Here is a 55,928-nt window from a genome sequence, read left to right as displayed (position 1 = left end):
GCCAATCAGAGCGATGGAGCGCAGCTTTTGAAGGAAGCGATGACGCTCACCTCGCGCGAGGGCGAGGTTCTGGTCTGGCTCGCGGCGGGAAAATCGAACCGCGACATCAGCGCCATTTTGGGCATCAGCCCGCGCACTGTGAACAAGCATCTCGAACAGATCTTCCGGAAGCTTGGCGTCGAGAACCGCGCCGCCGCCGCGGCGATGGCGGTGCGAACGCTCTCCGCGCGCCAGTAGCGCGATGGGGCTATATGTTGACAAGATGCGCGACGTCAGCGGCGGTCTCATCCCGCGTGCTCCCCTGGCGAATGAGATGGCCTCGCTGCATGACGCTATAGTGGTCAGCAAAGGACCACGCAAAATCGAGATATTGCTCGATGATCACGATGGTCACCTTGAGCTCGCGCCGGATGCGCCGCAGCGCGTCCTCGATCTGCTGCACGACATTGGGCTGAATGCCTTCCGTCGGCTCGTCGAGAAGCAACAGGCTCGGCCGTCCGCAAAGCGCCCGCCCGATGGCGAGTTGCTGTTGTTCGCCGCCGCTGAGCACGCCGGCCTTGCGGGCCTTGATCTGATTGAGTTTGGGGAACAGATCATAGATGTGATCGGGGATAGCGCCGATCGCCTGTCCGCGCCCGGCCAGCGCAGACAAGCCGGTTTCGAGGTTTTCCTCCACAGTCAAATGCGGGAAGATGTGGCGCCCCTGCGGCACGAGGCCGATCCCTTTGCGGGCGCGTTCATAGGATTGCAGTTTTGAAATATCCTCGCCCTTGAACCAGATCGAGCCGCTGGTCAGGCGCAACGCGCCGATGATGGTCTTGAATAGGGTGGTCTTTCCAACCCCGTTGCGCCCGATGAGCGCGACCGCTCCGCCATCCTCGATGTCGAGGTCGATGTCCCAGAGGACCTGACTTTGGCCGTAGGCGGCGGCGACATGGTCGAGCTTCAGGAGGACGCTCATTCGGCCGCCCGCCCCAGATAGACGGCCGCGACCTCGGGGTCCTTGCGGATCTCGGCGACGCTGCCTTCTTTCAGGAACTGCCCCATATGCATGACAGTCACCCTCCCGTTCAATTGTTCGATGAAGCTCATGTCGTGATCGATCACCAGCACCGCGTGCCGGCCTTGCAGTCCGCGAATGAGATCGGCCGTGCGGCTGGTTTCGGCCGGACCCATTCCGGCCGTCGGCTCATCGAGCAGAAGGAGATCGGCGTCGGTCGCCACCACCATGCCGATTTCGAGCCATTGCTTTTCGCCATGCGCCAATTCGCCCGCGAGGATGTGGCTGCGGTCGGCGAGGCCGATGGTCTCAAGGATCTCATCGACCTTTTCGCGTTCTTCCACGGCCTCGGCGACGCCAAACGAGCGCCACCACCGGCGATCCTTTTGAGCGGCGATCAGAAGGTTGTCGAGAACGCTCAAAGACGGCAGAACGCCGGGCGTCTGAAATTTGCGGCAAATGCCGCGCCGGACAATCTCGAACTCCGGTAATTGCGTGATGTCCTCGCCCTTGAACACCACGCGCCCGTCGGTCGCCCTCACGCGGCCTATGATCGTATCGCACAAGGTCGATTTGCCCGCCCCATTCGGGCCGATCACGACGCGAAGCGATCCGCGATCAATCGTCAGGCTGAACCCGTTGAGAGCCTTGAAGCCGTCGAAGTCGACCGTGACGCCGTCAACCGCCAGCAGCAGATGCGGCTCCGTCAGCAAGGGAGCGAGATCGGACATGGGCTAGCTCTCCACGCGCGCGACAGGGTTGGAGCCGACGGGCGTGACGGGCCGGCGGCGGCTCAACCGCGACGTCCAGCCCGAGCCCAAACCGGCGAGGCCCTCGGGCAGCAGCGTCACGACAAGGACAAAGACAAGGCCAAGAGCGTAAAGCCAGAGGCTCGGCAAGGCGCTGCTGATCTGATCCTTCGCGAAATTCATCAGAAGCGTGCCGGCGATGGCGCCCCAAAGGCTCTTGCGTCCGCCAATCGCCACCCAGATCACCATTTCGATCGAGGGCACCACCCCGACGAGCGCCGGCGAGATCACACCTGCGTGCAGCGTGAACAGGGCGCCGGCGACACCGGCGAGGACCGCGCTCAGCGTGAAGGCGACGACTTTATAGGGAGCTGGATCATAGCCGAGGAATCTGACCCGGTTCTCGCCATCGCGCGTCGCGCGCAAAAGCTTGCCGAAGCGCGATGACAGCAGCCAATGAACGCCCGCGAATGATGCGATGAGCAAAAGCAATGTCGCCCAATAGAGGCCGCGTATTGTTCCCGGAGAGCCGAGATCGAGGCCGGAAAAGGTCTGGAAGTCGGTGAGGCCGTTGAACCCGCCGGTTGATTGCTGCTGACTGACCAGCAAGGTCGCAAAGCACAGCGCCAGCGCCTGTGTAATCAGGGCGAAATAAACGCCGCCGACGCGCCGGCGAAACACGAGCCAGGAGAAGAGCGCGGCGAATATGCCGGGCACGAGGATGACGCCCATTACGGCGAAGAACGAATTGCCGAAAGGCTCCCACCACCAGGGCAAAGCGTCGCGCCCGCTCCAGCTCATGAAATCAGGGATTTCCCCGGGCCCCAAAGCGGCGAGCTTCAAATTCATCGCCAGCGCATATCCGCCAAGGCCAAAGAACACGCCCTGTCCCAAACTCAACACGCCGGCCTCGCCCCACAGCAGCACGAGGCCGATTGCGAGAATGGAAAGGGCAAGAAAACGGCCAAGAAGCGTGAGCTCATAGGCCGAGATCAGCCACGGGGCCAGAAACGCGAGCCCGATCACGCCGATCGTCAGAAAGCGGCCGATGAGAGGAAGCTGTTTATTCATCATTCTGCTCCGCGGTTCCGGGGCGTCAACTGTCCAGCGCCCTCGACCGGACGGCGATGACTCCTTGCGGCCGGAATTGAATGAATGCGATGACGAAAACGAGCACGAGAACCTGCGACATGCTGACGTCGACGAAGATCTGAACAAGCGCCGAAAACAGGCCGATCATGATCGAGGCGATGGTGGTTCCGACAAGGCTGCCAAGGCCGCCGAGGATCACGACGAGAAAGGCCGGCACGATGTAGCTTTGTCCAACGTTTGGCGTGACGGGGCCAAGCAAGGCGAGGACCACGCCGGCAAGGCCGGCGATGCCGGCGCCGAGGCAGAACACCAATAAATCGACCTGGCGAACATTGATGCCGGCGGCGCCAGCCATGAAGCGGTCCTGATTGACCGCGCGCACGAGCAGGCCGAGCCTGCTGCGCGCCATCAGGACGCTGAGCGCCGCTAAAACCACGATGGCGACGAACAGAATGAATATACGCGTCGCCGGCAGGTTGAGACCGGCGAGAAGGCCGCTCTCGACGCGAAACGAATGGTCGAGCCATGCGGGCGCCGTGACGCCGACGCCGATCGCGCCGAAAATGTTGCGCGCCGCCTGTTGTAGAATGAGGCTGACGCCCCAGGTCGCCAGCAAAGTATCGAGGGGGCGCGAGGCCAGACGATGAATGACCGTCATCTCGATCACGGCGCCGACCAGCGCCGCGCCGAGAAATGCGATCGGCATGGCGACGATGATGCCGAGCGGGCCGGGAATGGCGATAAGCGTCAGATAAGCGAGATAGCCCCCAAGCATCAGCATCTCGCCATGGGCCATGTTGATGACGCGCATCAGACCAAAACTCAGCGCGAGCCCCAGCGCCGCCAGCACGAACAACGAGGCGACGCTGAATCCGTTGAAGATTTGTCCGACGAAAAGCGTGTAGGCGCCCATGGGACATGCCTTTCAGAAAAGAGAGGCGCTCTCGACGCTGCGAAAGCGCTTCTTTCAGGTCTGATTCAGAGTTCGCATTTCTTGCCGGGGAAGGCGACCGGATCATAGGGATCGGGAGCGATCAGATCCTTCGATTGCCAGATGATCTTGAACTGCCCCGCCGGATCGAGCTGGCCGACATAGGCCTTCTGATACAGGCTCTGGTTCTTGGCGAATTTGACGGCTCCCATCGGCGTGTCGGGAAGCTCAAGATCGACCGCGGCTTTTCTGACTTTGTCGACATCGAAACTGCCCGCCTTTTCGACGGCCGCTTTCCAGATGTAGACATCTACATAGCCGTGGACCATGGGGTCGGTGACGGCCGCGCCCGCGCCGAACTTCTTTTGGTAGTCGGCGACGAACTTCTTGTTGGCGTCATTGGTGAAGCTCTGAAAATAGTTCCAGCCGGCGTAGCTTCCCTCGACCAGGGACGGACCCATGGCCTGGGCCTCCTGCTCGCCGATGCTGAAGGACATCACCGGAAGCTTGATGCCGGCCGCCGCCATCTGCTTGAAGAAGGAGACATTGCTGTCGCCGTTCAGCGTGCTGTAGACGACGTCCGGATTGGCGGCCTGAATCTTGGCGATCACCGCGCTGAAATCCGTGCCGCCGAGAGGCACATATTCTTCTCCCGCGGTTTTCAGCTTGTCCACCGCGATGTGCTTCTTGAGGATCAGATTGGCGGTGCGCGGAAAAACATAGTCGGAGCCGACCAGGAAGAAGTTTTTATAGCCCTTCTCCTTGCCCCAGTCGTAGGCGGGGACGATCTGCTGGTTCGGCTGCGCGCCGGAATACATGATGTTGGGCGAGCATTCATTGCCTTCAAACTGCACGGGATACCACAGCAGGCTCTTCAGGCGCTGGAACACCGGCAGCATGGCTTTGCGGCTGGCGGAGGTCCAGCCGCCGAACACGGTCACGACGCCGCCGTCCTGCACCAGCTTCGTCGCCTTTTGCGCGAAGATCGCCGGATCGGAAGCGCCGTCCTCTACAATGGGAATGATCTTCTTGCCGAGAACGCCGCCGGCGGCGTTGATTTCGTCAATCGCCATCATTTCGGCGTTCTTCACCGTGACTTCGCTGATCGCCATCGTGCCGCTCAAGGATTGCAGCACGCCGACTTTGACGGAATCTTCCGCGTAGGATGGCGCCGACAGCATGGTCGCGGCGAGCAGTGCGGTGGAAATCTTGGCGACAGGCCGCTTTATCAGCTTCATTCAGATCCCCTCGGATAAGCTCGATTGATGTCGCGGTCGGCGGCTCAGCAAACCACCGCGATGGCGACGCGCAACCCTAGGAGGTTATCTGAAGAGGCGGTATGGGGCGTTCGACGTATCCGCCCACGCTTGGCGCGAGGGCGCGTCAGCGCTCAGGACCGCGAGAGACCGCCCTTGCTCTCGATGAAGGCGACGATTTCAGCGACGCCCTTGTCAGCCTTGAGATTGGTGAAGAGAAACGGCCGCGCGCCGCGCATCCGGCGCGAATCCCTGTCCATGACGTCCAGCGACGCGCCGACGAGTGGCGCGAGGTCGATCTTGTTTATGACGAGCAGGTCGCTGCGCGTGATGCCGGGGCCGCCTTTGCGCGGAATCTTGTCGCCCGCGGAAACGTCGATCACATAGATCGTCAGATCGGCCAGCTCCGGGCTGAAGGTCGCGGCCAGATTATCGCCGCCGCTTTCGATGAAGATGACGTCGAGACCGGGAAATCGCGCGTTCATCGACTGGATCGCCGCGAGATTGATCGAGGCGTCCTCGCGGATCGCTGTGTGCGGACAGCCCCCCGTTTCGACGCCCATGATGCGCTCAGGCGCGAGCGCGGCCGAACGCGTCAGAAATTCAGCGTCCTCCTTAGTGTAGATGTCGTTGGTGATCGCCGCGATGTTCCAATGATCGCGCATCGCCTTGCAGAGCCTGTCGGTCAAAGCGGTTTTGCCGGAGCCGACCGGGCCGCCGATGCCGACGCGGAGCGGGCCATTTGGTGAATTCATGATCGAAACAGCCTTGTGTACTGGGTTTCATGACGCATGGAGTAGATTTCGATCACGGGCGCGGCGGCTCCAACTTCGCTGAGGTCAGACTGCGCCGCGCGCTTTGCGATCGCCGCGATCCTTGGCGCCATCGCGGCGATGGCGCGCTGGCCATCCGTTTGACCCAAAGGCACAAGCCGAACCCCGGCCGAAACAAGATTGGCGGCGATGGCGTGGCCTAGCGCCATCAGCATGGGCGGCAGCGGGACGCATCGCGCGCAGACGGCGCCAACCGCGACAGGATAGACAAGGCCTTCTGGATGAGCCTTTGCGAAAGCATCGAACGCCGCGTTCGGCCACGCCGCGCATGTGGTCGAGGCAAAAGCCGCGCCTTGCTGCGAAGACTCGAGCGCGAATTCGCTCGTCGGGCGCAGGGCCATTGCCAGTTCCGCGACATGATCCAATTCGTCCAGCCGGCCGCCGCTCATCGCGCGCCACGCCGCGGCCGCGAGAACGAGATCCGACCATCCGGCGCCAAGTTCGAGAACGGCGCAGACATATTCGACGAGATCGGGCAGCGCGCGAACTTCACCGGTCTCGACCGCCCATTCGAGGCCGTGGCTATAGCTATAGGCGCCGACCGGATAGGATGGCGAAAGCCAGGTCGCGAGCGCCAGCAGCCAGTCGGCGCCGTCATCCGTGGGAGTGATCGTGGCGGCCTCCATGCGCGCCATGCGCGTGCGCGTCGTCATCGTGATGATGATGGTCATGTGAATGTCCGCCGCCATAGGCGCCTTGCTCTGGCGAAAAGGGGCGCAGGGCTGTGCGGCACTCGGCGCCAAGACCGATCAACATGGCCTCGATCACATGGTCCTGGCGGATCAAAATGACGCCGCCGAGGATCTGGACCGGCAGATGCCGATTGCCGAGGTGATAAGCAAGCTGCGCCAAACTGGACGCTCCGGCCCTTACCTCCAAAAGCGGCTCGGGCGCGGCGACGACGCGAACGATTCCGCCCGACGCGAGGGCGAGGCCGTCGCCTTCCGCGAGGCGCGCCGCCTGCGGCAGATCGAGGAGAAATTCGCCGCCGTCGCCGTCCATGTTGAGACGAATGCGGCGGCGATGCCGGTCGTCCCAGCAAAGCGTCACCGCCCCAACCTCATGCGAGGCGGGCCAGCTTCGCGCGGGGAAAACGGAGGTTGCGCGGCGCGGCTCTGACATATCAAAACAGAAAGTAGCGCTGCGCCATCGGCAGCTCTTCGGCGGGCTCGCATGTCAACAAAAGGCCGTCGGCGCGCACCTCATAAGTTTCGGGATCAACCTCGATGACCGGCGTCGCGTCATTCAGGATCATGCTCTTTTTGGAAATTCCGCTCCGCACGTTGCGCACCGCCGCCAGCGGCCGGGAGAGGCCGTAGCGCGAGGCGATCCCATGCTCGATGGAAAGCGCGCTGACGAAGAGCAGGCTCGATTCGGTGAGGCTTCGGCCGAAAGCTCCAAACATCGGCCTGTAGTGCACCGGCTGAGGCGTCGGGATGCTGGCGTTGGGATCGCCCATCGCCGCCGCCGCGATGACGCCGCCCTTTAGAACCAGATCCGGCTTGACGCCGAAGAACGCCGGAGACCACAGCACGAGATCGGCCAGCTTGCCGACCTCGACGGAGCCGACGACATGCGAGATGCCGTGTGCGATCGCCGGGTTGATCGTATATTTCGCGATGTAGCGCCGCGCGCGGAAATTGTCGTTGCCGGGCGCATCCTCGGGCAGCGAGCCGCGCTGGCGCTTCATTTTGTCGGCGGTCTGCCAGCATCTGATGATGACTTCGCCGACGCGTCCCATCGCCTGGCTGTCGCTTGAAATCATCGAGAGCGCGCCAAGATCATGCAGAATGTCCTCGGCCGCGATGGTCTCTTTACGGATGCGGCTCTCGGCGAAGGCGATGTCCTCAGGAATGCGCGGATCGAGATGATGGCAGACCATCAGCATGTCGAGATGCTCGTCCAGCGTGTTGACCGTGAAGGGCCGCGTCGGGTTGGTTGACGAGGGCAAAACATTCAATTCGCCAGCAAGCTTGATGATGTCAGGCGCGTGCCCGCCGCCCGCGCCTTCGGTATGAAAGGCATGGATCGTGCGGCCCTTGAAGGCGGCGATCGTCGTCTCGACGAAGCCGCTCTCGTTCAGCGTGTCGGAATGGAGCGTCGCCTGGACGTCGAGTTGATCGGCGACGGAAAGACAGCAATCGATGGCGGCGGGCGTCGTACCCCAGTCCTCATGCAGTTTCAGACCGCAGGCGCCGGCCGACACCGTCTCGATGAGGGCATCGGGTTTGCTCGCATTGCCCTTGCCGAAAAAGCCGAGATTCATCGGCAAGCCTTCGGCGGCCTGCAGCATCCGCATCATGTGCCAGGGTCCCGGCGTGCAGGTCGTCGCCTTGGTTCCCTCCGCGGGACCCGTGCCGCCCCCCAACATGGTCGTCACGCCGCTATAGAGCGCCTCCTCGATCTGCTGCGGCGCGATGAAATGAATATGCGCGTCGATGCCGCCGGCGGTCAGTATCTTTCCCTCGCCCGCGATAATCTCGGTGCCTGGGCCGATGATGATCGTGACGCCCGGCTGAATGTCGGGATTGCCGCCCTTGCCGATCGCGGCGATGCGGCCGTCCTTCAGGCCGACGTCGGCTTTCACCACGCCGGTATGATCGAGAATCACCACATTGGTGATGAGCGTGTCGACGGCGCCTTCAGCGCGCGAGCGTTGACTTTGCCCCATCCCGTCGCGAATGACCTTGCCGCCGCCGAACTTCACTTCCTCGCCATAGATGGTGTGGTCGCGTTCGACCTCGATCAGCAATTGCGTGTCGGCGAGGCGGATCTTGTCTCCGACGGTCGGGCCAAACATGCCTGAATAGGCCCGCCGGCTTATCGTGACGGGCATGTCATTCCTCTCCAAGCTTGTTCATGACGGCTCCGGTAAAGCCCCAGATTTCGCGCGCGCCGGCATAAGGGATAAGCCTCACTTCGCGGGACTGGCCGGGTTCGAAGCGGACGGCGGTTCCGGCCGGAATGTCAAGCCGCATGCCGAGCGCCTTTTTCCGGTCGAATGAGAGCGCTGCGTTCGTCTCGGCGAAATGATAGTGGGAGCCGACCTGGATCGGACGGTCCCCGACATTCGACACGGCAAGCGCGATGGCGGCGCGGCCGGCGTTGAGCACAATGTCGCCGGCGGCGGGAATGATCTCGCCCGGGATCATCGAATGGGCTCATGCACGGTGACGAGCTTCGTTCCATCGGGAAAGGTCGCCTCCACCTGAATTTCAGGGATCATTTCTGCGATGCCCTCCATCACCTGTTCGCGTCCGATCACTGTCCCGCCCTGCTCCATGAGAGCTGCGACGCTGCGCCCGTCGCGGGCGCCCTCCACCACGAAGTCGGTGATGATCGCGACGGCCTCGGGATAATTGAGCTTTACGCCGCGCTCGAGACGGCGGCGCGCCACGATCGCCGCCATGGCGATCAGGAGCTTGTCTTTTTCTCTTGGAGTCAGATTCATGCGTTCTCCCAGCAGACCGATCCGGCCATCGATTTGTGAAGCTCCTCGGCGAAGGAAAACGAAGCGGCCCGCAATTGCGCCTCGTCGTCGTTCAAGAAGCGCGCGAGCAGAACGCCGTTGACAAGCGTCGCGCCTCCGCCGAGCCGCGCCGCCGCGTCTTGTGCGACAGGCAAAATCGATGCCGAATCCGGGCCAAAATAGATGATTGTGCCAAGGCCTGCTGAATCGCCGAAAGCGAAGCGCCGCGCCTTTTCAGCGAGGAAACCCTCGTCGAGACGCAGGCAATCCATCCATAGCAATTTATCGCGGCAGCGGATCGCCCAGTTGTCCCGCAATGAGCCGCAGGTGAATCGCTCGCCGCGAGCGATGCGCCCGAAGATTACGATCTCGGCTGCGAGAAACCTCGACGTTTTCGTCACCGAAACGCACTGCCGGCGCCTGAGGCGGGCGCCGTCAAACAGGATCGTTTCCTGCGGCGCCCACGTCAGCTGCGCGCCCTCCGCGACGGCGAGATCGGTCGTGATGCGCGTCTCCTCGGTGAGCGAGCGATATATTTTCTCCGCCGCCTGCGTGGTGACTGTCAATCGCGCGCCCTCGCGCACTCTGATTTCACTCGAAATACGGTCGCCCTCGACGAGGCCGCCGCCCGTATTGACGAGGATCGCCTCCATGAGGGACGCGTCCGCCGCCGACGGAAAGAAAGCGCGACAGGGCGCCTGTTGGCGGAGTTTGCTTAATCTCGTCGCTCCCGATTTCCGAACGACTTCGAATGCAAGTCCGCCATCGGCGCGCTGAAACCGTGGCGAGGGCGTTTTGGAGCATGGCGAGATGTTGGAAGCTCCTGTGGCGCTGTCTCTCGAGTCCGCATTCAATAGCGCTCGCCAATGGGATCTATCAAGCCGCACCTTACCAACCGGACCCGTCTGCGGCGCAATACGCGCAATTGAGCATTGACACGGTCTGCGGGCGCATCGCCGGATCGGCCTTCCGCCTCATCCCGAAGCCTTTCCCAGGAGGTTGAGGACGAGCGCCGTGGCGGCGGTGCGGTTTTCGACTCCGAGTTTTGCGTAGACGTGCTCCAGATGCTTGTCGACCGTGCGCGTGCTCATCCCGAGGATTTCGGCGGCGTCCCGATTGGATTTCCCTCTGACGATCCAGGATAAGACTTCGAGTTCGCGCATCGTCAGTCGAAACGGCTCGAACAGGGAAGGGGGCAGCTCCTCGATTTCCTGCGGCGCGAGGCGCAATAAAAACTCATCGGGACCTATGCGGCCGACATAGGAAATCCGCACCGGGCCGGCTCTTAGCAGCGATAGCGTCGGTCCGTTCCGGCGACGGTCCGCGTCTCCTGCATTGCAGGCGGCGACCCAGTCGCGAATCTCCGCGGGGACGAGCAACCCCTTGTCGCCGTCGGCGATGAGGAACGTCTTTTCGGCCTGGGGCGTCAGCCACAACACATGGCCTTCCGCGTTCACCGCGAATAAATGTCGTCCCGACGCGTCGAGCGCCGCACGCGCGCTTTGGGCGACGCGGGCGGTCGCTAGATGGACGCGGATGCGCGCCAGCATTTCCTCGATGATCACGGGCTTGGTCACATAGTCGACGCCGCCGGCCTCAAGTCCTTTGACGATATGTTCGGTCTCGCTCAAACCCGTCATGAAGATGACCGGCACCTTGCGCAGCGCCGCATCGGTCTTGAGGCGCCGGCATGTCTCGAAGCCGTCGATGCCAGGCATCATCGCATCGAGCAGAATGACGTCCGGCAGCAGCCTTTGCGCGATCTTGATCGCGGAGGCGCCATCAAGGGCGACCATGACGGTCATGCCGGCCTTGTCGAGCGCGTCGGTCAGCAGCGACAGCGTCTCGGGCGAATCATCGACGACGAGGGCGACGTCACGCAACTGGCCATCATCGGTCATTGGCGTTCAACACATCGAGTTCAGCCATGTAGCGCGGCAGATCGCAGTTCTCGACGAGCTCGCGCAGCCGCTCGACGACCGGCCGCGCGTCCGGGTTTTCGGCCGCGATCTCATCGAGCTTGAACTGAATGCCGCGCACGAAGCCGAGCGCGCCGAGCTCCGTCAGATCAGCGAGATGATGCGCCGTCAGTTGCGCGGGCTCCAGCACGACTTCGGGAGCGGGCGTCGTTTCCTCAAGCTCCCAGGAAAGTCCGAGCAGGCTTTGCACGGCGTCGAGCAGCCGGCCAACGTCGATGGGCTTCATCAGGAAACCGTCGTGAACCGGCTCCACAGCGGCGGTGCGATGGGCGTCGATGGGATTGGCCGAAAGCATCAGGATGGAGGCCTCGCGGTGGCCGCCTTCGCGCAGCTTCTCGGCCAGCATCCAGCCATTGAGGCCGGGCATCGAGACGTCAAGCAGAAACAGGTCCGGACGGCAGTGCTCGACGAGCGAGAGGCAGGTCACGCCGTCGGGCGCGCTCATCAGAATAAAGCCGAGCGGCTCCAGAATGTCGGCCATCAGGTCGCGATGCGAGTCGTCATCATCGACGACAAGCACCGTGCGCCGCGGCCCGGCGTAGCCCCTGACGCGGCGCGGCTCCGCGCCCGGAAGCCGCGGGTCCGTCACTTCGGAGAGAAGCAGCTTCACGTTGAATGCGCTGCCCTTTCCGGGCGTGCTGCGCACTGTGATCTGGCCGCCCATGATGCCGGTCAGCAGCTTGGCTATGGTGAGCCCGAGGCCGGTGCCTGAATTTGGCTCTGTCTCTCCAATGGCGCCGCGCTCGAATGGCGCAAAGATGCGTTCGAGATCCTGTTCCCTGATGCCGGGCCCCGTGTCCACAATCTTGAATTCGGCGATCGGGCTCCGATAGGTCATGCTCAGGACGACGCCCCCCTGGCGGGTGAACTTGATGGCGTTGGAAACGAGGTTGATCAATATCTGCCGCAAACGCTTCTCATCCGAATAAACGACGACGGGCAGATTGGCGGGGCGTTCGATGTCGAAGGCGATGCCTTTGGTCTCGGCCTGTATCTTGAACATCTCGGCGAGCTGATCCAGAAACTCCGCCATGCGGACCTGGTCCCGTTCAAGGTGCAGACGGCCGGCTTCGATCTTCGCGACGTCGAGAAGACCATCGATCAAGCCGGCGAGGTGCCGCGCGCTTCGTTGCACCACGCGGATCTGATTGCGCGGCTTGTTTCCAAGATCCTGATTTTGTTCGAGAAGCTGAGTGTAGCCTAAAATCGCGTTGAGCGGCGTTCGAAGCTCGTGGCTGAGGCCCACGACATAGCGGCTCTTCGCCTCATTGGCGGCCTCGGCCGCCTCCTTAGCCTTTTGCAGCGCGGCGTCGGTGCGTCCATGCGCCTCGATTTCAGCCATCAGCAAACTCGCCTGCCGATTGAGCTCGGCTTCGGCGGCGCGAATGCTTTGCCCGGAAAGAACGAACAGCCAGGCCGCGACGCCAACCACGATCATGAGGGCGAAGAACACTTTCCACAGCACGTTCGCAACCAGCGTCTGGCCGATCTCCTGACCACTCCCGCTCTCGAGATTGACGAGGCTCAAGATGACGGCGATCACTCCGACGGATAGTGCGAATACCCCGATATAACGCATGAACTGTGTGTCGAGCTGCGCGTGCAGGGCTTTCGGCAGAATGAGGCGCGCGAGCGCCTTCGCCTGCATGCCGACCCGCGCCTGCGGCTTGCACAGGTCATGGCAGCGCGCGTCGAGCGAACAGCACAGCGAGCAGATCGGGCCCGCGTAAGCCGGGCAGTGCGCCATGTCCTCCGGTTCGAAGGCATGTTCACAGATGCAGCATTTGATGTCGCCCTGCGCCTGCAGGCTCTGGCTTGGCTTGCGCGCCAGATAGAAGCGCCCGCGCGTCAGCGCCGCGATCAGCGGGGAAGCGGTGAAGCTGACGCCAAACGCCACGAAGATTGCCAGCGCATGGGCCGTCGCGCCCAAATAATTCAGCGATGCGGCGGCCGAGGCCGCGCAGGCGAGCAGCATGGCGCCGACGCCGACGGGATTGATGTCGTAGGAATGCGCCCTTTTGAATTCGATATAGGGAGGGCTGAGGCCGAGCGGCTTGTTGACGACGAGATCGGCGACCAGCGCGCCGACCCACGCCACGGCGACATTGGCGTAAAGGCCCAGCGTCTGCTCAAGGGTTTTGTAGACGCCAAGCTCCATCAGCAGGAGGGCGATGACGACGTTGAACACGAGCCAGACGACGCGGCCGGGGTGGCTGTGGGTCAGCCGCGAAAAAAAATTCGACCAGGCGATCGAGCCGGCATAGGCGTTTGTGACGTTGATCTTGATCTGTGCGAGCAAGACGAAAAGCCCGGTCACCGCCACCGCGACGGCGGGGTTCGGCAGCACATAGCCAAAGGCGGCGAGATAGAGATGCGTCGGGTCGCTCGCATCGGCGAATGCGATCCCTTGGCCGAGGGCGAAGGCCGCGAGGAAAGACCCGGCCAGCAGTTTGAGCGCGCCAATGACCACCCAGCCGGGTCCGGCCGATAGCAGCGCCAGCCACCAGGCCGTGCGCTGGCCGGGCTTCTCGCGCGGCAAAAAGCGCAGAAAATCGACCTGCTCGCCGATCTGCCCGGCCAGCGAAAAGACAACAGCGGCGGCGGCTCCAAAGAGGGCGATGTCGAAGCCGCCCGAGGCCGGGCCGCGCTGTCCGGTGAAATGGGTCCATTGTGCGAAGGCGCCTGGCTGCAACAGCACGATGCCGATGAAGGGCAGCACCTGCAGCACAGCCCACAACGGTTGGGTCCACAGCTGAAAGCGGCTGATGAAGGTGATGCCGTGCGTTACCAGAGGGATGATGCCCAAGGCGGCGATCAGATAACCGACAGGCCGGGGTACGCCAAAGCACAAGTCGAGCGCGGTAGCGAGGATGACCGCCTCGATGGCGAAAAAGATGAAAGTGAAGGAGGCGTAGATCAAAGAGGTGATCGTTGAACCGAGATAGCCAAAGCCCGCGCCGCGCGTCAGAAGATCGATGTCAACGCCAAATTTCGCGGCGTAGAAGCAGATCGGCAGCCCCGCGGCCATCATCAGCGCGCAGACGACGAGAATGGCCGCGACGGCGTTGGTGAAGCCGTAATTCAACGTGATCGCGGCGCCGATCGCCTCAAGCGCCAGAAAGGATATTGCGCCGAGCGCGGTATTGGCGACGCGAAAAGACGACCAGCGGCGCGCGCTCTTGGCGGTGAAGCGCAAAGCATAATCTTCAAGAGTTTGGTTGGCCACCCACTGATTATACTGCCGCCGCACCCTGTCGATTCTTTGTAACCCGATCATTGACCAACCCTTGGCGCGCCGGAGACGTCGCCTTTCCCCGGCAGCGATGACACTAAGCCAGTGCTTTTGCGGTGCAACATACGCTATTTTACGTATCGCTCCCAGCCGCCCGGTCCAACACCATAAGCGTCAACGGAGCGACACCCCTCCGCAATTTGCATCATCAGCCGGAGGCGCAATGCCGAACGACCACGACACGCCGAATTATTCCGCCCTTCGCCGCAAGCTTCTCATGGGAATGGCTGCGCTGCCAATGGCGGGGCTGACGCCGCGCCTCGCCTTTGCCGACGCGCCGGCCACATCCGCCGTCAATACGACCGGTTTAGCCGTCACGGACGATGCCGTGACCGTCGGCATCCTCCATTCGGTCACCGGCACGATGGCGATCAGCGAAACGGGCTCCGTCGAGGCCGAAAAGCTCGCGATCGAACAGATCAACGCCGCCGGCGGGATCTTGGGCCGCAAGATCAAGATCGTCCAGGAAGACGGCGCGAGCGACTGGCCGACCTTTGCCGAGAAGGCCCGCAAGCTGCTCGTCGACGATAAATGCGCGGCCGTTTTCGGCTGCTGGACTTCGGCCTCGCGCAAGGCTGTGCTCCCCGTCTTTGAACAATACAATGGAATGCTCTATTACCCGACTTTCTACGAAGGCCTTGAGCAGTCAAAGAACGTCATCTACACGGGCCAGGAAGCAACGCAGCAAATCCTCGCCGGGCTGAACTGGGTTTCGAAAGAGAAAAACGCCAAAACATTCTATCTTCTCGGCTCAGATTATATCTGGCCGCGCACCTCGAACAAGATAGCGCGCAAGCACATTGAAAACGTTCTGAAGACCAAGGTCGTCGGAGAAGAGTATTTTCCGCTGGGGCACACGCAGTTCAACTCCGTCATCAACAAAATCAAGCTGGTCAAGCCGGACGTCATCTACGCCATTGTGGTCGGCGGCTCCAATGTCGCCTTCTATAAGCAGCTCAAGGCGGCGGGCGTCGATCTCAGCAAACAGACATTGATGACCATTTCCGTCACCGAGGACGAGATCCTCGGCATTGGCGGCGAGAACATCGCCGGCGCCTATGCCTGCATGAAATATTTCCAGTCGCTGAAAAATCCCAACAACGAGAAATTCGTGCCGGCCTTTAAGGAGAAATATGGCAAGGACGCGGTGATCGGGGACGTGACCCAGGCCGCCTATCTCGGGCCCTGGCTGTGGAAGCTGACGGCGGAGAAGGCGAACAGTTTCGACATCGACAAAATCGCCGCCGCCTCGCCGGGGGTCGAGTTCAAGGGCGCGCCGGAAGGTTATGTCCGCATACACGAAAACCATCACCTCTGGTCGAAGACCCGGGTCGGACGCGCGCGCACCGACGGCCAGTATGACGTCATCTACGAGACGGCGGACCTGATGGAGCCGAACCCCTTCCCCAAAGGCTATCAATAATCGAGCCGCCGCGGGCGCAAACCGCTTCTCTTGCGCCCGCGCCGTTTCAGCACGCCACGCTTTTCTGTCGCAACCTCGTCTCGCAAGGAGACCCGCTCATGTTCGGAGACTACACGCCGGACCAGCTCCTCTCGATCTTCGCCATGCAGGGGTTTGCGGGCCTGATCCTCTTCTCCGTCTTCGTTCTGATGGCGCTCGGCCTCGCGATCATTTTCGGGCAGATGGGCGTGATCAATATGGCGCATGGCGAATTCATGATTCTTGGCGCCTATGTGACCTATCTGACGTCGAAATTTTTTCAGGCCTACATCCCGGCGCTGTTTCCGATCTATTTTTTCCTCGCGATGATTCTTGCGTTCATCGCCTCCGGCGCACTGGGAATGCTCGTCGAATGGCTTTTGATCCGCCATCTCTACAAGCGCCCGCTCGACACGCTGCTCGCCACCTGGGGCCTCAGCCTCATCCTGCAGCAAGCCTATCGCTCGATTTTCGGCGCGCGCGAAGTCGGCGTCGAGCTGCCCTCCTGGATGATGGGCGCGATTCATATGACTGATTCCATCGAAGTTCCGATCAACGGGATTTTCGTGATGACCCTGACCATGCTCATCACCGTCGTCGTCGGGATACTGATGTATCGTTCGAGCTGGGGGCGGCAGGTGCGCGCGGTCGTGCTCAATCGCGACATGGCGGGCGCCGTCGGCATCAACACCGAGAAGGTCGACCGCATGACGTTCGGCATCGGTTGCGGCATCGCAGGCGTCGCCGGCGCGGCTTTCACCATGATCGGCTCCACGGGGCCGACTTCGGGCCAGCTTTACATCGTCGACACTTTTCTCGTCGTGGTGTTCGGCGGGGCTCAGAGCCTTCTCGGCACCATCGCCTCGGCCTTCACCATCTCGCAGGCCCGTTCGACGCTCGAATTCTTCACGTCGGGATCAATGGCCCAGGTGATCACATTGATTGGCGTCGTGCTGATCCTGATGCTGCGCCCACAGGGCCTCTTCGCCCTCAAAGTCCGTCGCTGAAGGGAGATCTCGCGTCATGACATCCAACTCCCGCCCGAAGCTGTCTCCGGTCAAAGACAGCGCATTCATGAGCCGCCGCGAATGGATCGCTTTTCTCGCCGTGGCGGCGGTGATTCTCGTGGCGTTTCCGGCGCTGCTCGACGCCTTCCGCCTCAACCTCGTGGGCAAGTACCTGACCTACGCCTTCGTGGCGCTCGGCCTCGTCCTCTGCTGGGGCTATGGCGGCATTTTGAGCCTTGGCCAGGGCGTCTTCTTCGGCATCGGCGGTTATTGCATCGCGATGTTTCTCAAGCTCGAGGCGTCAAACCCGGAAGCGACGAAAATTCAATCGACCCCGGGCATTCCGGACTTCATGGACTGGAACCAGATCACAGCCCTCCCCTGGCTCTGGTGGCCCTTCCATAGTCTCTCCTTCGCCATCATCGCCGTCATCGCGGCGCCGGCCATTACCGCGCTCATCGTCGGCGCCGCGATGTTCAAACGCCGCGTCGGCGGCGTCTATTTCGCCATCATCACGCAGGCGATCGCAGCGATCCTCACAATCTTGATCGTCGGCCAGCAAGGATATACCGGCGGCATCAACGGCATCACCGATCTGCGCACCTTAAAGGGATGGGACATCCGCACGGACCACGCGAAGGAAATTCTCTATTTCCTGAACGCCGGACTGCTCATGGCCTGCATGCTGTTCGCGCAATTCATCAAGCGCTCGAAATATGGCCGCGTCCTCATCGCGATGCGCGGCAAGGAGGACCGCGTCCGTTTCTCCGGCTATAATGTCGCCAACTTCAAGATCTTCGTGTTCTGCCTCGCCGCGGTCTTTGCGGCCATCGGCGGGGCGATGTTCACGCTCCAGGTCGGCTTCATGTCGCCTTCCTTCGTCGGCATCGTGCCCTCGATCGAGATGGTGATCTACACAGCTGTCGGCGGACGCGAGTCGATCTTCGGCGCCATCTGGGGAACCCTGCTCGTCAATTTCGCCAAGACGAGCTTCTCGGAGAGCTTCCCCGAGCTCTGGCTGTTCGGCCTCGGCGCGCTCTACATCGGCGTCGTGATGGCTTTCCCGGACGGTCTTGCGGGCCTCTGGAACACCTATGTCCAACCCCTCTTCGATCGCTTGCTCACGGGCAGGCAGGCCTCCAGCGCAAGCCGGGACAACGCCAGCCTTCCCCCCAAAGCTCCCGCGGAATAGGCGCTCCCATGTCCGACACTGATTTCCTCCTCGCGGTCGAAGGCCTCACCGTTTCCTTCGACGGCTTCAAAGCGGTCAATGATCTGAGCTTTTATGTCGACGAACGTGAAATACGCGTCATCATCGGACCCAATGGGGCAGGCAAGACGACCGTCCTCGATCTGATCTGCGGCAAGACCAAGGCGACGTCGGGGTCGATCAAGTTTCGCAACAAGGAGCTGACCAAACTGCGCGAAAATCAGATCGTCGAGGCCGGCGTCGGGCGCAAGTTTCAGACGCCCTCGATCTACGACGATCTTACCGTCTTCGAGAATCTCGAGATCTCATACCCGCGCGGGCGCTCCGTATTTGGGGCGCTGGCGTTCCGGCGCGACGATGCGGTGCGCGAAAGGGTGCAGGAAATCGCCGAGGCGATCTTCCTCAGCGATCAGCTTCAGCGGCGCGCCGATTTCCTCAGCCACGGCCAGAAGCAATGGCTCGAGATCGGCATGCTGCTGATTCAGGATCCTGATCTCCTGATGCTCGACGAGCCCGTCGCCGGGATGAGCGTTTCCGAGCGGATCAAGACAGCGGAACTGCTTCATCGCATCATCAAGGACCGGTCGGTGATCGTCATCGAGCACGACATGAAGTTCGTCGAGGACATCGCGCATAAGGTCACTGTGCTCCATCAGGGTCAGATTCTCGCGGAAGGCCCGATGGAGAAAATCAAGACCGACCCCCGCGTCATCGAAGTCTATCTCGGGCACTGAAGGAGATTTCCAATGCTCGAAGTCGCCGACCTGCATGTCGCTTATGGTCAAAGCGAGGTCCTTCACGGCCTCAATTTTTCGGTCCGGCCCAATGAGATCGTCGCGATCATGGGACGCAACGGCATGGGCAAGACCACGTTGATGAAGTCGCTGATTGGCCTCGCGGCGAGCTCCAGAGGCTCGATCAGGCTGGGCGAGGCCGAACTCGCCGGCCTCAAGAGCCACCAGCGCGTCGCCAAGGGCGTCGCTTACGTGCCGCAAGGCCGCATGATCTTCTCGACCATGACCGTCGAGGAAAATATTGAAACCGGCCTCACCGCTTCCGGCGCGTCCAAAGTGCCGGACGACATCTACGCGCTGTTTCCCGTGCTGCTCGAAATGAAGGGACGGCGCGGCGGAAATCTGTCCGGCGGACAGCAGCAGCAGCTCGCCATGGCCCGCGCGCTCGCCAGCAAGCCGAAAGTGCTGCTGCTCGATGAGCCGACGGAGGGCATTCAGCCCTCGATCATCCGCGAGATGGGCCGCACGCTGAAGCGCATCCGCGATGAGCGGGGCCTGTCGATTCTGGTCTCGGAACAGGTGCTGAGCTTCGCGCTCGATATAGCCGATCGTGTTCTCGTCATGGAAAATGGCGAGATCGTCCATGAAAACGAGCGCGCCGAAGTCGATGAGGCCGCCGTCTCGCGTTTCTTGTCAGTCTAGCCGCCAAATTCCGGCCGCGACCTGGATCGCGCGCCGCACCCGCCTTATGCGCCCAATCCCAAACGGAGGACTATGATGGCTGAAACCCTGATCAAGGTCGATTTGACCCAATCAGCCTATACCAACGAGAAGGTGCACAACCGTTGGCATCCCGACATCCCCATGGTGGCCTGGGTGAAGCCAGGCGATGATTTCATCGTGGAGACTTACGACTGGACCGGCGGTTTTATCAAGAATAACGATTCGGCCGACGACGTCAGGGACATCGATCTGACGATCGTTCACTTTCTTTCGGGGCCGATCGGGGTCACGGGGGCGGAGCCTGGCGACCTTCTGGTGGTCGATCTCCTCGACATCGGGCCCAAGCCGGAAAGCCAGTGGGGCTTCAACGGCTTCTTCTCCAAGAAGAACGGCGGCGGATTCCTCACCGAACATTTCCCGCAGGCGCAGAAATCGATCTGGGACATCCATGGCATGTTCACCTCGTCGCGCCATGTTCCGGGCGTGCAATTCGCTGGGCTGACCCATCCGGGCCTGATCGGCTGCCTGCCCTCGAAACAGCTGCTCGACATCTGGAACGAGCGCGAAATGGGGCTGATCAACACCGATCCCACGCGCGTGCCTCCGCTTGCCGCTCCACCCTTCGGCGCGACGGCGCATATGGGCCAGCTCACCGGCGACGCCAAGGCCAAAGCGGCGGCCGAAGGCGCGCGCACCGTGCCGCCACGCGAGCATGGCGGCAATTGCGACATCAAGGATCTATCGCGCGGCTCGAAAGTCTTCTTTCCCGTCTATGTGCCGGGCGCCGGCCTCTCCATGGGCGATCTGCATTTCAGCCAGGGAGATGGCGAGATCACTTTCTGCGGCGCCATCGAAATGGCCGGCCGGGTGCATCTCAAGGTCGACATCATCAAGGACGGCATGTCGAAATACGGGATCAAGTCGCCGATCTTCAAGCCGTCGCCGATCACGCCGAATTATAAGGACTATCTCATCTTCGAAGGCATTTCGGTCGACGAAGAAGGCAAGCAGCATTATCTCGACGTGAACGTCGCCTATCGTCAGGCGTGCCTCAACGCGATTGAATATCTGAAGAAGTTCGGTTATTCGGGCGCGCAGGCCCTTGCGATCCTGGGGACGGCCCCGGTGCAGGGGCATATATCCGGCGTCGTCGACATTCCGAACTCTTGCGCGACTTTGTGGCTGCCGACGGAAATCTTCGATTTCGACATCAATCCGACAGCCGCGGGCCCGCAGAAGTTCATTACCGGGGACATAGATCTTCCTCTATCTCCTGATCTGTAGGCCTCAGCCAGCGTGAGGAAGGGGGAGCTCCCGCTCCCCCTGTATGAAACGGGGAGGCACATGCCCTATTACGATTACCTTTGTGATTCATGCGGCAGCTTCACCGAAAGCCGGCCGATGGCCGAATCCGCGGCGCCTCGTCCCTGTCCGGCGTGCGGCGCCTCCGCGCCTCGCGCGATCCTGACCGCGCCGCATATGGGCGCGATGTCCAAGGAGCGGCGCATGGCGTTCGCTACGAATGAACGCAGCGCAAATGCGCCGCGTCTGTCGAGCGCCGGGCATGGAGCCGGCTGTTCCTGCTGCGCCGGCATGAGCCGCAAATCAGGTGCGGCGACGGCGGCGCCGAGCGCGGCCAAGAGCTTTCCGGCGGCGCGGCCCTGGATGATCTCGCACTGATGATCGATTGATCCCGGCGGGATCCCGCCGTCGCATGATGAATGTCATTGGCAGGCCGACGCCGCATTGGCGTTGGCGTCGATCGGATGAGAAGCGTTGAGAGCACGGCTAGAGCGGGATGCGCGAAAGCGTCTTGTTGAGCTTCCTGATCCAGACCTATCTCTCAAGGCGCTTCGCCCCGCCAAGGCTCCGCTCTTCGCGGATCTCTCTTGATCGCGCGATACGGTAGACATCGGTCAGGGAGAGCGCCCAAACGAACAGCCCCCCTGCGTGGCGGCCGATGAAGTTTGCGTCCGGCGCGGCGAATTTCGTCGTCAGCCACGCAAAAACAAGAGTGAAGAACGCAAAGCCGAGGCCGCGCCCGGCCCGGTCCGCCATGACATGGCCGACGCCGGGCAGAACCATGGCGGCGGCGAGGATTATGCGGCTGTCCAGACGATCAAACGGCGGCATGCGCGGTCCTTTTCAATGTGGGAGGCAAAGAGAGGAGGCTGGCGAGGCTTTGCGCCGAGGCAATAAGGGGCGAAACCTCGTCCGGGTGCAGGCGATCGACGCTAAACCGGCTTTGGCGAAAGAGGAGATAGGCGCCTCTGACGCCTTCGCGCGCCTGATAGACGATCCGCACGCCGCGGGGCGCGACGAGCGCCTCCTTTACCCTCGCGTCAGCGAAGAGAAGCGAGAGAGGCTCCGTCAGGAGCGCGAGGGTGCTGGGCGCCGCGGCGCCGTTGCCTTTGACCAAAGTATCGGGCGGCCATTGCGCCGGCGCCGCAAACCGCGTCGGCAAGTCGGCGGCCGGCGCGTAAAATTCAGCATTCGTCGATCGACGGACGACGTCGAGAACGCCACGCGCCCGCAAATCGCAATGGGCCGTTACGGCGATCCAGAGCTGCGGCAGGCGGCGGAAGGCGAGCGTTTCCGAAAACGGCGTAATCGACACGGCGCGCCCGTCGGCAAAACCATGAAGCTCTCCCCAGCCATCCGGCCTGATCCTGATCTCGCTCCGCTCGAGAAGGGGGAGGCAATCGGCCAAAAGATGTTTGCGCTTGGCGCCGGCCGTCGACAAGCGCCGCTCCAGCCCGCGTAGAATCGATCGCCGCCACGCGTGGTCCTGGTCCTGCGAATTGGGGTCGCCCATCAACAGCTTTCCTGTTTGGTGAGGGCGCGCGCCCCTTAACGCTAGAGCGCGCGCCATATCTCGGGTGGGGCGATCAGTAGCCCTGCGGGCGCGGCCAGGGCATGGTGAACTGGTCGCCGCGACGCACATATTTATACCGGTGCAGGACGAACCAGGCCGAGGCCACGATATAGAAGGCCATCATCGCCAGAAGCTGCGTGCCGTAGCCAAGATAGACCGCGAAGAAGGCGAGGCAGCAGAGGAGCATGAGCAGCAGAGACGGTATTGGATGAAACGGGTGCACATAGCCCCGGTCGATGCTTTTCAGCGGCCATTTGCGCCTGAACAGGAAGATGCTGATCGCCATCAGCGTGTAGCCGAGCAGACCCGAGAGAATCGAGAAGGTGATGGTCTGATCGAGCGGCGTCGAAACGGCGAAGAGAACTGCGATCGGCACAAAGAAGACGACCGAGCGATAGGGCGTGCGATATTTGGGATGAACGGCGCCGAACCAGATCGGCATGTAACGGTCGCGGCCCATCGCGAACCAGGCGCGCGAGGCGTCATTGATGCACCCATTAGCCGAGGCGAATGTTGCAAACAACGTCCCGAAGAAGAGAAAAATCTCAAGATATTTGTTGCTCGTCAGCTTGGCCGCGTCGTAAAGCGGCGTGATCGACTGGCCGAGATATTCCCATGGCATCAGGCTGGCCCCGATATACCAGGTCGCTGTCGCCGCGATCAGCAGGGTTATCATGCCGGTCATGGTTCCAAGCGGCAAGGAGCGCGCGGGAGAGCGAACCTCTTCGGCCGCCTGGGTCGTGCCCTCTATGCCCAAATAAAACCAAAGCCCAAAGTGCAGCGAGGCGAGAATGCCGAGGGTCCCATAGGGGAGCCCCGTCAGCAGCGCGTGCAGCTGTTCGTTTTGACCGTCCGACCACGGCTTGATGTAGAAGAACAGGACGGCGATCGAGATGAACGCGATGGCCGTGATGATGAGGTTCAGCGTCAACGTGGCCAGAACGCCGCGATAATTGAACCATGATAATAAGACGATCGTCAGGACAATGACCGACTGTTTGTCGATGCTGCCGGCAATGCCAAGGTCGGTGGCGAATGATTGCAGAAGATCTCCGGCGACAATCGCATTGGAGACTTCGAGCATCGTATACGCCATGACGAGATAAAGGGCGACGTTGAAAGCCATCAGCGGCCCGATGATGTGCTTGGCTTGCGCATATTGGCCGCCGGCGGCCGCCACCGTCGAGGTAATTTCCGAGTCGATCATGGCGACGCAGGTATAGAGGATGCCGGCGAGCCAGCAGGCTGTCAGAGCGGCGACGGCGCCGCCTTTGCCGACGGCGAAATTCCAGCCCATGAATTCGCCGACGAGAACGATGCCGACGCCGAGCGCCCAGACATGTCCGGGGCCGAGCACGCGCGAGAGCGCAACTTTTTTTTCCGACGGGACAAATGTCTTGCCGCCGGGCGACGAAATAGTGTCGATCTTGTTCATAGCAGCCCCTCCGCCTTCTCGGCCTCTTCGGTATCGACGATATCGCCTTCATGCGAAGATAAGAGGTAGTCTTCGTCGAACTGCCTGTTAACGCGAATGAGATCAAACAGCATCCAGGCCATGAGCAGTCCGGAGACGCTCCAGGCCGCAATATTGAATAGTAGAATCACGTCGTCCTCCCTGGAGCTAGACTTTATTGATTTTCTGCGCTGGTCCGAAATGCTCGGCAATCACATCTTTGTACTGCCTGTCGGATATTTTTATGAGAACAACGAAGTATGCGATAATCACCGCGAAAGAGAGGGCGAGAGTTCCCCAGTTGATGACGTAATCGAAGCGGACGGCGATGATCGGCGCGGCGGTGGCCGGTGTGAATCCGAGTTTCTCCCATTGCTGGGACATGACGGCGTTCTGACCGAGAGTCCGCCAGCTCGATGCGTCGAGTTCCTGCGTCGTCGTTCCGCCGCCCGCGAGCTTCAGGAGAAGCGGCGCATACAAGGTCACGATGACCAGCGCCATCATCAGCAAAGCGTCGAAGATCTGGCCAGCGGTTGATTGCTTCGGAGGTTCGTAAGCCATTATTTCGACCCTCCGGCGCGGTTGGTCCGCAAGAGATCGAGGTAGTAGAGATCGCGGCTGTAGATCGCGGTCCTGTCTTCGCTGAAGTGTTTGATCATCGCGATGATCGACGATGCGTTCAAAACCAGAACGCAAAGCGCGAGGCCGCCCATCAGGGCGCTCAACCCAAGCTGGTTGAAAACTTCGGACAGCGTGTAATAAGTGAAAGCGTAGAGCAGCCATACCAGAACGACCGCCGCGAGCGCCCCAATGGCGTCGCGTCGGAACATCCCGTCAACGCGCGGGTCATCATGTTGGGCCATTTTCCTCTCCATTCTTATTAGGAACAGTTCTTTCTTTTTACGAAAGACAAGACAACTCTCGGCTCGTTGTCAACCGGATTCAGAAGTCGTTGCACATTTTCGTGGCGATATGCCTAAGATGGAAGCGCTTTTGATCATAGGCTAAGTCACTGAATTCAAATGCTTAAGACGACTTCCTAAATCCTGGGCCATCCCTGATTTGCCTGTCAAGAATATATTTTGCGCAAATCTCCATTTTTGGTCTTGTATTTTTCTTACGGCGATGTCTATTTTCCTGACACGAAATATCGACGGGAGACATTTGAGCGATGTGCGGCATAGTGGGATTGTTCCTTAAGGACCCGTCGCTTGAGCCGGATCTTGGCCGGCATCTTGCGGTGATGCTTGAGACGATGACGGCGCGGGGTCCGGACAGCGCTGGTTTTGCGATTTATGGCGATGGCTCGCCGGAGCGGATCAAGATCACGCTTCGCGCGGGGCGTTTGTTTGACGCCGGGGCGCTGGCTGTATCGCTGGCTTCGGCGCTTGATGGCGAGGTCGACGTCGTCGCGCGGGGCACGCATGTTGTGGTGACGGTTGCGGCGGAGCAGGCGGGCCTGGCGCTGTCGGCGATCGGGGATCTTGACGATGATCTGACGGTGAGTTCGGTCGGCTCGCATATGGAGCTTTACAAGGAGGTTGGACTTCCGGCGGATGTTGCGCGGCGGTTCGGTCTTTCGCGGATGAGCGGGACGCATGGCGTCGGGCATACGCGGATGGCGACGGAATCGGCGGTGACGACGGCTGGGGCGCATCCATTTTCGACGGGCAAGGACCAGTGCCTTGTGCACAATGGCTCGCTTTCGAACCACAATGAGCTGCGCCGCCGGCTGACGCGCGAGGGGATTTCGTTTGCGACGGAGAATGATTCGGAAGTCGCCGCCGGCTATCTGTCGTGGCGTCTTGCGCAGGGGGAAAGCCTTGGCGGCGCGCTTGAAGCCTCGCTGAAGGATCTCGACGGCTTCTACACTTTCGTGGTCGGCACCGACACGGGCTTTGGCGTGTTGCGCGATCCGATCGGCTGCAAGCACGCGGTGATGGCGGAGACCGAGCAATATGTCGCGTTCGGCACCGAATATCGCGCTCTGAGCCGCCTGCCGGGCATCGAAAACGCCCGCGTCTTCGAGCCCAATCCCGCCACCGTCTATTTCTGGGACCGCGCCGCATGACCACTCAATTTTCAGCGAAAGCGGTCGACCTCGCCGCGACTTCGGTGCGTGAACTCAACGCCGCCCTTCACGCGATCAGGGAAGGCGGCAATGTCGCGCGCTGGCAGGTTCTCAATCCGCGCGGCGTGCACGCCGTGGCGGCCGGCGTCGACGCCGACGTGACGATCGAGATCGACGGCGACGTCGGCTATTACTGCGCCGGCATGAACAAGCGCGCGACGGTGATCGTCAACGGCAGCGCCGGGCTTGGCCTTGGCGAGAATATGATGTCGGGCCTCATCTATGTGAAGGGCGACGCCAGCCAGGCGGCGGGCGCGACGGCGCATGGCGGCGCCATCGTCATCGAGGGCAACGCTTCGGGGCGCTGCGGCATTTCGATGAAGGGGGTCGACATTATCGTCAAGGGCTCGATCGGGCCGATGTCCGCCTTCATGGCGCAGGCGGGGACGCTCGCCGTGTTTGGCGACGCCGGCGACGCGCTCGGCGATTCGATCTATGAGGCGAAGCTTTATGTGCGCGGCGCGGTGAAGAGCCTTGGCGCGGACTGCGTCGAAAAGCCGATGGACGACATGCATCGCGCCGAGCTCTACGCGACGCTGGAGCGGGCGGGCGCGGCGGGCGAAGTCGACGTCGGCGAGTTCAGGCGCTACGGCTCGGCGCGCGCGCTCTACCATTTCCATGTCGACAATGCGGGGGCCTATTGATGAACGATCAGATTCGTATCCCGCGCACCTTGCCGCGCTATTCGGCGACGTTCGATCCGCAGACGATGTCGGAGATCCGGCGCGCGGCGGCGACGGGCATTTACGACATCCGCGGCGGCGGCGCCAAACGCAAGGTTCCGCATTTCGACGACCTCCTGTTTCTCGGCGCCTCGATGTCGCGCTATCCGCTCGAGGGCTATCGCGAGAGATGCGACACCTCGGTGGTGCTCGGCGCGCGCTTCGCCAAGAAGCCGATCGAACTGAAGATCCCGATCACCATCGCGGGCATGAGCTTTGGCTCGCTCTCGGCGCAGGCGAAGGAGGCGCTGGGGCGCGGCGCCTCGGTGGTTGGCACGTCGACGACAACCGGCGACGGCGGCATGACGCAGGAGGAGCGCGGCCATTCCTCGATCCTCGTCTATCAGTATCTGCCCTCGCGCTATGGCATGAACCCCGACGATCTGCGCCGGGCGGACGCCATCGAGGTGGTGATCGGACAGGGCGCGAAGCCGGGCGGCGGCGGCATGCTGCTTGGCCAGAAGATCTCGAAGCGCGTCGCCGAGATGCGCACGCTGCCGGAAGGCATCGACCAGCGCTCGTCCTGCCGCCACCCCGACTGGACCGGGCCGGACGATCTCGAAATCAAGATCGAGGAGCTGCGCGAGATCACCGACTGGGAGAAGCCGATCTATGTGAAGGTCGGCGCGTCGCGGCCCTATTACGACACCGCGCTGGCGGTGAAGGCGGGCGCCGACGTGATCGTTCTCGACGGCATGCAGGGCGGCACGGCGGCGACGCAGGAAGTGTTCATCGAACATGTCGGCATTCCGATTCTGGCGGCGATCCGGCCGGCCGTGCAGGCGCTGCGCGACCTTGGCATGCACCGCAAGGTGCAGCTCATCGTCTCGGGTGGCATCCGCAACGGCGCCGACGTCGCCAAGGCTTTGGCGCTTGGCGCGGACGTCGCCTCGATCGGCACGGCGGCTCTCGTCGCGCTGGGCGACAACGACCCGCATCTTGAGGCCGAATATCAGGCCCTTGGCACGACCGCCGGCGCCTATGACGACTGGCATGAAGGGCGCGATCCGGCCGGCATCACGACGCAGGACCCCGAGCTCGCAAAGCGGCTTGACCCGATCGCGGCCGGGCGCCGGCTCGCCAATTATCTGTCGGTGCTGACGCTCGAGACGCAGACCATTGCGCGCGCCTGCGGCAAGAGCCATGTGCATAATCTCGAGCCGGAGGATCTTGTGGCGCTGACGGTGGAGGCCGCCGCCATGGCCGGCGTTCCGCTCGCCGGGACGTCGTGGATTCCGGGAGCCGGAGAACGATAGCGGGCGCAGACCCACGTCGCCTCAGCTGTGGACTTCGAATTGCTTGAACAATTCGAAGGTTCGTATCGGCCAACCAACGGTCACAATATTTGGAGAGGAAGCTTATGTCGACCCTGCTATCGGAAGTCGCCGCGGAGCGCGGCATCAAGAACTTCCTGGTATCCTACACGGATCTGTTCGGCCACATGCGCGCCAAGCTGGTGCCGGCGCGGGCGATCGACAAGATGGCGCGCGACGGCGCGGGCTTTGCGGGCTTTGCGACCTGGCTCGATATGACGCCCGCCATGCCGGACATGTTCGCGGTGCCGGATCCGGACAGCCTCATCCAGCTGCCGTGGAAGCGGGAAGTCGGCTGGCTCGCCGCCGATCTCTACATGGAAGGCAAGCCGGTCGATCAGGGCCCGCGCAATGTGCTGAAGCGCCTCATCGCCGAACTGAAAGAGCTTGGCTATGAGATGCGGGCCGGCGTCGAATGCGAGTTTTTCCTGCTCGCGCCCGACGGCTCCTGCATCGCGGACGGCGCCGACAAGCAGGCGAAGTCCTGCTATGACCAGCAGGCGCTGATGCGGCGCTATGAGGTCATCACCGAGATCTCGGAAGCGATGGACGAGCTCGGCTGGAAGCCCTATCAGAGCGACCATGAGGACGCCAACGGGCAGTTCGAGATGAACTGGGAATATGACGAGGCGCTGAAGACCGCCGACCGGCACTCCTTCTTCAAATATATGGTGAAGTCGCTGGCCGAGAAACACGGCATGCGGGCGACCTTCATGCCGAAGCCGTTCCTCAATCTGACCGGCTCTGGATGCCACTCGCATGTGTCGCTCTGGCGCGGCGAGGACAACGCCTTTGAAGACAAGGACGGCGAGCTTGGCGTCTCGGAGCTCGGCTACCGTTTCCTCGGCGGCCTGATGGAGCACGCCGACGCGCTCTGCGCCCTCACCAATCCGACGGTCAACTCCTACAAGCGCCTCAGCGCGCCGCGCACCACCTCCGGCGCGACCTGGGCGCCGAACTCGATCACCTACACCGGCAACAACAGGACGCATATGATCCGCATTCCCGAAGGCGGACGCTTCGAGTTCCGCCTCGCCGACGGCGCGACGAATCCCTATCTGCTGCAGGCCAGCGTCCTCGTCGCCGGCCTTGACGGAATGAAGAGCAACCGTCATCCGGGCGAGCGCTCCGACTTCGACATGTACGCCGAGCCGCACAAGGTCAATGGCGCGAAGAAGCTGCCGCAGAATCTGCTCGACGCGCTCCGTCTCTTCGAATCCTCCAAGATCGTCAAGGAGGGCCTTGGCGAGTCCTTCGTCAGCTCCTACGCCAAGCTCAAGCACCAGGAATGGCAGGACTATACGCGCCATCTCAGCGACTGGGAGCGCGACCACACGCTGGATTGCTGAAACGCAGCCTCATGGGCGCCGGCGCGCGGCGCCCGCGTCGATCACAAATCCGCGCCGAAAGATATGACGGATGACATTCTCCGGCTTTGAGCTTTTGAAGAACGCGCTGAACGGCGGCGCCGGCTGGACGCCGCACTGGCGCAAGGCGCAGCCGAAGGCGGCCTATGACGTGATTGTCATCGGCGGCGGCGGCCACGGCCTCGCCACCGCCCATTATCTCGCCAGGGAATTCGGAATCCGCGACGTCGCGGTGATCGAAAAAGGCTGGATCGGCTCCGGCAACGCCGGACGCAACACGACGATCATCCGGTCGAACTATCTGCTTGCCGGCAACATCCCTTTTTATGAACTCGGCATGAAATTGTGGGAGGGGCTGGAGCAGGACCTCAACTACAACGCCATGGTGTCGCAGCGCGGCGTGCTCAACCTCTGTCACAGCGACGCGCAGCGCGACGCTTTCGCGCGGCGCGGCAACGCCATGCGGCTCAATGGCGTCGACGCGGAGCTGCTCGACCGCGAGGGCGTGCGGAAAATGGCGCCCTATCTCGATTTCGACAACGCCCGCTTCCCGGTGCAGGGCGGCCTGCTGCAGCGGCGCGGCGGCACGGCGCGCCACGACGCCGTGGTGTGGGGCTATGCGCGCGCCGCCGACCGGCGCGGCGTCGACATCGTGGAGAACTGCGAAGTCACCGGCCTCAGGCAGGAGAACGGCAAGATCATCGGCGTCGAGACGACGCGAGGCTTTATCGGCGCGCGGCGCGTCGGCGTCTCGGTCGCCGGCAACTCGTCCCGCGTGGCCTCGCTCGCCGGACTGCGGCTGCCGATCGAAAGCTATGCGTTGCAGGCCTTTGTGTCCGAAAGCCTGAAGCCGGTGATCGACTGCGTCGTCACTTTCGGCGCCGGGCATTTTTACATCTCGCAATCGGACAAGGGCAGCCTCGTCTTCGGCGGCGATCTTGAGCCCTATCCGTCCTATGCGCAGCGCGGCAGCCTCGCAATCTTCGCCGACGTCGCCGAAAACGCCATGGCCCTGATGCCGATGCTCGGGCGCCTGCGCATTCTGCGCAGCTGGGGCGGCCTCATGGACATGAGCATGGACGGCTCGCCGATCATCGACAGGACGCCGGTCGACGGGCTGTTCTTCAATGGCGGCTGGTGCTACGGCGGCTTCAAGGCGACGCCGGCGGCGGGCTTCTGCTTCGCGCATCTGATCGCCAAAGGCGAGCCGCATCCGGCCGCCGCGGCCTACCGGCTCGACCGTTTCGAAAGCGGCCGCGTCATCGATGAAAAGGGCGCCGGTCCGTCGCCCAATCTGCATTGAGATGATAATCGTCATGAATGATCGTCACCGGCGCCCGGCACAAGGTTTTGACGCATGCTGATCCAGTGTCCCTATTGCGGGCCGCGCGACCTTGCCGAGTTCGCGGTCAATGGCGAAGCCGTGGCGCGGCCCGGCGCCGACGGCGGCCTCGACAGCGCCGCGAGCCGCGCCGCCTTCGCCACGGCCGTCTATCTGCGCGACAACCCGGCCGGGCTCCACCGCGAACATTGGTTCCACGCGGCGGGATGCCAGAGCTGGCTTCTCATCGAGCGCGACACGCGCACGCACGACATTTTGAAGGTCGAGGCGACGCGGGCGCCGGAGCAGGCGTCATGAGCGGCGGCGGCTTCAGGCTGGGCTCCGGCGGCCTCATCGACCGCTCGCGCCCGCTGTCCTTCACATTCGACGGCAGGAGCTATCAAGGCTGCGCCGGCGACACGCTGGCCTCGGCGCTGCTCGCCAATGGCGTGCGCGTCGTCGGCCGCTCGTTCAAATATCATCGTCCGCGCGGCGTGCTCTCGGCGGGGCACGAGGAGCCGAACGCGCTCGTCGAACTGCGCTCCGGCGCGCGCCGCGAACCCAACGTCAAGGCGACGACGATCGAACTCTACGACGGCCTTGTCGCGTCGAGCCAGAACCGCTGGCCCTCGCTCGGCTTCGACGTCATGGCGCTGAACGGCCTGTTGAAGCCGGTGTTCGCGGCGGGCTTCTACTACAAGACCTTCATGTGGCCGGCGTCCTTCTGGGAAAAAATCTATGAGCCGGTCATTCGCCGCGCCGCCGGGCTCGGCCGCGCCAGCGCGCTCGAAGATCCGGACAGCTATGAGCATTCGAACGCCCATTGCGACCTGCTTGTCGCCGGCGGCGGCGGCGCCGGGCTGATGGCGGCGCTGACCGCCGGGCGATCGGGCGCGAAAGTCATTCTCTGCGAGGATCAGCCACGCCTTGGCGGCCGGCTTCTCGATGAGCGCGAGAGCGTCGGCGGCCAGCCGGCCGCCCAATGGGTGAACTCCGTCGCCGCCGAACTCGCCGCCATGCCGAATGTCCGCGTTTTTTCGCGCGCCAGCGTCGTCGCGGCTTTTGACGGCGGCGTGTTCGCGGCGCTGGAGCGGGTCGCCGACCATCTGCCGGAGCCGCCGCCCTTCACGCCGCGCCAGCGCTTCTGGCGCATCGCCGCCCGCCGCGCCATTATCGCGACGGGCGCGAGCGAGCGGCCTTTGGCGTTCCCGGACAATGACCGGCCGGGGATCATGCTGGCCGGCGCCGTGCGGTCTTATCTCAACCGCTTCGGCGTCGCCGCGGGCCGCCAAATCGCGGTCTATACGGCGACCGACGACGGCTGGCTCACCGCGCGCGACCTCATCAAGGCGGGGCTCCCTCCGGTCGTCGTCATCGACGCGCGCGAAAAGGCGCCGGCGGAGTTCGCCGATGTGGCGAAGGCCGTTCCCGTCGTGCTCAATGGCGCCGTCGTCGCCACGCAAGGGCGCAAAGGCCTCAGCGCCATTACGGTCAAAGGATCGGGCGCCGCGCAAAACTTCGCCGTCGACGCGCTCGCCGTCTCGGGCGGCTTCAACCCCTCTATTCAGCTTGCGAGCTGTTTTCGCGGCCGTCCGGCCTGGTCCGACAAGATCCAGGCGTTCCTCGCCCCTGGCGTCGACGGCCTTCACATGGCGGGGGCGGCGGCCGGCGTCTTCGCGCCGGGCGAGGCGCTGAAAAGCGGCGCCGACGCGGGCTCTGCGGCCCTGCAGGCGCTCGGCCTCCCGGTCAAGCCGGTCGAGCTTCCCGCCATCCGGCACAGCGCGGCGGGATCAGCGCCCGCCTGGTGGCGGCCGGGCCGGGGCGGGGACGCCAGGGTGTTCGTCGATTTCCAGCACGACGTCACCGCCTCCGACGTCATCCTCGCCCATCGCGAAGGCTATCGCTCGGTCGAACATCTGAAGCGCTATACGACGCTCGGCATGGCGACCGACCAGGGCCGCACCGCAAACCTCGACGCGCTCGCCATCATGGCGCAGCTGACCGGCCAGTCGATCCCGCAGACCGGCGTCACGCTGGCGCGCCCGCCGGTGGTTCCGGTCGCCCTCGGCGCCGTCGCCGGCGCGCACCGGCGCGGCGCCTTCAAGCCTTTGCGCGAGACGCCGATCCACGCCTATGCGCTGGAGCGCGGCGCGCCCTTCGTCGACGCCGGCCAGTGGAAGCGGCCGCAGTATTTTCCGCTCGCCGGCGACGCGGATCTTCTGGCGACGGCCAACCGCGAGGTGAATGCGGTGCGCTCAGGCGTCGGCGTGACCGACGTCTCGACCCTCGGCAAAGTCGAGGTCGAGGGGCCGGACGCGGCAAAGTTCCTCGATCTCGTCTGCGCCATGCGCCCGTCGGCGATCAAGGTCGGGCGCTGCGGCTATCTCATCATGCTGCGCGAGGACGGCTTCCTCAAGGACGACGGCATGTTCGCCCGCTTCGCCGAGGACAGATATGTCGCCTATGTCTCGACGGCGCACGCGGCGCCGGTCTACCGGCACATGCAATATTGCCGGCAGGTGCTGTGGCCGGAGCTCGACGTCAACCTCACGGCGGTCACCGACGGCTGGGCGCAGCTCGCCATCGCCGGGCCGAAATCCCCGGCGGTGCTGCAGGCGCTCGTCGACGCGCCGGTGTTGATCACCCAGGCGGATTTTCCGCCGATGCGGGCGGCCGAGATCACGATCTGCGGCGGCGTTCCGGCGCGCCTTTGCGCGCTGTCCTTCTCCGGCGAGCGCTCCTTCGAGCTTGGCGTTCCGGCGGGCTTTGGCGACGCGCTGATCCGCCGCGTCATGGCGGTCGGCGAACCTTATGGCGTCGTCGCCTATGGCAGCGAGGCGATGGGCGTGATGCGCATCGAAAAAGGCCATCCCGCCGGCGGCGAGATCAACGGCCAGACCACCGCCTATGATCTCGGCATGGCGCGCGCGCTCGCCAAGGACAAGGATCATGTCGGCCGCGTCCTTTGCGCGCGCGAGGCGCTCGTCGATCCGGCCCGGCCGCGCCTCGTCGGCGTCAGGCCGCTCGATCCCGGTCAACGCATTCGCAGCGGCGCGCATATCATCCCGGCCGGCGCCGTTCCTGGCGCCGAAACGGATCTTGGCTGGATCAGCTCGGCCTGCTGGTCGCCAACGCTGTCCTCCTGGATCGGCCTCGCCCTGGCGTCGGGCGGCCCGGACCGGATCGGCGAAAAAGTGCGCGTTTACGATCCCCTTCGCGGCGGCGACGTCGCGGCCGAAATCGTCGCCTCCTGCTTCGTTGATCCGAAAGGCGAGCGCTCCCGTGTCTGACCCCTTTGCAACATCTCATGCGGCCGGCGCCGCGGCCGGGCTCGCCCTGGAACTGACGCCGCATTATTTTCGCGCCGGACGTTTTGGCGCGCCGGCGCCGGCGCCCGGCGTGACGCTGGAGCTGGTCGCCGGGGAGGACCGCTTCAACATCGAGGCGCGCCGCGGCAGGACGGCGGAGCTCATCGCGGCGATCGGCGCGGCGTTCGGACAGGCGCCGGCCGACGGCCCGCAAACCGTCGAGGCGGGCGGCTTTTCCTTCGTCGGCGTCGGCCCGTCGCGCTGGCACGCCATTGCGCGCGGAAAAGACCGCGCCCCGCGCCGCGCCGCGCTGATCGCGGCGGCGCGCGATCTCGCGACCGTCGTCGACGTCTCGCACGGCTTCACGGCGTTCAGGCTCAGCGGACCGCGCGCCGCCGACGCGCTCGTCAAGCTCGTCCGCCTCGACCTCGACCCGGCCGCCTTCCCGCCAGGCGCCGCCGCCGCCACCGAGCTGCACGGCATGAGCGTCCAGCTCCGCCGCACAACCGCCGGCCACGCCTATGAATGCGCCGTCGCCCGAAGCTTCGCCGCAAGCCTCCACAACGCCCTCATCCAAGCCAGCGAGCCCTACGCCCTGCGCGTCGACCTCAAAGACGAGGTTTGAAGCACAATCACCCCAGGCCATGAGAGCGCCGCCGGTTGCGCGCTCCCGCCATTGCCCCTAGAGACTGTCCCCTTCGATCAACGCTCAGGCGGGTTTTTCGCCCGCGCGACCGGCATTCTTCTGGAGACGATGATGGGCGAGGTTCGCGTGATTTGCGCCATCGGACAGCGGGGACAACTCGGCCTCAAGGGCGCCCTGCCCTGGGAGGGCAATCCCGGCCGTGAGTATAGGGCCGACGTCGCGCGATTTTTCGAGCTGACCAAGGGCCATGTGCTGATCGCGGGCCCATGCACGATCGGCTCTTTTCCCGACTGGGCGCGACCCGGACGGACGCTCGTCGTGGTGCGGTCGACCGACGATCCGAAGTCGGTTCTGGAGCGCTTCAGCGACCGGCTCGTTTTCATCGGCGGCGGACCGCCCGTGTGGCGGGCCTATGCGCCCTTCGTCCAGCATTGGGACGTGACGAGGCTCCCTTATGATGGCGAGGCCGATCGCTATTTCGATCCCGCCTGGCTGACCGCGGCCGCATCGCGGGCTGACTAGAGCATATTCCGATCAGATCGATTTGATCGACAAGAATAAGCTCAAGCTTTTGAATCTGGAGCGATTGCTGATCGATCGAATGACTCCATTCGATCGGAAAGCGCTCTAGTCACATGTCGCCGCCCACAAATCTGTAGCCGATCGAGGGCTCGGTCTGGATGACGCGGGGATTCGCCGGATCGGCTTCGACCTTGGCCCGCAGCTGGCCGATGAAGACGCGCAGATATTGCGTATCCTCGACATGCGCCGGGCCCCACACCGAGCCGAGAAGCTGGCGATGGGTGACGACGCGTCCGGCGTGACGCACGAGAATGGCGAGGAGGTCATATTCGGTCGGCGTCAGCCGCACCGGCTCGCCATTCTTCGTGACGATGCGCCTCAGCGTGTCGACCTTGAGCCCGTCCACTTCGACGTGCAGGCTTTCGCCGGCGTCATGGGCCTTATGGCGAAGCGCGGCGCGGATGCGGGCGATGAGCTCGCCGACGCCAAAAGGCTTTTCGACGTAATCGTCGGCGCCGAGATCGAGCGCCGCGATCTTTTCGCTCTCGCGGTCGCGCGCCGACAGGACGATGATCGGCGCCTGGGACCAGGCGCGAACCTCCTTGATGATCTCCTTGCCGTCCATGTCAGGCAGGCCAAGATCGAGGATGATCACGTCAGGCGCGGAGACGGCGATCGCCTTCAGCGCCTTTGCTCCCGTATCGGCGCTCAAGACTTCATAGCCCGCGGCCTTCAGCGCGGGCATCAGAAACCTTTGGATCTGCGGCTCGTCGTCGACGACGAGAATGCGATCGAGGCTCACGGCGGGCTCCTTTCGCCGACATTGGCGTCGGCGGCGGGCAGGCGAATGACGATGCGCGTCCCGCGCTTGCGCACTGCCGGGCTCTCCGCCTTGATCGAGCCGCCCATGGCTTCGATAAAGCCGCGGCTGATTGAAAGTCCGAGCCCTGTCCCGGCGACGCGGCCATCCACCTTGCCGCGGCGAACAAATTTGTCGAAGATTCTCTCAAGATCGGCCGGGGGCACTCCTTTGCCGAGATCCGTGACGCTGATCACGACATCGCCGCCGTCGCGCCGGGCGAATATCGAGGTCGGCGCATCAACGCCGCCATATTTATTGGCGTTGTCGATCAGATTGAACAGCACCTGTTGCAGCAGCGCCCCGTCTCCTCGCACGAGAGGCAGATCCAGCGCGAGGCTAACCTCGATCGCGCGTTCGGGAAAGGCCTTCCGGCCGCGATCGGCCGCCGCCCGGATCACATCGCAGACATCGACCCAGTCGCGCTTCGGCCTCAGCGCGCCGCCTTCGAGACGGGTCATGTCCAGGAGGTTGGAGACGAAGCGCGAGAGGCGCCCCGCCTCTTCCTCGATTGAGGCGAGAAGATCATCGTGACTGGCGGCGCTCATTTTTTCGCCAAGCTGGCGCAAGGTGGTGACGGCGCCGATGATCGAGGACAGGGGCGTGCGCAGATCATGCGAGAGCGAGGACAAAAGCGCGGAATTCAGCTTCTCGCTCTGCTTCAGGGCCGCTGTTTTGGCGCTCTCTCGCGTCAACAGGGCGCGGTCGAGCGCAATCGCGGTCTGATCGAGCAAAGCGGCGAGTTCGCGCTCCTCTCCCGCCTCGAGCGGCGGCGTCGCCTTGCCTTGCCGGAAGCCGCAGACGCCAATGACGCCGCGCGGCGTCAAAAGGGGGCGGAACTGGAACGCGAGATTCGGCAGCGTTCCGCTGCCGCGGCCGGCGGGCTCCGCTTTGTCCAGCGCCCAGCGCGCCGCCGTCATTTCCGTGCCGTCGAGCGTGACGTCCGGCGGCCAGCTGAGCTTGACCTGAAGCTCGCCGTCCTCCGGCAAGAGCAGCACGACGTCGGCCTTCAGCGCGTTGCGCAAATGCGAGGCGCTCGCCCAGAGAACGTCGTCGAGCTTGACCGCGCCCGAAAGTTTCCGCGAAAACTCGTAGAGCGCCTGTGTGCTGGCGGAGCGCTTGCGCACCGTCTCCGCCTGATCGTGGATGCGTCCGGCGAGTCCGCCGGCGAGAACGGCGACGATCAGGAAAAGGATGAGCGCGAAAAATTCATGCGGCTCGGCTATCGTCAAGGTATAGACCGGCGGAATGAAAAAGAAATTATAGGCGAAGAAAGAGAGAGCGGCCGCGCTGATGGCGTACCAGCGCCCGAAATAGATGGCGCAAAGCAGCACGGCCATCATGAACAGCATCGAAACATTGGGCAGTTTGACGATCAGCTGAAGACCCAGCCCGATCAGAACCGCGCCGGCGACAGAGCCGACGGTGGCGAGCGCGGCGATCGAGCCGAACTTGAACGCCGGCAGGCGCCACCGTGGCGCGCTGCTTGGCTCAGCCTCCTCATCGGCGATGATATGCACGCCAATATCGCTCGCCTGACGCATGATGGCGTCGCTGAGGCATTTGCCGCGCAGGTGCGACCACCAGCCGGCGGCCGATCGGCCAAGCACGATCTGCGTGACGTTCTCGCGCCGCGCGATGCGCAAGATCTCAGTGGCGAAGTCAGACGCGCTGACGCGCATGGTCTCCGCGCCAAGCCGCTCGGCGAGGCGCAAGGTCTCGTCGATGCGGGCGTTATCGGCGCGGGGATTGAGCTCTTCGCCCGCGCGTTCGAGATGCACCGCGGTCCAGGGCGCATTGAGCCCGTCGGCGAGCCGGCTCGCGGCGCGCACCAGCTTTTCCGATGAGCTTTGGGGACCAACGCAGACGAGCAGGCGCTCGGCGGTCGCCCAAGGGCCTTCGATGACGTTCTGGCGCAGGAAGTCGACCATCTGGTCGTCGACGCGGTCCGCCGTGCGGCGCAGCGCCAGTTCGCGCAGGGCGGTGAGCGTTCCCGGCTTGAAGAAGCCGTCGATCGCGCGGCGCGCATTATCCGGCACATAAACCTTGCCGTCCTTGAGGCGCTGGATCAGTTCCGCCGGCGTGATGTCGACGACGATGACTTCGTCGGCGAGCTTCAGCACGCTGTCCGGCACGGTTTCGCGCACGGCGACGCCGGTGATGCGGGCGACGACGTCGGAGAGGCCTTCAAGATGCTGGATGTTCATCGCCGTCCAGACGTCGATGCCGGCGCGGATCAGCTCCTCGACGTCCTGGTAGCGCTTCGGATGACGGCTTTCGGGCGCGTTGGTGTGCGCCAGCTCGTCGACGATGATAATGCCGGGTTTGCGCGCCAGCGCCGCGTCAATGTCGAATTCCTCGATCGTCTGGCCCCGATAGGGGACAGTGCGGCGCGGCAGGACCTCGAGCCCCTCGAGCAGCCCCGCCGTTTCGGCGCGGCCATGGGTCTCGACAAGGCCGACCACGATGTCGGAGGCGGCCTTGAGGCTCTGAGCGCGGGCCAGCATGGCGAAGGTCTTGCCGACGCCGGGCGCGGCGCCGAGAAAGACGGTGAGCTTGCCCCGCGCCTCCTTGCTCGCCAGCGCCAGAAGCGCATCGGGGTCGGGCCGCTGCTTTTCACCCTTGCGTTCAGAGCCCGCCATTTCCCAATCCAGCTTTGCGCCATCTCCAGGCTGATCCCGGCGACGTTGCGATCAGCGGCGCGCGTCAGGATCAGCCCAATTTTTGCTAGCTGCCCTTCATGCCGTCGAGCGCCAGATTCAGCTCCAGAACATTGACGCGCGGCTCGCCGATAACCCCAAGGAGGCGCCCTGATGTGGTGGCGTCGACGAGCGCGGCGACCTTTGCTTCCGGCAGGTTACGCGCCTTGGCGACGCGCGCAACCTGCGCTTTCGCATAGGCCGGCGAAATATCGGGATCAAGGCCGGAGCCGGACGTCGTCACCGCATCGGCCGGGATGGGGCCGGCAAGACCCTGGCCGCGCAGTGTTTCAATATCGGCCTTGACGCGGTCGATCAGCTTGGCCGAGGTCGGGCCAAGGTTTGAGCCCGAGGAATTATCGGCGTTATAGGGCGCGTCGATCGTCTTCGTCGAATCATTCGGGTCGGCTGCGCTGGTCGCCGACGGGCGGCTGTGGAAATAGACGTCCTTGGTGAAAGTCTGCCCGATGAGGCTCGAGCCGATGATGACGTCGCCCTTTTTGATGAGGCTGCCATTGGCGGCGCCGGGAAGGGCGATCGCCGCGAAGCCTGTGAGAGCGAAGGGATAAATGACGCCGGTCAGGACCGTGAACAGCGCCAGCATGACAAGGGCCGGTCGAAGATGTTGCAACATTTGTCTCTCCTTTAAGGATGGCGATCCCAAACGCGGCCAACCATCCTGTGTAGTCCGTTTATTCAGAGCATGACGATCGTCGTGATCTAGAGCGCTTTCCGATCGGATGGGGTCATTCGATCGATCAGAAATCGCTCCAGATTCAAAAGCTTAGGCCAGATGCGCCGCCGAGACGATGAGATCTATCAGTTTGATGCCTATGAAGGGCGCGATGAGGCCGCCGACGCCGTAGACCAGGAGATTGCGGCGCAGCAGCGCGGCGGCGCCGACGGGCTTATATTCGACGCCCTTGAGCGCCAGCGGAATCAGGGCGACGATGATCAGCGCGTTGAAGATCACCGCGGAGAGAATCGCCGACTTCGGCGAGGCGAGATGCATGATGTTGAGGGCGCTGAGCTCGGGATAGGTCGCAACGAACAGGGCAGGCAGAATGGCGAAATATTTGGCGACGTCGTTCGCGACCGAAAAGGTCGTCAGCGATCCGCGCGTCATCAGAAGCTGCTTGCCGATGCCGACGATCTCAATGAGCTTCGTCGGATTGCTGTCGAGATCGACCATATTGCCGGCCTCGCGCGCCGCCTGCGTGCCGGTCTGCATGGCGACGCCGACGTCGGCCTGGGCGAGAGCCGGCGCGTCATTGGCGCCGTCGCCGCACATGGCGATGAGCCGGCCGCCCGTCTGCTCCTTGCGGATATAGGCGAGCTTGTCCTCTGGCGTCGCCTCGGCGATGAAATCATCGACGCCCGCCTCCGAGGCAATGGCCGCGGCGGTGATCGGATTATCGCCCGTCACCATCACGGTGCGGATGCCCATGGCGCGAAGTTCGGCGAAGCGCTCCTTGATGTCCGGCTTCACGACGTCCTTCAGATGAATGACGCCGAGCAGGATGCCGTTTTCGCTGACGCCGAGCGGCGTGCCGCCGGAGCGCGCGATCTTGTCGACCGCCTGGCGGAAAGCGAATGGCGGGGCCTCGGGGCTGATTCCGGCGAGCTTCAAGATCGCGTCGACCGCGCCCTTGCGGATCGAGCGGCCGTCGAGATCAATGCCGGAGAGCCGGGTCTGCGCCGAGAAGGGGATGATCTTCGCGGGCCTCAAGGAAAGGTCCGGCTCCGCGACGCCATATTCCGTCTTGGCGAGGGCGACGATCGAGCGTCCTTCCGGCGTCTCGTCGGCAAGGCTTGCGAGCAGAATGGCTTCCGCCATGCGGCCGTCGTCGACGCCAGGAACGGTGAAGAATTCCGTCGCGAGGCGATTGCCATAGGTGATGGTGCCGGTCTTGTCGAGGAGAAGCGTGTCGACGTCGCCGGCGGCCTCCACCGCGCGGCCCGAAGTGGCGACGACATTGAAGCGGATCAGCCTGTCCATGCCGGCGATGCCGATCGCCGACAGAAGGCCGCCGATCGTCGTCGGGATCAGCGTGACGAGCAGCGCGACGAGCACGACGACTGAAAGCGCCGTCGCCGAATAATTGGCAAGGCCCCAGAGCGTGACGACTGCGATCAGGAAGATGAGCGTAAGCCCGGACAGCAGGATCGACAGGGCGAGCTCATTCGGCGTTTTCTGGCGTTCGGCGCCCTCGACGAGAGCGATCATGCGGTCGATGAAGGAAGAGCCCGGCTCGCTCGTGATCCTCACCTTGATCCAGTCGGACAGAACCATCGTGCCGCCGGTCACGGCGGAGCGGTCGCCGCCGGATTCGCGAATGACCGGCGCCGATTCGCCGGTGATGGCGCTTTCATTGACGGAGGCGAGGCCCTCGACGATCGTGCCGTCGCCGGGGATCAGCTCGCCGGCCTCGACGACGACAATGTCGCCGAGCTTCAGCTGCGTCGCCGGGACGCTCTTATAGGCCTGGATCGGGGAAGCGGCCGAGGGCAGCCGCTTGGCGACGAGATCCGACTTCGTGCGACGGAGGCTTTCCGCCTGCGCCTTGCCGCGCCCTTCCGCCACCGCCTCGGCGAAGGTCGCAAACAGCACGGTGAACCAAAGCCATGCGGCGATCTGCCCGGAGAAGAAGGGATCGTCGACATGAAGGACAAGATCCTTGATCCAAAGCACCGTCACCAGCGCAGCGACGGCTTCGGTGACGAAGATCACGGGGTTGCGCAGCAATTGGCGCGGATCGAGCTTGATGAAGGCGTCTTTGAGCGCGGCCGCGAGAAGCGGCGCGTTGAACAATGACGTTGAACGGGTTTCAGTGGACATAGCGAATTTCCTTTAAGGCGCATCTCGAACCACGAGAGCTTGAGTATCGCGATCATCCTTTGAGGCGCCGCTTGCGCGGCTCCTCAGGATGAGGGGCCGCCTCGGGTTAAAAAGTCTTGCCGGCGAGCATCAGCACATGTTCGACGATTGGTCCCAGCGCCAGGGCCGGGAAATATTGCAGGCCGCCGACGATCAAGATGACGCCGACGAGAAGGCCGACGAACAGGACCGCGTCGGTCGGGAATGTGCCGGCGGACTCAGGCACTTTGACCTTGGCCGCCAGCGATCCGGCAATCGCCATCACGGGAACGACATAGCCGAACCGGCCGGCCATCATGGCGATCCCGAGAGTCGTGTTGAACCAGGGCGTGTTGGCGTTGAGGCCGGCGAAGGCTGAACCGTTGTTGCCGACGGCTGACGAGTAGGCGTAGAGGATTTCGGTGAGGCCATGGGGCCCCGCATTGGCGAGGCTCGCGAGCGCTACCGGCAGCATCGCCGAGATGGCGGTGAAGGAGAGGATAGCGAGCGGCAGGATCAGCACCGCGAGCATGGCGAATTTCATTTCGCGCGTCTCGATCTTCTTGCCGAGAAATTCCGGCGTGCGGCCGACCATGAGACCGGCGATGAAGACGGTGAGGATGGCGAAGACGAGAATGCCGTAAAGCCCCGACCCGACGCCGCCCGGCAGCACTTCGCCGAGCTGGATGAGGAACAGGGGCGCGAGGCCGCCGAGCGGGGTCAGCGAGGCGTGCATGGCGTTGACGGCGCCGCAGGAAAGTCCTGTCGTCACGGCGACGAACAGCGCCGTCATGGCCTGCCCGAAGCGCATTTCCTTGCCTTCGAGATTGCCCACTGAGGGATCGACTCCGAGCGCCGTCAGAAGCGGATTGCCAAAGGTCTCCGCCGCATAGACGAGGACGACGCCGGCGATCAGCAAGACGCCCATGGCGGCGAGCAGGGCGTAGCCCTGACGCGCCTTTCCGACCATCTGGCCAAAGGCGATGACCAGGGCCGAGGAGATCGCCAGCATGCTGAAGATCGCCAGAAAGTTCGAAAGCGCGTTGGGGTTCTCGAATGGGTGCGCGGAATTGACGTTGAGGAACCCGCCGCCGTTGGTGCCGAGCTGCTTGATCGCTTCCTGGCTCGCCATCGGACCCATGGCGAGGGTCTGTTTGGCGCCTTCGAGAGTTGTGGCGTCGACCGTGCCGGTCAAGGTTTGCGGCACGCCGAGCGCGAGAAAGCAAAGCGCGACGACGATCGCCAGGGGCAGCAGTACGTAAAGCGTCGTGCGCGTCAGATCGACCCAGAAATTGCCGAGCGTTGCAACGCCCGACCGGGCGAAGGCGCGGGTGAGGGCGAGGGCGAGCGCGATGCCGGTGGCGGCCGAGAGGAAGTTATGAACCGTGAGGCCGACCATCTGGCTGAAGTTGCTCATGGTCGTCTCGCCGCCATAGGCCTGCCAGTTGGTGTTGGTGAGAAAGCTCACCGCCGTGTTGAAGGCGAGATCGGGGGTGAGATTGTCGAAGTTCTGCGGATTCAGCGGCAGATAGACCTGCAGGCGCAAAATCGCGTAGAGGGAGGCGAAACCCGCGGCGCTGAAAATCAGCATCGCGAAGGTATAGGCGAGCCAGCCTTGCTCCTTTGTCGGATCGACGCCGGCGGCTTTGTAAAAGACGCGCTCGAGCGGGCCGAGCACGGGAGACAGAAACGTTTTATCGCCGGAAAAGACGTGGGCCATATAGAGCCCGAGCGGCTTCAGCGAGATGAGCAGAACGGCGATGAGAAGGCCGATCTGAAGCCAGCCATTGAGGGACATATTGTAAAACTCCGGACTTGCGGGGGCGCCATAACGCCATTGGCTGATCGTGAGCGTCGCTCAGTTCGGCCTTTAGAAGCGTTCCGGCTTCAGAAGCGTGATGAGCAGATAGACGCCGAGCGCAACCGCGACGGCGAGGCCAAGGAGCGGCTCGAACATGAAGCCCTCCATCAGATGCGGTTGAGCGCGCGCGCGTAGACGCACAGCAATGCGATGGAGCCGAAGCCCAAAGCGAGGAAGATGACGTCGAACATGAAAAACCTCCATCCATTCGGCGCGCCGTCCGGCTGCGCCAATTCAAAGGATCACGAGGCAACATGGCGCTGGGCGCCTCAAGAGTCGATCGGGAAGACGCGCGCCGGGTCTAAGGATCTCGTAAAGATCGGCGGGGGTGCGTTTGATCCCCGAGCGCTCTATTGATCCCTCTCCAACGAAGGAGCTTGCCATGCCAAAATCGTCCAAAACCTTGCCCACGGCGCTGATCGTCGGCGCCTCGCGCGGCCTTGGCTTCGCGATCGCGCAGACCTACCTCGAGCGTGGCTGGCGCGTGATCGCCACCGTGCGCGGAAAGGCGCGCACGGCGTTGCATGATCTGGCGGCGAAGGCCGAAGGCCTGCTTGAAGTCGAAACCCTGGACATCGCCGTTCCGGCCGAGGTCGCCGCGCTGCGCAAGCGGCTCGCCGGGCGAAGGCTCGATCTTTTGTTCGTCAACGCCGGGGTGCTCGATGAGCCGGTCAAGACCATCGCGGACATATCGACGGAGGAATTCAACCGCATCATGGTGACGAACGCCCTCAGCCCGCTTCGCGTCATCGAGGCGCTGGAGGAATTGGTCCCGCCAGCCGGAACGATCGGCGTCATGTCGTCTGGGCTTGGCAGCGTCGCCAATAATACGAATGGAGGCTATGAAACCTACCGCGCCAGCAAGGCGGCGCTGAACACGCTGATGCGGTCTTTCGCCGCCCGACATGCGCGCGATCTGCGCGCGCTTTTGATCATGGATCCGGGCTGGGTGCGCACCGACATGGGCGGCCCTGATGCTCAATTGAGCGTCGAGGAGAGCATTCCGAGCCTCGTCGACGTCATCACCGCGCAATCCGGCAAGAAGGGCTTGCAATATCTCGATTATCGCGGCCGGACTGTGGCGTGGTGAGCGTTCCAGGTCGATCCTCGCCTATCGATCTGCCCATCGAAACATGTTAACGATCGATCGGCTCTCAGGAGCAAAAGTGCTTGCGCTTCGGCCATCGGCGATTTCTCAACGTGAAACGGAGACTTCGATGAGTGATTCCTCGCCCATACATGCTCTCAAGGCCAATCTTGAAGCCGCGCGCCTTCAGGCCGTGGAAGAATTGGCCGCAAAAGGCGCGTCGCTTACCCCGGATGGGCTGCAAAAACTTGCGAGCCTGCAAATGGCTTTGACGGCCGTTCGCGAAGAAATCGAGGCGCATGATGTCAAGATCGGCGGCGGCGGCGAAGTGCCCCTGAAATAGCAAGGGACCCCGGCCGAGGACTTGGGAGCGCGGTAGCCTGAAGCGGCCGCGCTTTTTTCATGAGGCTTTGATTGTTGTCAGGCGCGGAGGCCCGCCGCGGTGAGGATCGCGCGAAGGATCAGAGCCGCGATTGCGAGCGCGCCGACGCTCAGCGCCCAGATAAGGACGAACCAGCCGACGCGGTGAAGCCAGCCTTTGCCGCTTGCCCGCGGCTCAATGATAGCCATCTCCGACTTTCACCTTGCCGCGGAACACATAGTACGACCATGCCGTGTAGGTGAGGATGATCGGCACGATGAACAAAGCGCCGACAAGCGCGAAGCCGAGGCTCTGCGGCGGCCCGGCGGCGGCCCTGATCGAGACATCGGGCGGAATGATGTTCGGCCACATGCTGATGCCGAGCCCGCTATAGCCGAGGAAAAGAAGCGCCAGCGCGAGAAGGAACGGCGTCGAATGAGTCTCGCGCTTCAGGAAATGCAGAATGCCAAGGCTCGCCGCCAGCACGAGAATGGGGACGGGCGAGAAAAAGATGAGGTTCGGAAATGTGAACCAGCGCGCCGCCACATCGGCGTGGGTGAGCGGCGTCCAGATGCTGACGACGACGATCACGCCGAGCAGCGTCAGCGTGATCGGCCGGGCGAGTTCGATCATGCGCCGCTGAAGGTCTCCTTCGGTCTTCATGATCAGCCAGGTGCTGCCAAGCAGCGCATAAGCGACGAGCAGTCCAAGGCCAGTAAACAGGCTGAATGGCGTCAGCCAGTCGAAGGCGCCGCCGATGTAGGACGGCCCTTGAACCTTGAATCCGTTGATGACGGCGCCAAGCGCGACGCCCTGGAAGAAGGTCGCGATATAGGAGCCCCACGCAAAGGCGTGGTCCCAGAACCATTTGTGCTCTTCATCCGCCTTGAAGCGGAACTCGAAGGCGACGCCGCGCCAGATCAGCCCAGCGAGCATCAGAACCAGCGGCAGATAAAGCGCGCTGAGCAGGAAGGAATAGGCGAGCGGAAAGGCGGCGAGAAGGCCCGCGCCGCCGAGCACCAGCCAGGTTTCATTGCCGTCCCAGACGGGGGCGACGGTGTTCACCATGCAATCGCGATCGTTCCTGTCCTTCACGAAGGGGAACAGGATGCCGATGCCGAGGTCGAAGCCGTCCATGACGACATACATCATGAGGCCGAAGGCGATGATGACCGCCCAGATGATCGGAAGATCAATTCCCATGCGAGATCTCCTGGAGCAAAGTCAGTGCGCGGCGGACGTCATGGGGTTGCGTCCGGCGCGGCCGAAAAGGGGCGCGAGGGACGCGCATTCAGTGGCGTGTCGGCGCTGAGATCGATCGCGGGAGCGGGACTTTCCGGGCCGAGATCCTGCGGGCCGGCGGCGACGAGTCTCAGCATGTAGAAAAGGCCGGTGCCGAAGACGATGAAATACATCACGATGAAGACGCCAAGCGTCAGGCTCAGCGCCAGCACGGAATGGTTCGAGACGGCGTCCCTGGTGTGCATGACGCCATAGACGACCCAGGGTTGCCGTCCGATCTCCGTCGTCAGCCAGCCGGCGAGAATGGCGAGGATGCCGCTTGGACCCATCAAGACCGCAAAGCGCAGAAACCATCGCGTGTCGTAGAGATCGCCCTTGATGCGAAGCCAGAGACTCGCAAGGCCAAGGAGCAGCATCAGCACGCCAAGGCCGACCATGATGCGGAAAGTCCAGAACACGACGGTCGAATCGGGCCGGTCTTCGGCGGGAAAATCGGCGAGACCGCGAAACTGATCGTCCCACGTATGGGTGAGGATGACGCTTCCAAGATGAGGAATTTCGAGCGCGTATTTGGTCGTCTCGGACTTCATGTCCGGCCAGCCAAAGAGAATCAGCGGCACGGCCTCGCCCGGCTTGTTGCGCCAATGGCCCTCAATCGCGGCGATCTTCGCGGGCTGATATTTCAGCGTGTTGAGCCCATGCTGATCGCCGGCCTCGATCTGGATCGGCGCCACGATCAGCGCCATCCACATCGCCATCGACAGCATTTTTCGCACGCGCGCGGTGTCGTTGCCCTTCAACAGGTGCCAGGCGCCCGCCGCGCCGACGAACAGCGCCGTCGCGAGGTAGGCCGCGATCGTCATGTGGACGAGGCGATAGGGGAAGGACGGATTGAAGATGACCTCCAGCCAGTCGGTCGGAACGACGCGGCCGCCCTCGATGTCGAAGCCTTGCGGCGTCTGCATCCAGCTGTTCGACGCCAAAATCCAGGTCGCGGAGACGAGCGTGCCGGCGGCCACCATCAGGGTCGCGAAAAAATGCAGGCCCGGACCCACCTTGTTCCAGCCAAACAGCGCGACGCCCAGAAAGCCGGCTTCGAGAAAGAAGGCGGTCAAGACCTCATAAGCGAGGAGGGGGCCCGTGACGCCGCCCGCGAAAGCGGAAAAATAGCTCCAGTTGGTGCCGAACTGATAGGCCATGACGAGGCCTGAGACGACGCCCATGGCGAAGTTCACAGCGAAGATTTTCGACCAGAAGTGATAGAGATCGCGGTAGACGCGGTCTTTCTTCCAGAGCCACAGCCCTTCGAGAACGGCGAGATAGCTGGCGAGGCCGATGGTGATCGCCGGGAAGATGATGTGAAAGGAAACCGTGAAGCCGAACTGGATCCGAGCAAGATCGAGGGCGTCTAGGCCAAGCATTGCAGATCTCTTTCGTTCATGCGCCGCCGCGCGCCGCCGTCTATTTGCTGGAGCGCCAACCTGCGCCGCGAATTTTGGGACGAAGTAGACGCCGATTTCGTGAACAAAATGCGAAAGGGCGACAAAATAAAGCCATGTTCCGATTCCGCGAATCGGACGATGCTTTGCGCATCTACTGTAACCGAGTTTCGCGCCATTGTATCGGCGCAGAGTTGGAAAATAGTCGCCCCTCGACGGGCGGTGACCCTTTCGAGCATGTTTTTGCCGTAGAATTCAATTCAAAATCCCGTTTCGGCTGTTTTGAGGACGCGGCTTGAAGTCGCGGCCCGGCAATCGGCGATAAGGGCGGGCGCGGCTCAGAGGTTTTGATTTTCTGCGGTCTTGTGGCGATGAGCGCGCGAAAAAGCCGCGATCCTTCCGGCAGCTGTTCAAATCTTAAGTCGATCGGGTGGTTGTCTTTGCGGCGATGTCATGATCCTGATCGATGATCTGCGCCATGGAACGCGGCGACGAACCTTGTGAAATCCGGGAAGCTTATGAACACCATCGCCCTCGATCTCGACGATACGCTGGTCGACACCATCGCCACCTTGCTCGACTGGATCGAGGAGGCGCACGGCTATCGCGTCGACGAAGCGCGGCTTGCGACCTATCAGCTTGGCGCCGACGAAAAGCAGACGGCCGAGATCGTCGATGCGTTCTATGACGCGGCGGCGCATCATAAAATCAACGCGATAACCGGCGCGGCCGAGGGCTGCCGGACTTTGAAGGAGGCAGGGTTCAACCTCGTCGTCGTGACCGCGCGCAAGCTTGAGGCGGCGCCGGTGACGAATGCATTGGTGGACCGGCTTTTTCCCGGCGTTTTCGCGGACGTTCATTCCGTCGGGCATCACCCGGACAAGGTGAAGGCGCTGCGCGCCGCCGGGGCAAAGCTGCTCATCGATGATAATGCGCGCCAGATCCGGCGCGCGGCGGACGCCGGCATTCCGACAATCCTCTTTGGCAGCCTGCCCTGGAATCGCGATGTCGCCTGGCCTCGTCGCGCGCGCGACTGGGTCGAGCTCGTCGCCATGTCAGGGGCGTTTTGACGCCTTATGTCATCGCGCCGGCGCGAAATCGGAGATTGACAGCGCGCGGCTTTGTCAGATTTAGCTGCGGCCTCGGTCCCGCCGCCGGCGCGGCCGCGCGCCCTTCTCCGCGGCCGGTGAAATGAACGCCATCATTACATCTTTCTCGAACTCTCTCTCTAAGCCCTGGCGTTGGTTGACCGCCGCGATGCTCTCCCGCCGGGTGGAGCTTCGCCTCGCGGTTCGGGTTACGGTCGCGACGCTGTTGACTTATGCGTTGTCGCTGCTGCTGCATGTTCCGCAGGTTCTGTGGACGGTGCTCACGGCTGTCGTGATGTCGCAGCTCAGTCTCGGCAAGTCGCTGAAAACCACGGTCGATTATTTTATCGGCACGCTTGGCGGCGCGGTCTATAGCGGGCTCATCGCCGCCTTCACGCCGCACGATGCAGAACTCGAATTTATGACCGTGCTCGCCGTCTCGATCGGGCCGCTGGCTTTTCTGGCGGCGGTCAAGCCGCAATTCAGCGCCGCGCCATTTACTGCGGTGATGGTTCTCCTCGCGCCGACGATCACGCATGTCCCGCCGCTCGAGTCGGCTTTTTTTCGGGTCATCGAAGTGGCGCTCGGCGGCGCCGTCGCGCTTTTTGTCTCATTTTTTGTGCTGCCCTCCCGCGCCCATCATTTAGGCATCGAGGCCGCGGCCAATATGCTCCAGCTCATGGCGGGCGCGCTGCGCCGATTGCTCGCTGGCTGCGCCGCGCCGCTCGACGTCGCGACGGTCGGCAAGATCCAGGGCGATATCGGACCGGCCATGTCGCGGCTCGAAATCATCGCCGATGAGGCGCGGCGCGAGCGCGTGGCCTATTTTTCGTCGGAGCCCGATCTGAAGCCTCTGCTGCGCCTGCTGCTGCGCGTGCGTCATGACCTCGTCATTATCGGACGCGCGGCCGTTGCGCCGCTCCCCGATGGCTTTCGCGCAAGACTGGCGCCCTCCATCGCGCGCATCGCCGAAAGCGCCGCGCGATTCCTTGAAGAGAGCGGCGACGCTTTGGTGAGGCGTCCGGCCCCCTCGCTCGTCGAATTTGAGGCGGCCCTCAACGCCTATGAGGCCGAGATCGCCGCCTTGCGTCAGGAAGGATTGACGCGAAGCCTGCCCATCGAGGCTCTGGAGCGTTTGTTCGGCCTCGCCTTCGCATTGGAGCAGCTGCATCAGGACCTGAAGGAGCTGGCGCGATGGTCGGCGGATTTCGCGCAGGCTCAGGCGAGACGATGACCCGCCGCGGGCCTCGCGCCCTCCGGTTGGACTGAAGGCGCATCAACCGACCGTGAAGCGGAGCGGCTGGCGCACGGGGCGGGGATTGGTTAAGCTGGGCGCGCTGTCGCGCTCGGGCGGATTATGCCGCCAGGGCCCAGCTGGTCGGGCTCGCGCTTCTGCGCGCGGCGCGAATGGGGGCGACGAGAGCTCCTCGAACCCTTCCAATCCTTTGTTTCTTCACGCTCCGGAGACAGGTTCATGACCGTGTCATTCTTTCTCAACGACAAAGAGATCGCGCTCGACGCCGATCCAAACATGCCGCTGTTGTGGGCGATCCGCGAAGTCGCTGGCCTGCATGGCACGAAATTCGGCTGCGGCATGGCCCAATGCGGCGCCTGTACCGTGCAGATCGAGGGTCAGGCGCAGCGCTCCTGCGTGACGCCGCTCGAATCCGTGAAAGGCCAGCATGTGCGCACCATAGAGGGGCTCGAAAGCAAGCAGGCCAAAGCCGTGCAAGCGGCCTGGGTCGATCTGCAGGTGCCGCAGTGCGGCTATTGCCAGTCAGGCCAGATCATGTCCGCGACGGCTTTGCTCGAGCAGAACGCCAAGCCGACCGACGCCGACATTAACGACGCGATGCGCGGCAATATCTGCCGGTGCTCGACCTATGTTCGCATCAGGGCCGCGATCCACGCCGCCGCTCACGCGCTGGAGGGCTGAGCCCATGAACGCCATCACAGATGATTTGGCCTCGATGAACCGGCGCGGCGTGCTGAAAGGCGCGGCCTGGACCGGGCTCGTCATCGCCTTCAACGTTGCTCTGCCGCAACGGCGCGCCTTCGCGGCGGCTGAATCCGCCGCCGAATTTGCGCCCAACGCTTTCTTGCGCATAGCCCCTGACAACAGCGTCACCGTCATCTCGAAGCATGTCGAATTGGGGCAAGGCGTCTATACCGGGCTCGCCACCATCCTCGCCGAAGAGCTCGGCGCCGACTGGAGCCAGATCAAGGTGGAGAGCGCGCCTGCGGACACGAAGCTCTACGCCAATCTCGCCTTCAAGATGCAAGGCACCGGCGGCAGCACCGCGATCGCTAATTCCTGGATGCAATTGCGTGAGGCGGGCGCTACGGCGCGCGCGATGCTGATCGCCGCCGCCGCCGCTGAATGGGGCGTCCCGGCCGGACAGATAAGCGTCGAGCGCGGCGTCGTCCGCCACGGCCCGAGCAAGCGTGAGGCGTCCTTCGGCGCTCTCGCGGCGCATGCGGCGAATGTTACGGCGCCGGAGAAGGTCGCGCTGAAGAACCCCAAAGACTTCACGTTGATCGGGACCAGGCTGGCGCGCGTCGACGTGCCGCCGAAAACCAACGGCACGGCGCAATTCACGATCGACGTCGCCATGCCGGGAATGCTGGTGGCGCTCATTAAACGGCCGCCGCTTTTTGGCGCGCGCGTCGCCTCGTTCGATGCGGCTTCGGCCAAAGCCATCCCGGGCGTCGTCGAAGTTCTCGAAGTGCCGGCGGGCGTCGCCGTTGTCGGCAAGAGCTTTTGGGCGGCAAAGCAAGGCCGCGACGCACTGAAGATCGCCTGGGATGACGCCAAAGCGGAAAAGCGCGGCTCCGCGGAGATCCTCGCCGAATATCGCGCGCTGGCGGAACGGCCGGGCAAGCCCGCGCGCGCCGAGGGCGATGCCGGCGGAGCCCTCAAGCACGCGGCGAAGACGGTCGCCGCGACCTTCGAGTTTCCCTATCTCGCCCATGCGCCAATGGAGACGCTCGACGCTGTCGTGCAACTCGGGGCGAATGGCTGCGAGATCTGGGCCGGCGACCAGTTCCAGACGATCGACCAGATGAATGCCGCGGGCGTCGCGGGCCTCAAGCCGGAGGACGTCAAGATCAATACGCTGTTCGCCGGGGGAAGCTTCGGCCGGCGCGCCAACGCCGCGTCCGATTACATCGTCGAAGCGGTTTCGGTCGCCAAGGCGCTCGGCGCGAATGGGGTTCCGGTCAAGCTCCAATGGACGCGCGAGGACGACATCCAGGGCGGCCGCTACCGGCCAGCCTATGTGCATAAGCTCGAAGCCGCGCTCGACAAGAGCGGCGAACTCGTGGGCTGGCGGCACCGCATCGTCGGCCAGTCGATCATGGCGGGCACGCCTTTTGAGGCCTTCATGGTCAAGGACGGCGTTGACGGAACCTCGGTCGAAGGCGCCGCCAATCTGCCCTATGCGATCCCCAATCTGTCGGTCGAGCTGGCGACTACAAAGACCGGCGTGCCGGTGCTTTGGTGGCGCGTCGTCGGCAGTTCGCACACGGCTTACGCGGTCGAAGCGTTCATCGACGAGGTGGCCGCCGCCGCGGGAAAAGATCCCTTCGCCTTCCGGCAGGCGCTGCTCAGCCACAGCCCACGCCACAAGGCGGTTCTCGAACTCGCCGCGAAGGCGGCCGGCTGGGGCGATCCGCTGCCGAAGGGCAGGGGCCGCGGCATCGCCGTCGCCGTCGCCTTCGGCACCTATGTCGCGCAGGTCGCGGAAGTGACGGTGGCGGACGGAAAGGTCAAGGTCGATCGCGTCGTCTGCGCCGTCGATTGCGGCGTGCCGGTCAATCCCGACATCATCGCCGCGCAAATGGAGGGGGGCATCGGCTTTGGCCTCGGGGCGGCGCTGTATGGAGCGATCACCCTGAAGGATGGCGCCGTCGAGCAGAGCAACTTCGACGGTTATCAGGTGCTGCGCATCGACGCCATGCCGAAGGTCGAGGTGCATATCGTCCCCTCCGCTGAAGCGCCGACGGGCGTCGGTGAACCGGGCGTTGCGCCGATCGGTCCCGCCGTCGCCAACGCCGTTTTCGCGGCGACCGGCAAGCGCATCCGCGTTCTGCCGTTTGGAGACCTTGGCTCGGCCTGATCGTCGAGATCGCCTGCGGGCCGCCTTATGCGGCTCGCAGAGGGCATGATCCACTGAATAGGGTCATGCGTCAAAATAACGGGATAAGGAGCGTGATCGGCTGCATTTGGCGCCATCATGCTCCAGCCGCCCTCATCGCGAAGACGCCTCAGCCATCGCCGCGACAAGTTCATCCTGGCGGAAGGGCTTGGCGAGGCGCGGCAGAGCCTCGCCACCCATAGCAGGCAGCGGAAGTTCGGCGTAGCCGCTCGCCAGCAGAATGGGAATGTCGGGATATTTTTCGCGGACTGAGCGCGCGAGCTCCAGTCCCGTCATGCCTGGCATCGCGTAATCGGTGATGATGAGATCGGGTGAGGCTCCTGACTGCAGGATGCGCAGCGCCTCGGCGCCCGAATGCGCCACGATGACCGAATGGCCGAGATCCTCGAGGATCGACGCGGTTCCGGCGCTGACCAGAACGTCGTCGTCCACCAGCAAGACGGTGCAAGGCGCAAGCCGCAATTCGGGAGCCTTGCGCCCGTCTCCGCCAAAGCGCCTTTGCGTGCCGGGCTCGGCCTGCGGCAGCCAGAGGTCGACTGTCGTGCCGACCCCCACCTCGCTCGAGATCTCGATGGCGCCGCCGGACTGCGCCGCGAGGCCCTGGACCATCGAGAGGCCAAGGCCTGTTCCTTTGGTCGGCCCCTTGGTCGTAAAGAACGGGTCCGCCGCTTTTACGAGCGTCTCCGTATCCATGCCAAAGCCGGCATCGATGACGCTGATGCGGACATAAACCCCCGGGCTCATGCCTTTGCGCGCATTCTGAGCCGTGATGACTTCATTGGACGCGGCGATCATGATGGCGCCGCCGGAGGGCATCGCGTCGCGCGCATTGACCACGAGATTTAATAAAGCCAGCTCGAGCTGGTTGCCGTCGACCCTCGCCAGTTTGAGGTCCGGCGGCAGGCGCTTTTCGATCTGTACGCCGGGCCCCAACGCCCGCGTCAAAAGCTCCTCCATGCCGTGAATGAGCTGCGCGACATCGACGGCTTCCGGCTTCAGCTCCTGGCGCCGGGAGAAGGCAAGCAGACGCTGCGTCAGAGCCGCGCCGCGCTCGGCGCCTTGCATAGCGGTGTCGACGAGGCGTTTCATGCGCGCATCGTCAGGCAGCCTCTTCTTCAGAAGTTCGAGGCTTCCCATCACGGCGGTGAGCAGATTGTTGAAATCATGCGCGACGCCGCCCGTGAGCTGCCCGATGGCGTCCATCTTCTGCGCCTCGAACAATTGCGCCAGCGCCCGCTCGCGTTCATGCGTCCGCTCCTCGATGCGCTGCTCGAGGTCCTGATTGAGCCGTTTCAATTGCGCCGTCGAACGCTCGAGCGCGGCCGTGCGCTCCGCGACCCTTGCTTCGAGCTCTGCGTTCAGCCGCTCGAGCTGCCGCGTCTTTTGATGCAGTTCGGCGAAGACTTTGACCTTTGCGCGCAAGACCTCCGGAATGACGGGCACCGGCACATAGTCGACGGCGCCGGCCTCATAGCCGCGCAAAAGGTCCGGATCGGCAATCTGCACCGCCGACACGAAAATAATGGCGACGCGCTGAAACCTTGGATGTTCGCGGATCATGGCGGCGAGCTCGAAGCCGTTGAGTTCGGGCATGCACACGTCGATCAGAATCACCGCGATATCGGTCTTGAGAAGATGCTCGAACGCCTCCCGGGCTGAACCCGCCTTCACCAGATTCTCGTCGAGCTCGCCGAGGATCGCCTCATAGCTCAGAAGCTTTCCCGGCTGGTCGTCGACGAGAAGAATATTCACTTTTTCCTTGGCGTTCATCGCGCTTCTTCCGCCTATCGATGCAGCCACATGCGCAGAACAGCGAGCAACTGTTCGGTGTCGACGGGTTTGGCGAGATAATCCGACGCGCCGGCGTCAAGGCATTTCTCGCGGTCGCCCTTCATCGCTCTCGCGGTCAGGGCGACGATCGGAAGACGCCGATGAGCGGCGTCGGCCCGCACGCGCTGGATCGTCTCATAGCCATCCATGTCGGGCATCATAATGTCCATCAGCACGATCGCGATGCCGGGTGTTGATTCGATAATCGAAATTGCCTCGCTCCCATTGGTGGCGGTCAGAACCCTCATGCCGCGCCGCTCAAGAACGCCGCTCAAGGCGAAGATGTTGCGCGCGTCGTCGTCGACCAGCAAGACCGCGCGGCCGATAAGATCCTCATCCGAATCATGCAGCCGTTCGATCAGCGCCTGCTTCGCCGCCGGCAGGCAGGCGACGGCGCGATGCAGGAAAAGCGCCGTCTCATCCAGCAGCCTTTCCGGAGATTCCACACCTTTCACCATAATGCTTCGCGCGATGGAACGCAGCGCCGCATCGTCGTCAATCGAAAGTTCCCGGCCGGTCGAGACGATGACCGGAACGCGCGAGAGAGCCATATCGTCGCGCATCTCCTCCAGCACAGCAAAACCCGGCATGTCGGGCAGGGTCAGGTCGAGCACGACGCAATCAATCGTCTGCTCGCGCAACATCGACAAGGCGTCGGCGCCGCTGCCCGTCGTCAGCATTTCGACATCGTCGCCACCGAGCAGTTCGGCCAGCGCAAGTTGCTCCGCCTCATTGGCTGCGACGACCAGAAGTGTTTTCCGCGGCCTGTCCGCGTAATCCGTCAGCCGCGCCATAGCGGCTTCAAGATCGTCAACGTCAAAAGGCTTTCTGATAAAGCCGAAGGCGCCGCGAGAGAGGCTGTGATGACGGTCATCATCGCCCGTGATGATCTCGACCGGTATGTGGCGTGTGGCGAGGCTTTGCTTCAATTGTCTTAGCACGCTCCAGCCGAGCATGTCGGGAAGAAACACGTCGAGGACGATGGCGGACGGCTGATGCTGCTCCGCCAGCGCCAGCGCCTCCGCGCCGCGCGCGGCGATGACGGCCTTGAAGCCGCGCTCATGCGCCAGTTCC

General features: G+C 63.3%; 55 protein-coding genes and 1 pseudogene (2 of these 56 cut by a window edge). 24 read left to right on the top strand and 32 right to left on the bottom strand.

Annotation, left to right across the window (positions count from 1 at the left end; genetic code table 11):
* Window positions 1–237, top strand: the end of a protein-coding gene (locus SIN04_RS14275) for a response regulator (protein WP_134490218.1). Its footprint begins 678 nt before the window's first position; only the last 237 of its 915 coding nucleotides appear in the window; its start codon lies beyond the left edge, outside the window; it ends in the stop codon at window positions 235–237.
* A gap of 10 nt (window positions 238–247) precedes the next feature.
* On the opposite strand, the gene urtE (SIN04_RS14270) is transcribed toward SIN04_RS14275, so the two are convergent.
* From urtE (SIN04_RS14270) to SIN04_RS14205, 14 genes are all read right to left on the bottom strand, one after another.
* A complete protein-coding gene (gene urtE, locus SIN04_RS14270) occupies window positions 248–961 on the bottom strand; it encodes an urea ABC transporter ATP-binding subunit UrtE (RefSeq protein WP_134490216.1) in 714 nt (237 codons plus the stop codon).
* Window positions 958–1,731, bottom strand: a complete 774-nt coding sequence (gene urtD, locus SIN04_RS14265) for an urea ABC transporter ATP-binding protein UrtD (protein WP_134490214.1) — start codon at window positions 1,729–1,731, stop codon at window positions 958–960. Before urtD (SIN04_RS14265) ends, urtE (SIN04_RS14270) begins: the two co-directional genes overlap by 4 nt.
* Window positions 1,732–1,734: 3 nt before the next feature.
* Window positions 1,735–2,823, bottom strand: coding sequence for an urea ABC transporter permease subunit UrtC (urtC, locus tag SIN04_RS14260; protein WP_341264001.1), 1,089 nt, complete (start codon window positions 2,821–2,823; stop codon window positions 1,735–1,737).
* Window positions 2,824–2,845: 22 nt separating this feature from the next.
* Complete coding sequence (gene urtB, locus SIN04_RS14255) at window positions 2,846–3,754, bottom strand: urea ABC transporter permease subunit UrtB (protein ID WP_174511772.1); 909 nt, start codon at window positions 3,752–3,754, stop codon at window positions 2,846–2,848.
* 65 nt (window positions 3,755–3,819) lie between these two features.
* On the bottom strand, window positions 3,820–5,010 hold the full coding sequence (gene urtA, locus SIN04_RS14250; RefSeq protein WP_134490210.1) for an urea ABC transporter substrate-binding protein: 1,191 nt from the start codon (window positions 5,008–5,010) through the stop codon (window positions 3,820–3,822).
* A 152-nt stretch (window positions 5,011–5,162) separates the two neighbouring features.
* A complete protein-coding gene (ureG, locus tag SIN04_RS14245) occupies window positions 5,163–5,783 on the bottom strand; it encodes an urease accessory protein UreG (RefSeq protein ID WP_134490208.1) in 621 nt (206 codons plus the stop codon).
* Window positions 5,780–6,532, bottom strand: a complete 753-nt coding sequence (locus SIN04_RS14240) for an urease accessory protein UreF (protein WP_244605818.1) — start codon at window positions 6,530–6,532, stop codon at window positions 5,780–5,782. Before SIN04_RS14240 ends, ureG begins: the two co-directional genes overlap by 4 nt.
* Complete coding sequence (locus SIN04_RS14235; RefSeq protein ID WP_244605817.1) at window positions 6,456–6,911, bottom strand: urease accessory protein UreE; 456 nt, start codon at window positions 6,909–6,911, stop codon at window positions 6,456–6,458. Before SIN04_RS14235 ends, SIN04_RS14240 begins: the two co-directional genes overlap by 77 nt.
* A gap of 73 nt (window positions 6,912–6,984) precedes the next feature.
* The gene (gene ureC / locus SIN04_RS14230) at window positions 6,985–8,697 is read right to left on the bottom strand and encodes an urease subunit alpha (protein WP_341264000.1); all 1,713 of its coding nucleotides are present in this window, start codon (window positions 8,695–8,697) and stop codon (window positions 6,985–6,987) included.
* A 1-nt stretch (window position 8,698) separates the two neighbouring features.
* Window positions 8,699–9,013 carry an urease subunit beta gene (locus SIN04_RS14225; RefSeq protein WP_134490202.1) on the bottom strand — a complete coding sequence of 105 codons (315 nt, stop codon included), beginning with the start codon at window positions 9,011–9,013 and terminating at the stop codon, window positions 8,699–8,701.
* Window positions 9,010–9,312, bottom strand: a complete 303-nt coding sequence (locus SIN04_RS14220) for an urease subunit gamma (RefSeq protein ID WP_134490200.1) — start codon at window positions 9,310–9,312, stop codon at window positions 9,010–9,012. Before SIN04_RS14220 ends, SIN04_RS14225 begins: the two co-directional genes overlap by 4 nt.
* Window positions 9,309–9,983: an urease accessory protein UreD gene (locus SIN04_RS14215; protein WP_134490198.1), complete on the bottom strand. Its 675-nt coding sequence runs from the start codon at window positions 9,981–9,983 to the stop codon at window positions 9,309–9,311. Before SIN04_RS14215 ends, SIN04_RS14220 begins: the two co-directional genes overlap by 4 nt.
* A 321-nt stretch (window positions 9,984–10,304) precedes the next feature.
* Window positions 10,305–11,231, bottom strand: coding sequence for a response regulator transcription factor (locus tag SIN04_RS14210; protein WP_134490196.1), 927 nt, complete (start codon window positions 11,229–11,231; stop codon window positions 10,305–10,307).
* Entirely contained in the window at window positions 11,221–14,586 is a 3,366-nt protein-coding gene (locus SIN04_RS14205) for an ATP-binding protein (protein WP_134490194.1), read from the bottom strand. Before SIN04_RS14205 ends, SIN04_RS14210 begins: the two co-directional genes overlap by 11 nt.
* Before the next feature lie 178 nt (window positions 14,587–14,764).
* On the opposite strand from SIN04_RS14205, the gene urtA (SIN04_RS14200) reads away from it, so the two are divergent.
* From urtA (SIN04_RS14200) to SIN04_RS14165, 8 genes and pseudogenes are all read left to right on the top strand, one after another.
* Window positions 14,765–16,024 carry an urea ABC transporter substrate-binding protein gene (urtA, locus tag SIN04_RS14200; protein WP_174511781.1) on the top strand — a complete coding sequence of 420 codons (1,260 nt, stop codon included), beginning with the start codon at window positions 14,765–14,767 and terminating at the stop codon, window positions 16,022–16,024.
* A gap of 98 nt (window positions 16,025–16,122) precedes the next feature.
* Window positions 16,123–17,049: an urea ABC transporter permease subunit UrtB gene (gene urtB, locus SIN04_RS14195; protein ID WP_134490190.1), complete on the top strand. Its 927-nt coding sequence runs from the start codon at window positions 16,123–16,125 to the stop codon at window positions 17,047–17,049.
* A 16-nt stretch (window positions 17,050–17,065) separates the two neighbouring features.
* Window positions 17,066–18,241, top strand: coding sequence for an urea ABC transporter permease subunit UrtC (gene urtC, locus SIN04_RS14190; RefSeq protein WP_341263999.1), 1,176 nt, complete (start codon window positions 17,066–17,068; stop codon window positions 18,239–18,241).
* An 8-nt stretch (window positions 18,242–18,249) separates the two neighbouring features.
* Window positions 18,250–18,993 carry an urea ABC transporter ATP-binding protein UrtD gene (gene urtD, locus SIN04_RS14185; protein WP_134490186.1) on the top strand — a complete coding sequence of 248 codons (744 nt, stop codon included), beginning with the start codon at window positions 18,250–18,252 and terminating at the stop codon, window positions 18,991–18,993.
* A gap of 12 nt (window positions 18,994–19,005) precedes the next feature.
* Window positions 19,006–19,695, top strand: coding sequence for an urea ABC transporter ATP-binding subunit UrtE (gene urtE / locus SIN04_RS14180; protein ID WP_134490184.1), 690 nt, complete (start codon window positions 19,006–19,008; stop codon window positions 19,693–19,695).
* Window positions 19,696–19,770: 75 nt separating this feature from the next.
* Complete coding sequence (fmdA, locus tag SIN04_RS14175; RefSeq protein WP_174511785.1) at window positions 19,771–21,000, top strand: formamidase; 1,230 nt, start codon at window positions 19,771–19,773, stop codon at window positions 20,998–21,000.
* A gap of 60 nt (window positions 21,001–21,060) precedes the next feature.
* Window positions 21,061–21,135 (top strand): annotated as a pseudogene (locus tag SIN04_RS20270) (FmdB family zinc ribbon protein); the annotation flags it as partial.
* Window positions 21,136–21,222: 87 nt separating this feature from the next.
* Window positions 21,223–21,396 carry a hypothetical protein gene (locus SIN04_RS14165; RefSeq protein WP_341264490.1) on the top strand — a complete coding sequence of 58 codons (174 nt, stop codon included), beginning with the start codon at window positions 21,223–21,225 and terminating at the stop codon, window positions 21,394–21,396.
* Between the two features lie 156 nt (window positions 21,397–21,552).
* Here SIN04_RS14165 and SIN04_RS14160 read toward each other — a convergent pair whose 3' ends face one another.
* The 6 genes from SIN04_RS14160 to SIN04_RS14135 form a co-directional block, all read right to left on the bottom strand.
* Complete coding sequence (locus SIN04_RS14160; protein WP_134490182.1) at window positions 21,553–21,849, bottom strand: hypothetical protein; 297 nt, start codon at window positions 21,847–21,849, stop codon at window positions 21,553–21,555.
* Window positions 21,836–22,531 (bottom strand): hypothetical protein, encoded by a 696-nt coding sequence (locus SIN04_RS14155; protein WP_134490180.1) that lies wholly within the window; start codon window positions 22,529–22,531, stop codon window positions 21,836–21,838. The genes SIN04_RS14160 and SIN04_RS14155 overlap by 14 nt, the downstream gene beginning before the upstream one ends.
* Before the next feature lie 73 nt (window positions 22,532–22,604).
* The gene (locus SIN04_RS14150; protein ID WP_134490178.1) at window positions 22,605–24,026 is read right to left on the bottom strand and encodes an APC family permease; all 1,422 of its coding nucleotides are present in this window, start codon (window positions 24,024–24,026) and stop codon (window positions 22,605–22,607) included.
* Window positions 24,023–24,196: a hypothetical protein gene (locus tag SIN04_RS14145; RefSeq protein WP_166795942.1), complete on the bottom strand. Its 174-nt coding sequence runs from the start codon at window positions 24,194–24,196 to the stop codon at window positions 24,023–24,025. Before SIN04_RS14145 ends, SIN04_RS14150 begins: the two co-directional genes overlap by 4 nt.
* A gap of 16 nt (window positions 24,197–24,212) precedes the next feature.
* Complete coding sequence (locus tag SIN04_RS14140) at window positions 24,213–24,605, bottom strand: hypothetical protein (RefSeq protein ID WP_197731986.1); 393 nt, start codon at window positions 24,603–24,605, stop codon at window positions 24,213–24,215.
* On the bottom strand, window positions 24,605–24,907 hold the full coding sequence (locus SIN04_RS14135; RefSeq protein WP_134490176.1) for a hypothetical protein: 303 nt from the start codon (window positions 24,905–24,907) through the stop codon (window positions 24,605–24,607). The genes SIN04_RS14140 and SIN04_RS14135 overlap by 1 nt, the downstream gene beginning before the upstream one ends.
* A 308-nt stretch (window positions 24,908–25,215) precedes the next feature.
* On the opposite strand from SIN04_RS14135, the gene SIN04_RS14130 reads away from it, so the two are divergent.
* The 9 genes from SIN04_RS14130 (at window position 25,216) to SIN04_RS14090 (ending at window position 35,374) form a co-directional block, all read left to right on the top strand.
* Window positions 25,216–26,115 (top strand): class II glutamine amidotransferase, encoded by a 900-nt coding sequence (locus SIN04_RS14130; protein WP_134490540.1) that lies wholly within the window; start codon window positions 25,216–25,218, stop codon window positions 26,113–26,115.
* Entirely contained in the window at window positions 26,112–26,819 is a 708-nt protein-coding gene (locus SIN04_RS14125) for a protein glxC (protein ID WP_134490542.1), read from the top strand. Before SIN04_RS14130 ends, SIN04_RS14125 begins: the two co-directional genes overlap by 4 nt.
* Entirely contained in the window at window positions 26,819–28,153 is a 1,335-nt protein-coding gene (locus SIN04_RS14120; protein WP_341263998.1) for an FMN-binding glutamate synthase family protein, read from the top strand. The genes SIN04_RS14125 and SIN04_RS14120 overlap by 1 nt, the downstream gene beginning before the upstream one ends.
* Before the next feature lie 104 nt (window positions 28,154–28,257).
* On the top strand, window positions 28,258–29,559 hold the full coding sequence (gene glnT, locus SIN04_RS14115; RefSeq protein ID WP_134490174.1) for a type III glutamate--ammonia ligase: 1,302 nt from the start codon (window positions 28,258–28,260) through the stop codon (window positions 29,557–29,559).
* Between the two features lie 70 nt (window positions 29,560–29,629).
* Window positions 29,630–30,880: a sarcosine oxidase subunit beta family protein gene (locus tag SIN04_RS14110; protein WP_341263997.1), complete on the top strand. Its 1,251-nt coding sequence runs from the start codon at window positions 29,630–29,632 to the stop codon at window positions 30,878–30,880.
* A gap of 54 nt (window positions 30,881–30,934) precedes the next feature.
* Window positions 30,935–31,216: a sarcosine oxidase subunit delta gene (locus tag SIN04_RS14105; RefSeq protein WP_134490172.1), complete on the top strand. Its 282-nt coding sequence runs from the start codon at window positions 30,935–30,937 to the stop codon at window positions 31,214–31,216.
* Window positions 31,213–34,188: a sarcosine oxidase subunit alpha family protein gene (locus SIN04_RS14100; RefSeq protein ID WP_341263996.1), complete on the top strand. Its 2,976-nt coding sequence runs from the start codon at window positions 31,213–31,215 to the stop codon at window positions 34,186–34,188. Before SIN04_RS14105 ends, SIN04_RS14100 begins: the two co-directional genes overlap by 4 nt.
* Entirely contained in the window at window positions 34,181–34,831 is a 651-nt protein-coding gene (locus SIN04_RS14095) for a sarcosine oxidase subunit gamma (RefSeq protein ID WP_166795941.1), read from the top strand. The genes SIN04_RS14100 and SIN04_RS14095 overlap by 8 nt, the downstream gene beginning before the upstream one ends.
* A 132-nt stretch (window positions 34,832–34,963) precedes the next feature.
* Window positions 34,964–35,374 carry a dihydrofolate reductase gene (locus tag SIN04_RS14090; protein ID WP_134492540.1) on the top strand — a complete coding sequence of 137 codons (411 nt, stop codon included), beginning with the start codon at window positions 34,964–34,966 and terminating at the stop codon, window positions 35,372–35,374.
* A 109-nt stretch (window positions 35,375–35,483) separates the two neighbouring features.
* On the opposite strand, the gene SIN04_RS14085 is transcribed toward SIN04_RS14090, so the two are convergent.
* The 7 genes from SIN04_RS14085 to SIN04_RS14055 form a co-directional block, all read right to left on the bottom strand.
* Window positions 35,484–36,176 (bottom strand): response regulator, encoded by a 693-nt coding sequence (locus SIN04_RS14085; RefSeq protein WP_134490168.1) that lies wholly within the window; start codon window positions 36,174–36,176, stop codon window positions 35,484–35,486.
* Window positions 36,173–38,875 carry a sensor histidine kinase gene (locus SIN04_RS14080; protein ID WP_134490166.1) on the bottom strand — a complete coding sequence of 901 codons (2,703 nt, stop codon included), beginning with the start codon at window positions 38,873–38,875 and terminating at the stop codon, window positions 36,173–36,175. Before SIN04_RS14080 ends, SIN04_RS14085 begins: the two co-directional genes overlap by 4 nt.
* Before the next feature lie 85 nt (window positions 38,876–38,960).
* A complete protein-coding gene (gene kdpC / locus SIN04_RS14075) occupies window positions 38,961–39,566 on the bottom strand; it encodes a potassium-transporting ATPase subunit KdpC (protein ID WP_341263995.1) in 606 nt (201 codons plus the stop codon).
* 150 nt (window positions 39,567–39,716) lie between these two features.
* Window positions 39,717–41,771, bottom strand: coding sequence for a potassium-transporting ATPase subunit KdpB (gene kdpB, locus SIN04_RS14070; RefSeq protein ID WP_134490162.1), 2,055 nt, complete (start codon window positions 41,769–41,771; stop codon window positions 39,717–39,719).
* A 106-nt stretch (window positions 41,772–41,877) separates the two neighbouring features.
* Window positions 41,878–43,587 (bottom strand): potassium-transporting ATPase subunit KdpA, encoded by a 1,710-nt coding sequence (gene kdpA, locus SIN04_RS14065; protein WP_341263994.1) that lies wholly within the window; start codon window positions 43,585–43,587, stop codon window positions 41,878–41,880.
* 72 nt (window positions 43,588–43,659) lie between these two features.
* Window positions 43,660–43,758, bottom strand: coding sequence for a K(+)-transporting ATPase subunit F (kdpF, locus tag SIN04_RS14060; protein WP_197731985.1), 99 nt, complete (start codon window positions 43,756–43,758; stop codon window positions 43,660–43,662).
* Window positions 43,758–43,883 carry a hypothetical protein gene (locus tag SIN04_RS14055; protein WP_280178172.1) on the bottom strand — a complete coding sequence of 42 codons (126 nt, stop codon included), beginning with the start codon at window positions 43,881–43,883 and terminating at the stop codon, window positions 43,758–43,760. Before SIN04_RS14055 ends, kdpF begins: the two co-directional genes overlap by 1 nt.
* A 149-nt stretch (window positions 43,884–44,032) precedes the next feature.
* On the opposite strand from SIN04_RS14055, the gene SIN04_RS14050 reads away from it, so the two are divergent.
* Complete coding sequence (locus tag SIN04_RS14050; protein WP_134490160.1) at window positions 44,033–44,740, top strand: SDR family NAD(P)-dependent oxidoreductase; 708 nt, start codon at window positions 44,033–44,035, stop codon at window positions 44,738–44,740.
* Between the two features lie 127 nt (window positions 44,741–44,867).
* A complete protein-coding gene (locus SIN04_RS14045; protein ID WP_134490158.1) occupies window positions 44,868–45,080 on the top strand; it encodes a hypothetical protein in 213 nt (70 codons plus the stop codon).
* Between the two features lie 77 nt (window positions 45,081–45,157).
* On the opposite strand, the gene SIN04_RS14040 is transcribed toward SIN04_RS14045, so the two are convergent.
* Genes SIN04_RS14040 through SIN04_RS14030 form a run of 3 tightly spaced genes read right to left on the bottom strand, consistent with a single transcriptional unit; the run spans window position 45,158 to window position 47,761 of the window.
* A complete protein-coding gene (locus SIN04_RS14040) occupies window positions 45,158–45,307 on the bottom strand; it encodes a DUF2474 domain-containing protein (protein ID WP_134490156.1) in 150 nt (49 codons plus the stop codon).
* The gene (cydB, locus tag SIN04_RS14035; protein WP_134490154.1) at window positions 45,294–46,301 is read right to left on the bottom strand and encodes a cytochrome d ubiquinol oxidase subunit II; all 1,008 of its coding nucleotides are present in this window, start codon (window positions 46,299–46,301) and stop codon (window positions 45,294–45,296) included. The genes SIN04_RS14040 and cydB overlap by 14 nt, the downstream gene beginning before the upstream one ends.
* Before the next feature lie 38 nt (window positions 46,302–46,339).
* Window positions 46,340–47,761 carry a cytochrome ubiquinol oxidase subunit I gene (locus tag SIN04_RS14030; protein WP_134490152.1) on the bottom strand — a complete coding sequence of 474 codons (1,422 nt, stop codon included), beginning with the start codon at window positions 47,759–47,761 and terminating at the stop codon, window positions 46,340–46,342.
* Window positions 47,762–48,297: 536 nt separating this feature from the next.
* On the opposite strand from SIN04_RS14030, the gene SIN04_RS14025 reads away from it, so the two are divergent.
* The 4 genes from SIN04_RS14025 (at window position 48,298) to SIN04_RS14010 (ending at window position 52,985) form a co-directional block, all read left to right on the top strand.
* Window positions 48,298–48,849: a 5' nucleotidase, NT5C type gene (locus SIN04_RS14025; protein WP_341263993.1), complete on the top strand. Its 552-nt coding sequence runs from the start codon at window positions 48,298–48,300 to the stop codon at window positions 48,847–48,849.
* Window positions 48,850–48,970: 121 nt separating this feature from the next.
* Complete coding sequence (locus tag SIN04_RS14020; RefSeq protein ID WP_244605816.1) at window positions 48,971–50,101, top strand: FUSC family protein; 1,131 nt, start codon at window positions 48,971–48,973, stop codon at window positions 50,099–50,101.
* Between the two features lie 240 nt (window positions 50,102–50,341).
* Complete coding sequence (locus SIN04_RS14015; RefSeq protein WP_134490146.1) at window positions 50,342–50,803, top strand: (2Fe-2S)-binding protein; 462 nt, start codon at window positions 50,342–50,344, stop codon at window positions 50,801–50,803.
* A gap of 4 nt (window positions 50,804–50,807) precedes the next feature.
* The gene (locus SIN04_RS14010; protein ID WP_134490144.1) at window positions 50,808–52,985 is read left to right on the top strand and encodes a xanthine dehydrogenase family protein molybdopterin-binding subunit; all 2,178 of its coding nucleotides are present in this window, start codon (window positions 50,808–50,810) and stop codon (window positions 52,983–52,985) included.
* Window positions 52,986–53,117: 132 nt separating this feature from the next.
* Here the strand turns inward: SIN04_RS14010 and SIN04_RS14005 are convergent, their stop codons facing one another.
* Both SIN04_RS14005 and SIN04_RS14000 read right to left on the bottom strand, forming a co-directional pair.
* On the bottom strand, window positions 53,118–54,794 hold the full coding sequence (locus SIN04_RS14005; protein WP_134490142.1) for a response regulator: 1,677 nt from the start codon (window positions 54,792–54,794) through the stop codon (window positions 53,118–53,120).
* Window positions 54,795–54,808: 14 nt separating this feature from the next.
* Window positions 54,809–55,928, bottom strand: partial view of a HAMP domain-containing protein gene (locus SIN04_RS14000; RefSeq protein WP_341264474.1) — the end only. Its footprint extends 4,223 nt past the window's final position; the window shows 1,120 of its 5,343 coding nt (coding positions 4,224–5,343); the start codon falls outside the window, past its right edge; the stop codon is at window positions 54,809–54,811.

Origin of the sequence: Methylocella tundrae (assembly GCF_038024855.1) — a bacterium.
Taxonomy (GTDB): domain Bacteria; phylum Pseudomonadota; class Alphaproteobacteria; order Rhizobiales; family Beijerinckiaceae; genus Methylocapsa; species Methylocapsa tundrae.
The sequence above is the reverse complement of the archived record's forward strand: the minus strand, read 5'-3'. Positions and strand labels throughout refer to the sequence as shown.

What these genes read in the sequence shown, in the direction of transcription:
- SIN04_RS14135 (WP_134490176.1), bottom strand. Translation starts at nt 24,907, where the DNA reads ATGGCCCAACATGATGACCCGCGCGTTGACGGGATGTTCCGACGCGAC.
- urtD (WP_134490214.1), bottom strand. Translation starts at nt 1,731, where the DNA reads ATGTCCGATCTCGCTCCCTTGCTGACGGAGCCGCATCTGCTGCTGGCG.
- glnT (WP_134490174.1), top strand. Translation starts at nt 28,258, where the DNA reads ATGTCGACCCTGCTATCGGAAGTCGCCGCGGAGCGCGGCATCAAGAAC.
- kdpF (WP_197731985.1), bottom strand. Translation starts at nt 43,758, where the DNA reads ATGGAGGGCTTCATGTTCGAGCCGCTCCTTGGCCTCGCCGTCGCGGTT.
- fmdA (WP_174511785.1), top strand. Translation starts at nt 19,771, where the DNA reads ATGGCTGAAACCCTGATCAAGGTCGATTTGACCCAATCAGCCTATACC.
- urtC (WP_341264001.1), bottom strand. Translation starts at nt 2,823, where the DNA reads ATGATGAATAAACAGCTTCCTCTCATCGGCCGCTTTCTGACGATCGGC.
- SIN04_RS14105 (WP_134490172.1), top strand. Translation starts at nt 30,935, where the DNA reads ATGCTGATCCAGTGTCCCTATTGCGGGCCGCGCGACCTTGCCGAGTTC.
- SIN04_RS14090 (WP_134492540.1), top strand. Translation starts at nt 34,964, where the DNA reads ATGGGCGAGGTTCGCGTGATTTGCGCCATCGGACAGCGGGGACAACTC.
- urtA (WP_174511781.1), top strand. Translation starts at nt 14,765, where the DNA reads ATGCCGAACGACCACGACACGCCGAATTATTCCGCCCTTCGCCGCAAG.
- SIN04_RS14080 (WP_134490166.1), bottom strand. Translation starts at nt 38,875, where the DNA reads ATGGCGGGCTCTGAACGCAAGGGTGAAAAGCAGCGGCCCGACCCCGAT.
- urtC (WP_341263999.1), top strand. Translation starts at nt 17,066, where the DNA reads ATGACATCCAACTCCCGCCCGAAGCTGTCTCCGGTCAAAGACAGCGCA.
- SIN04_RS14165 (WP_341264490.1), top strand. Translation starts at nt 21,223, where the DNA reads ATGGCGTTCGCTACGAATGAACGCAGCGCAAATGCGCCGCGTCTGTCG.
- SIN04_RS14205 (WP_134490194.1), bottom strand. Translation starts at nt 14,586, where the DNA reads ATGATCGGGTTACAAAGAATCGACAGGGTGCGGCGGCAGTATAATCAG.
- SIN04_RS14150 (WP_134490178.1), bottom strand. Translation starts at nt 24,026, where the DNA reads ATGAACAAGATCGACACTATTTCGTCGCCCGGCGGCAAGACATTTGTC.
- SIN04_RS14215 (WP_134490198.1), bottom strand. Translation starts at nt 9,983, where the DNA reads ATGGAGGCGATCCTCGTCAATACGGGCGGCGGCCTCGTCGAGGGCGAC.
- kdpA (WP_341263994.1), bottom strand. Translation starts at nt 43,587, where the DNA reads ATGTCCCTCAATGGCTGGCTTCAGATCGGCCTTCTCATCGCCGTTCTG.
- ureC (WP_341264000.1), bottom strand. Translation starts at nt 8,697, where the DNA reads ATGCCCGTCACGATAAGCCGGCGGGCCTATTCAGGCATGTTTGGCCCG.
- urtE (WP_134490184.1), top strand. Translation starts at nt 19,006, where the DNA reads ATGCTCGAAGTCGCCGACCTGCATGTCGCTTATGGTCAAAGCGAGGTC.
- SIN04_RS14220 (WP_134490200.1), bottom strand. Translation starts at nt 9,312, where the DNA reads ATGAATCTGACTCCAAGAGAAAAAGACAAGCTCCTGATCGCCATGGCG.
- kdpB (WP_134490162.1), bottom strand. Translation starts at nt 41,771, where the DNA reads ATGTCCACTGAAACCCGTTCAACGTCATTGTTCAACGCGCCGCTTCTC.
- SIN04_RS14160 (WP_134490182.1), bottom strand. Translation starts at nt 21,849, where the DNA reads ATGCCGCCGTTTGATCGTCTGGACAGCCGCATAATCCTCGCCGCCGCC.
- urtE (WP_134490216.1), bottom strand. Translation starts at nt 961, where the DNA reads ATGAGCGTCCTCCTGAAGCTCGACCATGTCGCCGCCGCCTACGGCCAA.
- ureG (WP_134490208.1), bottom strand. Translation starts at nt 5,783, where the DNA reads ATGAATTCACCAAATGGCCCGCTCCGCGTCGGCATCGGCGGCCCGGTC.
- SIN04_RS14110 (WP_341263997.1), top strand. Translation starts at nt 29,630, where the DNA reads ATGACATTCTCCGGCTTTGAGCTTTTGAAGAACGCGCTGAACGGCGGC.
- SIN04_RS14240 (WP_244605818.1), bottom strand. Translation starts at nt 6,532, where the DNA reads ATGACCATCATCATCACGATGACGACGCGCACGCGCATGGCGCGCATG.
- urtB (WP_174511772.1), bottom strand. Translation starts at nt 3,754, where the DNA reads ATGGGCGCCTACACGCTTTTCGTCGGACAAATCTTCAACGGATTCAGC.
- cydB (WP_134490154.1), bottom strand. Translation starts at nt 46,301, where the DNA reads ATGGGAATTGATCTTCCGATCATCTGGGCGGTCATCATCGCCTTCGGC.
- SIN04_RS14025 (WP_341263993.1), top strand. Translation starts at nt 48,298, where the DNA reads ATGAACACCATCGCCCTCGATCTCGACGATACGCTGGTCGACACCATC.
- SIN04_RS14125 (WP_134490542.1), top strand. Translation starts at nt 26,112, where the DNA reads ATGACCACTCAATTTTCAGCGAAAGCGGTCGACCTCGCCGCGACTTCG.
- SIN04_RS14140 (WP_197731986.1), bottom strand. Translation starts at nt 24,605, where the DNA reads ATGGCTTACGAACCTCCGAAGCAATCAACCGCTGGCCAGATCTTCGAC.
- SIN04_RS14050 (WP_134490160.1), top strand. Translation starts at nt 44,033, where the DNA reads ATGCCAAAATCGTCCAAAACCTTGCCCACGGCGCTGATCGTCGGCGCC.
- SIN04_RS14030 (WP_134490152.1), bottom strand. Translation starts at nt 47,761, where the DNA reads ATGCTTGGCCTAGACGCCCTCGATCTTGCTCGGATCCAGTTCGGCTTC.
- SIN04_RS14130 (WP_134490540.1), top strand. Translation starts at nt 25,216, where the DNA reads ATGTGCGGCATAGTGGGATTGTTCCTTAAGGACCCGTCGCTTGAGCCG.
- SIN04_RS14015 (WP_134490146.1), top strand. Translation starts at nt 50,342, where the DNA reads ATGACCGTGTCATTCTTTCTCAACGACAAAGAGATCGCGCTCGACGCC.
- SIN04_RS14020 (WP_244605816.1), top strand. Translation starts at nt 48,971, where the DNA reads ATGAACGCCATCATTACATCTTTCTCGAACTCTCTCTCTAAGCCCTGG.
- urtD (WP_134490186.1), top strand. Translation starts at nt 18,250, where the DNA reads ATGTCCGACACTGATTTCCTCCTCGCGGTCGAAGGCCTCACCGTTTCC.
- SIN04_RS14210 (WP_134490196.1), bottom strand. Translation starts at nt 11,231, where the DNA reads ATGACCGATGATGGCCAGTTGCGTGACGTCGCCCTCGTCGTCGATGAT.
- SIN04_RS14155 (WP_134490180.1), bottom strand. Translation starts at nt 22,531, where the DNA reads ATGGGCGACCCCAATTCGCAGGACCAGGACCACGCGTGGCGGCGATCG.
- urtB (WP_134490190.1), top strand. Translation starts at nt 16,123, where the DNA reads ATGTTCGGAGACTACACGCCGGACCAGCTCCTCTCGATCTTCGCCATG.
- kdpC (WP_341263995.1), bottom strand. Translation starts at nt 39,566, where the DNA reads ATGTTGCAACATCTTCGACCGGCCCTTGTCATGCTGGCGCTGTTCACG.
- SIN04_RS14005 (WP_134490142.1), bottom strand. Translation starts at nt 54,794, where the DNA reads ATGAACGCCAAGGAAAAAGTGAATATTCTTCTCGTCGACGACCAGCCG.
- SIN04_RS14100 (WP_341263996.1), top strand. Translation starts at nt 31,213, where the DNA reads ATGAGCGGCGGCGGCTTCAGGCTGGGCTCCGGCGGCCTCATCGACCGC.
- SIN04_RS14120 (WP_341263998.1), top strand. Translation starts at nt 26,819, where the DNA reads ATGAACGATCAGATTCGTATCCCGCGCACCTTGCCGCGCTATTCGGCG.
- urtA (WP_134490210.1), bottom strand. Translation starts at nt 5,010, where the DNA reads ATGAAGCTGATAAAGCGGCCTGTCGCCAAGATTTCCACCGCACTGCTC.
- SIN04_RS14010 (WP_134490144.1), top strand. Translation starts at nt 50,808, where the DNA reads ATGAACGCCATCACAGATGATTTGGCCTCGATGAACCGGCGCGGCGTG.
- SIN04_RS14045 (WP_134490158.1), top strand. Translation starts at nt 44,868, where the DNA reads ATGAGTGATTCCTCGCCCATACATGCTCTCAAGGCCAATCTTGAAGCC.
- SIN04_RS14225 (WP_134490202.1), bottom strand. Translation starts at nt 9,013, where the DNA reads ATGATCCCGGGCGAGATCATTCCCGCCGCCGGCGACATTGTGCTCAAC.
- SIN04_RS14040 (WP_134490156.1), bottom strand. Translation starts at nt 45,307, where the DNA reads ATGGCTATCATTGAGCCGCGGGCAAGCGGCAAAGGCTGGCTTCACCGC.